This is a genomic window from Pedobacter antarcticus (genome assembly GCF_900112985.1).
Lineage (GTDB): Bacteria > Bacteroidota > Bacteroidia > Sphingobacteriales > Sphingobacteriaceae > Pedobacter > Pedobacter antarcticus.
Genome location: NZ_FONS01000002.1, coordinates 461,371 through 519,041 on the forward strand (window position 1 = coordinate 461,371; position 57,671 = coordinate 519,041).

General features: G+C 40.9%; 53 protein-coding genes (2 of these 53 only partly in view). 31 read left to right on the top strand and 22 right to left on the bottom strand.

From position 1 onward, the window contains the following. A protein-coding gene (locus BM192_RS07050; protein ID WP_051760035.1) for an endo alpha-1,4 polygalactosaminidase crosses the window boundary here: on the bottom strand, positions 1-153 show its start. It extends 690 nt beyond the left edge of the window; only the first 153 of its 843 coding nucleotides appear in the window; its start codon is at positions 151-153; its stop codon lies off the left edge, out of view. Positions 154-231: 78 nt separating this feature from the next. Beyond that, entirely contained in the window at positions 232-693 is a 462-nt protein-coding gene (locus BM192_RS07055) for a RidA family protein (RefSeq protein WP_212611580.1), read from the bottom strand. An 89-nt stretch (positions 694-782) separates the two neighbouring features. Between BM192_RS07055 and BM192_RS07060 the strand changes: the two genes are divergently transcribed. Next, positions 783-1,664, top strand: coding sequence for a helix-turn-helix domain-containing protein (locus BM192_RS07060; protein ID WP_037442361.1), 882 nt, complete (start codon positions 783-785; stop codon positions 1,662-1,664). An 80-nt stretch (positions 1,665-1,744) separates the two neighbouring features. Here the strand turns inward: BM192_RS07060 and BM192_RS07065 are convergent, their stop codons facing one another. The 4 genes from BM192_RS07065 to BM192_RS07080 form a co-directional block, all read right to left on the bottom strand. Then, positions 1,745-3,070 carry an alpha-L-fucosidase gene (locus tag BM192_RS07065; RefSeq protein ID WP_037442363.1) on the bottom strand — a complete coding sequence of 442 codons (1,326 nt, stop codon included), beginning with the start codon at positions 3,068-3,070 and terminating at the stop codon, positions 1,745-1,747. A gap of 371 nt (positions 3,071-3,441) precedes the next feature. Then, complete coding sequence (locus tag BM192_RS07070) at positions 3,442-5,556, bottom strand: S9 family peptidase (RefSeq protein WP_037442365.1); 2,115 nt, start codon at positions 5,554-5,556, stop codon at positions 3,442-3,444. Positions 5,557-5,624: 68 nt separating this feature from the next. Next, entirely contained in the window at positions 5,625-6,371 is a 747-nt protein-coding gene (locus BM192_RS07075) for a DUF4377 domain-containing protein (protein WP_051760036.1), read from the bottom strand. Positions 6,372-7,062: 691 nt separating this feature from the next. Further along, positions 7,063-7,977 carry a LysR family transcriptional regulator gene (locus BM192_RS07080; protein ID WP_201771392.1) on the bottom strand — a complete coding sequence of 305 codons (915 nt, stop codon included), beginning with the start codon at positions 7,975-7,977 and terminating at the stop codon, positions 7,063-7,065. Between the two features lie 233 nt (positions 7,978-8,210). On the opposite strand from BM192_RS07080, the gene BM192_RS07085 reads away from it, so the two are divergent. Together BM192_RS07085 and BM192_RS07090 are read left to right on the top strand one after the other, a co-directional pair. After that, on the top strand, positions 8,211-8,537 hold the full coding sequence (locus tag BM192_RS07085; RefSeq protein WP_037442367.1) for a DMT family transporter: 327 nt from the start codon (positions 8,211-8,213) through the stop codon (positions 8,535-8,537). A 25-nt stretch (positions 8,538-8,562) separates the two neighbouring features. Next, positions 8,563-9,111 (top strand): GNAT family N-acetyltransferase, encoded by a 549-nt coding sequence (locus BM192_RS07090; RefSeq protein ID WP_037442369.1) that lies wholly within the window; start codon positions 8,563-8,565, stop codon positions 9,109-9,111. Positions 9,112-9,192: 81 nt separating this feature from the next. Here the strand turns inward: BM192_RS07090 and BM192_RS07095 are convergent, their stop codons facing one another. Both BM192_RS07095 and BM192_RS07100 read right to left on the bottom strand, forming a co-directional pair. Continuing rightward, on the bottom strand, positions 9,193-10,233 hold the full coding sequence (locus BM192_RS07095; RefSeq protein WP_037442371.1) for a succinylglutamate desuccinylase/aspartoacylase family protein: 1,041 nt from the start codon (positions 10,231-10,233) through the stop codon (positions 9,193-9,195). Positions 10,234-10,357: 124 nt separating this feature from the next. Then, positions 10,358-11,242 carry a LysR family transcriptional regulator gene (locus BM192_RS07100; RefSeq protein ID WP_037442435.1) on the bottom strand — a complete coding sequence of 295 codons (885 nt, stop codon included), beginning with the start codon at positions 11,240-11,242 and terminating at the stop codon, positions 10,358-10,360. An 87-nt stretch (positions 11,243-11,329) separates the two neighbouring features. Between BM192_RS07100 and BM192_RS07105 the strand changes: the two genes are divergently transcribed. Both BM192_RS07105 and BM192_RS07110 read left to right on the top strand, forming a co-directional pair. Then, positions 11,330-12,298: an alpha/beta fold hydrolase gene (locus BM192_RS07105; RefSeq protein WP_081857528.1), complete on the top strand. Its 969-nt coding sequence runs from the start codon at positions 11,330-11,332 to the stop codon at positions 12,296-12,298. Between the two features lie 91 nt (positions 12,299-12,389). Further along, positions 12,390-12,800 (top strand): nuclear transport factor 2 family protein, encoded by a 411-nt coding sequence (locus BM192_RS07110; RefSeq protein ID WP_037442373.1) that lies wholly within the window; start codon positions 12,390-12,392, stop codon positions 12,798-12,800. 190 nt (positions 12,801-12,990) lie between these two features. Here BM192_RS07110 and BM192_RS07115 read toward each other — a convergent pair whose 3' ends face one another. From BM192_RS07115 to BM192_RS07130, 3 genes are all read right to left on the bottom strand, one after another. After that, positions 12,991-14,070, bottom strand: coding sequence for an NAD(P)H-dependent flavin oxidoreductase (locus BM192_RS07115; RefSeq protein WP_316931008.1), 1,080 nt, complete (start codon positions 14,068-14,070; stop codon positions 12,991-12,993). Between the two features lie 514 nt (positions 14,071-14,584). After that, positions 14,585-15,466, bottom strand: coding sequence for an NmrA family NAD(P)-binding protein (locus tag BM192_RS07125; protein WP_037442379.1), 882 nt, complete (start codon positions 15,464-15,466; stop codon positions 14,585-14,587). A gap of 4 nt (positions 15,467-15,470) precedes the next feature. Further along, on the bottom strand, positions 15,471-15,917 hold the full coding sequence (locus tag BM192_RS07130; RefSeq protein WP_051760037.1) for a nuclear transport factor 2 family protein: 447 nt from the start codon (positions 15,915-15,917) through the stop codon (positions 15,471-15,473). Between the two features lie 89 nt (positions 15,918-16,006). Here BM192_RS07130 and BM192_RS07135 point away from each other — a divergent pair, with 89 nt between their 5' ends. Then, positions 16,007-16,429, top strand: a complete 423-nt coding sequence (locus tag BM192_RS07135; protein WP_051760039.1) for a winged helix-turn-helix transcriptional regulator — start codon at positions 16,007-16,009, stop codon at positions 16,427-16,429. Between the two features lie 54 nt (positions 16,430-16,483). Here the strand turns inward: BM192_RS07135 and BM192_RS07140 are convergent, their stop codons facing one another. Beyond that, positions 16,484-17,581, bottom strand: coding sequence for a serine hydrolase domain-containing protein (locus BM192_RS07140; protein WP_037442381.1), 1,098 nt, complete (start codon positions 17,579-17,581; stop codon positions 16,484-16,486). A gap of 259 nt (positions 17,582-17,840) precedes the next feature. Between BM192_RS07140 and BM192_RS07145 the strand changes: the two genes are divergently transcribed. After that, complete coding sequence (locus tag BM192_RS07145; protein ID WP_037442383.1) at positions 17,841-18,473, top strand: TetR/AcrR family transcriptional regulator; 633 nt, start codon at positions 17,841-17,843, stop codon at positions 18,471-18,473. An 88-nt stretch (positions 18,474-18,561) separates the two neighbouring features. Here BM192_RS07145 and BM192_RS07150 read toward each other — a convergent pair whose 3' ends face one another. Further along, positions 18,562-18,942, bottom strand: a complete 381-nt coding sequence (locus BM192_RS07150; protein ID WP_037442385.1) for a winged helix-turn-helix transcriptional regulator — start codon at positions 18,940-18,942, stop codon at positions 18,562-18,564. 97 nt (positions 18,943-19,039) lie between these two features. On the opposite strand from BM192_RS07150, the gene BM192_RS07155 reads away from it, so the two are divergent. Further along, positions 19,040-19,570, top strand: a complete 531-nt coding sequence (locus BM192_RS07155; RefSeq protein WP_037442387.1) for an NAD(P)H-dependent oxidoreductase — start codon at positions 19,040-19,042, stop codon at positions 19,568-19,570. A gap of 92 nt (positions 19,571-19,662) precedes the next feature. Here BM192_RS07155 and BM192_RS07160 read toward each other — a convergent pair whose 3' ends face one another. The 3 genes from BM192_RS07160 to BM192_RS07170 form a co-directional block, all read right to left on the bottom strand. Continuing rightward, on the bottom strand, positions 19,663-20,727 hold the full coding sequence (locus tag BM192_RS07160; RefSeq protein WP_037442388.1) for a branched-chain amino acid aminotransferase: 1,065 nt from the start codon (positions 20,725-20,727) through the stop codon (positions 19,663-19,665). Positions 20,728-20,831: 104 nt separating this feature from the next. Continuing rightward, positions 20,832-22,130 (bottom strand): HAD-IB family phosphatase, encoded by a 1,299-nt coding sequence (locus BM192_RS07165; RefSeq protein WP_037442391.1) that lies wholly within the window; start codon positions 22,128-22,130, stop codon positions 20,832-20,834. Position 22,131: 1 nt separating this feature from the next. After that, complete coding sequence (locus BM192_RS07170; RefSeq protein ID WP_037442393.1) at positions 22,132-23,100, bottom strand: NAD-dependent epimerase/dehydratase family protein; 969 nt, start codon at positions 23,098-23,100, stop codon at positions 22,132-22,134. A gap of 71 nt (positions 23,101-23,171) precedes the next feature. Here BM192_RS07170 and BM192_RS07175 point away from each other — a divergent pair, with 71 nt between their 5' ends. Further along, positions 23,172-24,356: a formimidoylglutamase gene (locus BM192_RS07175; RefSeq protein WP_037442395.1), complete on the top strand. Its 1,185-nt coding sequence runs from the start codon at positions 23,172-23,174 to the stop codon at positions 24,354-24,356. A 125-nt stretch (positions 24,357-24,481) separates the two neighbouring features. Here the strand turns inward: BM192_RS07175 and purD are convergent, their stop codons facing one another. Continuing rightward, entirely contained in the window at positions 24,482-25,753 is a 1,272-nt protein-coding gene (gene purD / locus BM192_RS07180; RefSeq protein WP_037440902.1) for a phosphoribosylamine--glycine ligase, read from the bottom strand. A 259-nt stretch (positions 25,754-26,012) separates the two neighbouring features. Here purD and secA point away from each other — a divergent pair, with 259 nt between their 5' ends. The 8 genes from secA (at position 26,013) to BM192_RS07220 (ending at position 36,121) form a co-directional block, all read left to right on the top strand. Further along, entirely contained in the window at positions 26,013-29,321 is a 3,309-nt protein-coding gene (gene secA / locus BM192_RS07185; RefSeq protein ID WP_074588827.1) for a preprotein translocase subunit SecA, read from the top strand. A 68-nt stretch (positions 29,322-29,389) separates the two neighbouring features. Further along, entirely contained in the window at positions 29,390-29,842 is a 453-nt protein-coding gene (locus BM192_RS07190; RefSeq protein ID WP_037440914.1) for an SPOR domain-containing protein, read from the top strand. A gap of 4 nt (positions 29,843-29,846) precedes the next feature. Beyond that, entirely contained in the window at positions 29,847-31,034 is a 1,188-nt protein-coding gene (locus BM192_RS07195) for a M20 metallopeptidase family protein (RefSeq protein ID WP_037440900.1), read from the top strand. Between the two features lie 2 nt (positions 31,035-31,036). Then, on the top strand, positions 31,037-31,984 hold the full coding sequence (locus BM192_RS07200; protein WP_234797523.1) for a hypothetical protein: 948 nt from the start codon (positions 31,037-31,039) through the stop codon (positions 31,982-31,984). A gap of 61 nt (positions 31,985-32,045) precedes the next feature. After that, positions 32,046-32,717 (top strand): SGNH/GDSL hydrolase family protein, encoded by a 672-nt coding sequence (locus BM192_RS07205; protein ID WP_037440897.1) that lies wholly within the window; start codon positions 32,046-32,048, stop codon positions 32,715-32,717. Positions 32,718-32,722: 5 nt separating this feature from the next. Beyond that, positions 32,723-34,690 carry a DNA primase gene (gene dnaG, locus BM192_RS07210; RefSeq protein ID WP_037440895.1) on the top strand — a complete coding sequence of 656 codons (1,968 nt, stop codon included), beginning with the start codon at positions 32,723-32,725 and terminating at the stop codon, positions 34,688-34,690. Beyond that, positions 34,690-35,052: a YraN family protein gene (locus BM192_RS07215; protein WP_037440892.1), complete on the top strand. Its 363-nt coding sequence runs from the start codon at positions 34,690-34,692 to the stop codon at positions 35,050-35,052. Before dnaG ends, BM192_RS07215 begins: the two co-directional genes overlap by 1 nt. Positions 35,053-35,065: 13 nt before the next feature. Then, positions 35,066-36,121 carry a glutaminyl-peptide cyclotransferase gene (locus BM192_RS07220; protein ID WP_037440910.1) on the top strand — a complete coding sequence of 352 codons (1,056 nt, stop codon included), beginning with the start codon at positions 35,066-35,068 and terminating at the stop codon, positions 36,119-36,121. Positions 36,122-36,126: 5 nt separating this feature from the next. On the opposite strand, the gene BM192_RS07225 is transcribed toward BM192_RS07220, so the two are convergent. Together BM192_RS07225 and pgi are read right to left on the bottom strand one after the other, a co-directional pair. Continuing rightward, the gene (locus BM192_RS07225; protein ID WP_234797524.1) at positions 36,127-36,690 is read right to left on the bottom strand and encodes a DUF4251 domain-containing protein; all 564 of its coding nucleotides are present in this window, start codon (positions 36,688-36,690) and stop codon (positions 36,127-36,129) included. Between the two features lie 66 nt (positions 36,691-36,756). Further along, on the bottom strand, positions 36,757-38,409 hold the full coding sequence (gene pgi, locus BM192_RS07230) for a glucose-6-phosphate isomerase (protein ID WP_037440890.1): 1,653 nt from the start codon (positions 38,407-38,409) through the stop codon (positions 36,757-36,759). A gap of 209 nt (positions 38,410-38,618) precedes the next feature. Between pgi and BM192_RS07235 the strand changes: the two genes are divergently transcribed. The 3 genes from BM192_RS07235 (at position 38,619) to BM192_RS07245 (ending at position 41,225) form a co-directional block, all read left to right on the top strand. After that, positions 38,619-39,128, top strand: coding sequence for a hypothetical protein (locus BM192_RS07235; protein ID WP_037440888.1), 510 nt, complete (start codon positions 38,619-38,621; stop codon positions 39,126-39,128). Positions 39,129-39,207: 79 nt separating this feature from the next. Continuing rightward, positions 39,208-40,285, top strand: a protein-coding gene (prfB, locus tag BM192_RS07240) for a peptide chain release factor 2 (protein ID WP_139218413.1) whose coding sequence is annotated in 2 segments (ribosomal slippage) — positions 39,208-39,267 and positions 39,269-40,285 — 1,077 coding nt in all. Because the reading frame shifts where the segments join, the coding sequence is not laid out codon by codon here. Positions 40,286-40,295: 10 nt separating this feature from the next. Beyond that, positions 40,296-41,225, top strand: coding sequence for an alpha/beta hydrolase (locus tag BM192_RS07245; protein ID WP_037440886.1), 930 nt, complete (start codon positions 40,296-40,298; stop codon positions 41,223-41,225). On the opposite strand, the gene BM192_RS07250 is transcribed toward BM192_RS07245, so the two are convergent. Further along, positions 41,222-42,091: a transglutaminase-like domain-containing protein gene (locus BM192_RS07250; RefSeq protein WP_037440883.1), complete on the bottom strand. Its 870-nt coding sequence runs from the start codon at positions 42,089-42,091 to the stop codon at positions 41,222-41,224. The genes BM192_RS07245 and BM192_RS07250 overlap by 4 nt on opposite strands. Before the next feature lie 43 nt (positions 42,092-42,134). Here BM192_RS07250 and BM192_RS07255 point away from each other — a divergent pair, with 43 nt between their 5' ends. Continuing rightward, entirely contained in the window at positions 42,135-42,917 is a 783-nt protein-coding gene (locus BM192_RS07255) for an O-methyltransferase (protein ID WP_037440880.1), read from the top strand. Here BM192_RS07255 and BM192_RS07260 read toward each other — a convergent pair. Next, complete coding sequence (locus BM192_RS07260; RefSeq protein WP_037440878.1) at positions 42,914-44,035, bottom strand: BamA/TamA family outer membrane protein; 1,122 nt, start codon at positions 44,033-44,035, stop codon at positions 42,914-42,916. The genes BM192_RS07255 and BM192_RS07260 overlap by 4 nt on opposite strands. A gap of 38 nt (positions 44,036-44,073) precedes the next feature. Then, complete coding sequence (locus tag BM192_RS07265; protein WP_234797525.1) at positions 44,074-44,409, bottom strand: DUF6686 family protein; 336 nt, start codon at positions 44,407-44,409, stop codon at positions 44,074-44,076. Between the two features lie 363 nt (positions 44,410-44,772). Here BM192_RS07265 and BM192_RS07275 point away from each other — a divergent pair, with 363 nt between their 5' ends. From BM192_RS07275 to BM192_RS07320, 10 genes are all read left to right on the top strand, one after another. Continuing rightward, complete coding sequence (locus BM192_RS07275; protein WP_037440875.1) at positions 44,773-45,753, top strand: deoxyhypusine synthase family protein; 981 nt, start codon at positions 44,773-44,775, stop codon at positions 45,751-45,753. 252 nt (positions 45,754-46,005) lie between these two features. Then, positions 46,006-47,301, top strand: coding sequence for a c-type cytochrome (locus tag BM192_RS07280; protein ID WP_037440873.1), 1,296 nt, complete (start codon positions 46,006-46,008; stop codon positions 47,299-47,301). 44 nt (positions 47,302-47,345) lie between these two features. Then, positions 47,346-50,375 (top strand): TAT-variant-translocated molybdopterin oxidoreductase, encoded by a 3,030-nt coding sequence (locus BM192_RS07285; protein ID WP_037440871.1) that lies wholly within the window; start codon positions 47,346-47,348, stop codon positions 50,373-50,375. Positions 50,376-50,398: 23 nt separating this feature from the next. Then, entirely contained in the window at positions 50,399-51,871 is a 1,473-nt protein-coding gene (nrfD, locus tag BM192_RS07290; RefSeq protein WP_037440869.1) for an NrfD/PsrC family molybdoenzyme membrane anchor subunit, read from the top strand. Positions 51,872-51,873: 2 nt separating this feature from the next. After that, positions 51,874-52,410, top strand: a complete 537-nt coding sequence (locus BM192_RS07295; RefSeq protein ID WP_037440866.1) for a DUF3341 domain-containing protein — start codon at positions 51,874-51,876, stop codon at positions 52,408-52,410. Continuing rightward, positions 52,403-52,987 (top strand): c-type cytochrome, encoded by a 585-nt coding sequence (locus tag BM192_RS07300; protein WP_234797526.1) that lies wholly within the window; start codon positions 52,403-52,405, stop codon positions 52,985-52,987. The genes BM192_RS07295 and BM192_RS07300 overlap by 8 nt, the downstream gene beginning before the upstream one ends. A gap of 14 nt (positions 52,988-53,001) precedes the next feature. After that, entirely contained in the window at positions 53,002-54,216 is a 1,215-nt protein-coding gene (locus BM192_RS07305; protein WP_037440863.1) for a hypothetical protein, read from the top strand. 64 nt (positions 54,217-54,280) lie between these two features. Beyond that, entirely contained in the window at positions 54,281-55,543 is a 1,263-nt protein-coding gene (locus tag BM192_RS07310; RefSeq protein ID WP_037440861.1) for a cytochrome c oxidase subunit II, read from the top strand. A gap of 20 nt (positions 55,544-55,563) precedes the next feature. Continuing rightward, positions 55,564-57,453: a cytochrome c oxidase subunit I gene (locus BM192_RS07315; protein ID WP_170844845.1), complete on the top strand. Its 1,890-nt coding sequence runs from the start codon at positions 55,564-55,566 to the stop codon at positions 57,451-57,453. Between the two features lie 85 nt (positions 57,454-57,538). Next, positions 57,539-57,671: the 5' end (the start) of a COX15/CtaA family protein gene (locus BM192_RS07320; protein WP_037440856.1), read on the top strand. 926 nt of this gene lie beyond the right edge of the window; the window shows 133 of its 1,059 coding nt (coding positions 1-133); the start codon lies at positions 57,539-57,541; the stop codon falls past the right edge of the window.

Below are 57,671 nucleotides of genomic sequence, written 5' to 3' on the forward strand. Positions count from 1 at the left end.
ATCGAAGGACATACCAGCCTTAGGTTGCCACCATGATGTTTTGTCAGATGGAGTTTTAACACTATCCACGATATTATCATCATCAATACTGCTGTCTTTTTTGCATGCTGAGATTAAAAGAATCATCATTGCTACGACAATTACATGTTTCATAAATTGTTTTCTTTATATTAAAAGCTTACATATCAACTCCTATGGAAAGTAATTGGCTTAGTCTTGTGGCTAAAGAAATTAGTTTGCTACAATAGCTGTAACCTCAATTTCAATAAAAATATCAGCTCTAAACAACCCTTTCACTTCCAAAAGTGTGCTTGTTGGTGGCGTTTCAAGATTAATATATTGGTCTCTTACTTCTCTGTAAACAGCCGTTTGCGAAATATCTGTTATAAATATCCCGAGTTTTATAATGTCGTTTAAACTAGCACCGCAACTTTCTAAAATAGCTTTTACATTTTCGAAAATTTGAACCGTTTGTGTTCGTACGTCATTACCTACCAATTCTCCCTTTTGATTGAGAGGAATTTGTCCGGATAGCACTAACATTTTCTGATTTCCTAATGGAATTTCTACGACCTGTGACAACCCATTGATCTTGAATACTTTTTCTGAATTTTTAAACTGTATCATATTTCGAATTTTAAATAGTTCAAATTTCCATATTAGAAAGCACAACACGATTGCTAAAACTTCCATATTTAATGACTATTTCTTTCAATATATTTTTGACGTTAATTAGAATTATACAGTAAAGGATTATGTAATTTTCCGAAAATCAGAGCAATATGAATATTGAGAAAAAAGTTGAGAATAAGGACTTGTATGCGGGAACACATATCGTACTAACATCTGACAAAATTGGAACGACAGAAATTTGTAGGCAACAACATAAAACTCCATTTCATAAAACGAATATGCTCAAAGAGCATTTTTTATTATTCGCTGTGGAAGGAACAAATGAATTACAAATCGGTAATCAGTTGTTATCTCTAAAAAAGGGAGAAATGTTATTAATGAAAAAAGCAACTTATGTTGAGATTGTAAAAAGAGGCGAAAAAGAAGATGATTATATGTATGAAAGTGTTTCCTTTTCTCTGAAAAAAGATATTATTCTTGATTTTATTAAGTTAGTTGAAATGGATGATTATTCTAAACATAACACACCAAATAATGAAATTTTGATTCATCCTTATGGAATACGGTTGCAAACCTTTCTAGCATCGTTAAAGCCCTATTTTGATGATACTGAAAAAATAAAAACAGGTTTGTATAAATTGAAAATATTGGAATTACTTTATGACTTATCCGAAGAAAATCCTGTTTTCCTGCAACAATTGATGAATCTTAATCGCAATGATACCAGAGATTTAATGAATGTTGTACAAATAAATTACCTTAAGCCTTATACACTTGAAGAATTGGCATACATTTCAGGACGAAGTTTGTCAGGCTTTCGCCGTGAATTTGAGGCATTATTTCAAACCACCCCCGCGAAATGGATTCAGGAAAAACGGTTACAAAAAGCTAAAGAATTAATTTCTTCCACTCAATTAACCGTTGCAGATGTTTGTTATGAGGTAGGTTATGAAAATGTTTCGCATTTTTCCCGTTTATATAAAAGTCATTTCGGCTATAATCCCAGCTTAACGAAAAGTCAGTCAAATTAGTGGAATTACGATTTTTATTTCCATCCTTGATTTTGGTGTAAAATGCCGCTAATGTTAACTCAATACCTTCAATTAAAAATTCAGGCAGCCGGCTGAATTTTAAGTACCCAGGCGTATTTGCCGGGTAGTTCCGCGGGTAGTTTAACGGTAAAGCCACCATTGCTTTTTGTCCAGGTTAACGGTTTATCTATACCAAGCAGATATATTTTTGAGCCTGCTTTTGGATGGATGGAAGAGATCTTAATTTCATCACCGCTATGCTTATCAAAAATAGCGTAGGTTATTTTGCCATCAGTACTTTGCGTAAAGCGGATGTTATCACCTTCTTTATAATTAGTTAGACTTTTAGTTCCATAGATCGCTTGCTTATTAATATCAAGCCATTTACCCATTTCTGCCAGACGTTCAACACTTGGTTCCGGGATCTCTCCCTGTGCGTCCGGGCCAACATTCAGTAGGTAGTTACCACCTTTTGCTGCCACATCGATTAAATTGTCGATCAGCTTTTCGGCCGATTTCCAATTATGATCATTCTTTACAAATCCCCAGTTGTTGTTAATTGTCATGCAGCTTTCCCAATAATCCTTGGAATTTGACTTCAGGATTTCTTGTTCCGGCGTACCAAAATCTCCGGCAGCATTTTCATATTTATTCATTCCCGCCATACTGTTACGAGCTTTGCCGATACGATTATTGATGATCAGGGACGGCTTGAGGGTTCGTAAATAATTATAAAGATCTTTACCTTGTTCTTCGGTCCATTCAGGAGTCCACTCCCCGTCAAACCATAAGATAGCCGGATCATATTTTTTAATTAGTTCTGCTAACTGTGGTTTCAGATATTCTTCTCTGTATTTACTAAAATCGGGCTTCTGCTCAGTTTTTTGTTTAGGGTTGGCATCGGGCTGGTGCCAGTCCATAATAGAATGATAAAGACCGAACTCGATCCCTGCAGCTTTACAGGCATCTGCCAGTTCTTTAATCACATCTCTTTTAAAAGGTGTCGCATCCATGATGTCGTAGTTGGTTATTTTGCTGTCCCACATACTGAAACCATCATGATGCTTAGAAGTAAATACGATGTATTTTGCTCCGGCACCTTTGGCAATGTTTACCCACTCTTTGGCATTGAATTTCTGAGGATTAAATTGTGCGGCATATTTTTCGTATTCTGATGTTGGAATTTTATGTGTATCCATTATCCATTCGGCACCACCATCCTTCCCGTTGTATTCTCCCGCAGGAACAGCATATAGACCCCAGTGGATAAACATACCAAATCTAGCATCCTGCCACCATTGCAGGCGTTGCTTTTTAGCAGACGTAGATTCTTCCAGATAATTTTTTTGGGCAAAAACGGAACAGGACAGGAGGAGCCCGGCAATAAATAAACAGATCTTTTTCATAATTGATATTTGGTTATAACAAAGAAAAGAATAAAGGACGTGATCGATTCAGTAATAATGTCCTTTCATTAAGCAATATGGTGTTAATGAATGCTTTATCTGGGAATATGTTTTGCATTTTGTTAATCCTGTCCATTCCCTTGTTTCGTTCGGGTGTTGTTAGAGTCTTCTCTTACTGTCGGTCGCAAATTACCCACCAGAACCCACAGTAACCCCACAAGAGCCCATACGGTTGTTGGGTCTTGTGGGGTTACTGTGTAAATTAACGTGTTCTATGAAACTGAAACCCGAAGGAGGGTTAAACAAAAACGGCGGCCCCAAATCTGGAACCGCCGTTTTCTAGCTTCTCAACAAGCTAAAGAGTTTATTCTTTATTTCAGCAAATCTGCAGGAACAGGTTTGTCCAGCAAATTGAGGTAGTAGAAACGTGCTCTTTCAGAAAAATCATGCTTTCCTTTTGTGTTCGCCCAGCCGTGTCTGCCACCCGGATAGATCATCAGTTCAAAATGTTTGTTAGCATCCTGTAATTTGTCTATCAGTTGTATCGTGTTCTGCATGTGGACATTGTCATCCATGTCACCATGCATAATGCGTAACAGACCTTTGTACTGGTCTACGTAAGTTAGTACAGATGCATTCTTATAACCCTCAGGGTTTTCCTGCGGCGTGTCCATGAAACGCTCTGCGTAACTGGTGTCATACAATTCCCAGCTGGTAACAGGCGCTCCTGCATAACCATAATCAAAATAATCGGCGCCTTTGGTTAAAGCCATTGTTGTGATATAACCACCGTAACTATGACCGGTAATGAGTAATTTAGTTGGGTTAACCCATGGCTTGGCCTTCAGCCATTGCGCTGCGGTAATGTAATCTTTCATTTCCCATTTACTTAGGTTACGGTGCATAAGCGCAACGCCTTCTTTGCCAAATTGTCCTGAAGCACGGTGATCTACAGCGATCTGGATAATACCTTCATTTGCCCACCACTGTCCGGCTGTGCCTTTCCAGGTATTGGTTACTGTTCCTGCATTAGGGCCTCCATAAATGCTGAAAATTACGGGGTATTGTTTAGACTCATCAAAATTAACCGGGTAAGTAATTACTGCTGGTAACAGGTATCCGTCATCAGTAGGAATAGTAATCATTTCTGTTTTGCCGATGGCGAATTTTCCGAAGTCCGGAGATTTGCTGTCTGCAATTTCACGGATCAGTTTACCGTTGTTATCCAGCAATGCCTGTTTTGGTGGAGTGGAAACATTGGAATATGTCGTGATAAATTGTTTGCCCGATGGAGATAAAGCAACCTGATGCGTATAGTTTCCAAAGGTCAGTCGTTTTAGTCCTTTTCCATCGTAATTAACCCGGTACAGGTCGGTTGTGGTAGAGGCTTCTTTTCTTGCCATGAAGTAGATGATTTTATTTTTCTCATCCGCTTTCAGTAGTTTAGTTACCTGCCATTTGCCGCTCGTAATTGGATTAATCAGCTTGCCTGCCAATGTATATAGGTAATAATGTGCCCAGCCCGTACGGTCACTTTTCAGGATATAATGTTTATTGTCACCCAGATAAGTAATGCGTTCATCGTAATCCAGATCTACCCATGACGGTTGCTTCTCATCATAGATCTCAGTTTTTGCCCCATTATTTGGTTTAACTGCGTAGAATTTAAGGTTATCCTGTCCGCGGTTCATCCATTGAACCATTAGGTTACTACTATCAAAACTCCAGTAAGGTGTGCCAAAATACTGGTCGTCCTTAGCATTGAAGTCTGCCCAGGTTACAGCACCGCCGGAAGCAGGTACAAAACCGATACGTACTTCAGGATTCGGATCTCCAGCTTTAGGATAACGTGTCTTTTCGACATAGCCATGCTGTCCTGTCGACCCGTTAATAGGGAACATAGGAACCTTGGTATCATCGAAACGCATAAAAGCTATTGTTTTACTGTCCGGAGACCACCAGAAGGCTTTATATTGCGTTGGACGGCCTAAGATCTCCTCGAAATATACCCAGGAAGAATAACCGTTATAAATTACATCGGTCGCATCGGTGGTGTAACGGATTTCTTTTCCGCTGGTCACATCGACCGCGTAAAGATCGCCATTCCGTGTAAAGGCTACATATTTTCCATCAGGAGAAAGTGTAGGGTTCTTTTCAGCAGCAGTATCTGTGGTTAATTTTTTAGGCTCTTGTTTGCCGTATTGAATATAGACATCATTGTCTTTGATCATTACGCTTACATCGCTTTTGGGAGGGGGTGTGTAAGGAAGTCTTGTTCCTGTTTTGACGTCAACCGTGTATTGCTGACGGGTTTTAGGATCTGTTTCTATATAATGCTGTTCATCACTCCAGCCGGAGATTGTATTGATGGGATTGGTCAGAGAAGGAATTTTACCTTGTGTCTGCTCAAAGGTTAGTTTTTGCTGCTGCGCCTGTAGGTTTAGGAATAATCCGGAAGCGCAGAGTAGCAATAAAGATTTCTTCATTCGTTCAGTTTTTTATAGTTCACGAAAATAAGAAAGCAATCCGGATTATTTAATTTGTAGGCGTACAATTACCTTTTTTGTGACAGATCTAATGGAGCCATGCCAAACATCAGTACGATTTTACCATCCTGATAAAGATTTAAGGTTTGCTCTGCGATATCGAAAGTAAAGGTCTTACCCGTAATGGCCTGGCTGAACTCGCGCTCCAACTGGTTGGATTTATCATCCAGGCAGGCCATCATCGTACTTGCGAGTTGTTTGAAACTGATTGTATTCGCAGTATGTTCGAAAGAACCGAAAATAGAATTACAGCCTGAATTTCCATTTACTTTGCCTGTGGTAATGTCAAAAACTAAGAAGGCAGGTGAGTTTTCCTGAGTTTTGTTATTCAGCTGGATCAGGTTCCAGCGGTGTTTTGCAATAAACGCCCAGGCATATTCTTGACTGGTCGGATCGTCCGTTTTAACGGCAATTTTCTGCTTCTTAATAACTTTAATCAGTCTGTAGGTATAGGCAGAAGCATCTGCTGGCACATTTTTCCTTTTGGTACGCTGAACCGAAAGGGTGTAACGGTAACCCGGTGTGTATTTAAAACCTTTTATACCGCTATAAAAAAGCTCCCAGTCTTTGCTGCTTTTATACTTAACCAACATGCAGGTTTGTGGAGCAACACCTGTGCAATTAGCTGTTTCTTCTTTAACCTGCAATCTGATGACGTCTGCTTTAGCGCTGATAAAACTTCCACAGAGTAAAAACAGGGCTAAAATTGCTCCTGGCATCACTTTCTTGATTTTTGAATTGTAGATCGTTTCCATTTTGTTCTTTTTTATTTTTTGCGCGAAGATCATGCCGTTTTATACCTGTCTATTTTCAGGTAATTATGCTTTCAATCTCCGCTTTATATTAAAGGGATGTAAGGAAATTCAGATTTCCATAAAAATTTTATAGAGTTAGAGTCCGGGTGTAGCTCTTGTTATGCTTTGTCCGGATTTGACCCGGAGAGTCCTTCGCGGATTGTGTTTACAAGAAAAATCGAGTGTAGTTGGGTTAAGGATGGGTTTTAGATAGGCCAACGCTGTGTAAAAATTGGGGTAACTACGAACAACACCCTAACATGACTCTAAGAAGACCTTGAGAAGGCCGCAGCGCTGGACTGCCCCGGTTTTCTTTTGTCCGGATGTGATCCTGGGCATTTTTAGTATCGTTTGTTGCAAACAAAAAAGAAGGCCTTCGGGTCGACCTCGGGTTAACTTCAGGTTACGCCAGGGTTTATTCGGGTTCCAGTCGAACAACACCCGACCAAGGCTCTAAGAAGGCCCTGATAAGGCTAATATATCCTTTTCAAGGGAAGATATAATGTTGGCGAACCAACATTGAATAACTCGATAAAAAAAACAGTATCAAGAGGCCAGTATATTGACATATGATATGATACAAATATTCCGAACCCTATTTGATTATCAGTTAATGAGGGAATTTTAATAATTTAAGTTACTTAAAGACATATTAGCTTTTCAGAATGAACTGTAGTACATTATTTAGAACCGGATGATGATCATTAACTCTCCAATTAAGGAATAAATCGGTCTGAAATGGCAAGGTGATAAATCTAATACCGGGAATTTCATGGAACATGTAAGAGTTAGGCATTACGGCTATACCTAAACCCTTTTTCACCAAGGCAATAATTGCTGAACCAAACTCCGAATGTAAGTATGCATCAGGCACAATATCATAAGTTCGAAATAACTTTTGAATAAGGTCACTGTAACTGCTTCCCCCGTCCTTTATGGGTAAGATAAACTTTTGGCTGCTAAGCGTTTCTTTCGTAAGATCCTCTGCGTTACGAAAAGGATGATTCTCGGGCACTACAATAGACAAAAAGTCGGTCGAAATCTTTTCTGAACGGATATCATCGGCATTATTGATATCCCTGGTAATCACGAGGTCTATTTTGTAGTTGCGTAGGAACTCCAGCTGATCTTCATACCGTACTTGTACAAGTTCGATCTTAAGTTTAGGATAGGCTGAAGCAATACTGCTGAGCATGTCCGGCATGATGGATGCAGATATTGAATCGGGGTGCGCAATAATTATAGTGCCGCTTTCACCTAATTGTATCTGACGGGCGTGTTCATGAAAAAACTCCAACTCATTAATTTGCACTTCCCACTTTTCTCGTAAGAATTGCCCTGCAGAAGTAAGCTTAACATTCCGTTTGTCACGCTCAAATAGCTGAACACCTAATTCACGTTCCAGTGCCTGGATTTGACGGCTAAGGGCAGATTGGGTGATATGCATCCTTCCAGCTGTTTTCCAGAAGTGGAGTTCCTGCGCGAGGGCTAAAAAATATTTGATCTGTTGAATATTCATTAATGCAATATAAGCATTACTATATGCTATAATAGCATTTTTAGGCATTACCAGATAATGTAGTTTTGTACTTATGGAACAGTTAGCATTCAACATAAGACCTTGCAGCCCGTTAGATTTAGATAAGTTGATGGTACTGATAGAAAAGCATGCCGAATTTGAAAAGGCTCTTACCGCTATAACTTAGACTACAAACCCGTTGTGAGAAACATGAAACCTATTCTTTCTCGATGGTTAAGGCAGGAATGACATATATAAAATCAGTTAAATAGATAAAACAGATGAACTGGATACTTTTAATTTTAGGTGGCTTGGCTGAGGTAGGCTTTGCTTTTTGTTTGGGAAAGGCAAAAGAATCTCAAGGAAATGAAATGATAAGCTGGTATGCAGGCTTCGTGGTCATGCTATTGGTGAGCATGGGACTACTGATCAAAGCTACGCAGTCCCTACCAATTGGAACCGCCTATGCCGTATGGACAGGAATTGGTGCCGTTGGAACCGTTCTAGTAGGCATACTGGTATTTAAAGAACCTGCAACTTTTCTACGAATGCTTTTTATAATGACGCTAATTGGTTCTATTATCGGATTAAAGGCCGTATCGCATTAAGGAAATACAATCAAATAATTGCAAAATGGAAAATATAGAAATCAAGAAAGTTACCCTAAGAGATATTGAAGCCTTAGCGCAAATTGGTAAGCAAACCTTTTCCGAAACCTTCTCTGCAAGCAACACAGAAGAAAATATGGCTAAATATCTCCAAGAGGGTTTCTCCCTACACAAACTGGAAGCTGAGCTGACCGATGCATATTCACAGTTTTACTTTGCGGTTACCGGTGGTGATGTTATTGGTTATTTAAAGCTTAATACTGGAAAGTCGCAGACAGAACTGAAAGATGTTAACTCTGTTGAAATTGAACGAATATATGTTGTACAAGCCTATCACGGCAAAAAAGTTGGACAGCTACTTTACGAAAAAGCAATGCAGATATCTCAGGAAATGAGTGCTGAGTATGTATGGCTAGGAGTATGGGAAGAAAACCCCAGAGCCATTAATTTTTATAAAAAAAATGGTTTTATTGAGTTTGATAAACACATTTTCAAACTTGGTGATGACCAGCAGACCGACATCATGATGAGAAAAAGTTTGCGTTGTAATCAGCCAAGCTTATATCGGAGCTAAAGCTCTCTCAGTTGTCATTATTACTCAAACGAAATCTAAAGGGTCAATTCAACCGCTGCTACCACGGCGGGAGTGGACCACTCAGAAACCTATGCATAAAAGTGTTTCACCCTTATTTACTGGTGGTGTGCCAATCTTATACAAGATAATACCAGATTCAGGTGCATAGACAGGCAATTTCTTTCTACCAAAGACATCGGTGATATAACCCACCTCCGCGCCCTTAACGATCCGATCACCGGCAGCCATTTCGCTCACAAAAATCCCTTGTACAGGTACAGATACATAAGCCTGTTTATTATATCTCGCCCTGACCTGAGAAACATTATTTGCTGATTTTGTCCCATACATGTTCAATTCCGCCATTAAGCGGAATAAGGATTTTTTGGCCAGTGATACTTCCTCTTTTCGCCAATTCCCAAGTCTTCCGATTTCGATACTAAGAGCAGTTACACCTTGCCTGACAGCCTGTTTGAAGGCATACATTGCTGGCTGATCCGGTGACAATATGTATGGATAAGCTACAATCGTTTCAAATCCGCTGATCTCGCTCAGGCGGGAAGCCAATGCGGTCTGATTTCTGAACTGCTTATTATCATAATAGCAGATGAAAGGAATCAAATCTTCACCAACATCTCCGCCATGCATGTCCAATAGTACATCCGTAGAGGCGAAAACCTCTTTGGTTAGGAAATCAGCCATTACCTCAGTGATCGTCCCGTCTGGGTCTCCGGGAAATGCCCTGTTCAGATTGACACCATCCAGAGGGTTTACAAAAGGTGTCCGCGTGTAGAAGGAGGTTTGGTTGACGATTGGTATTATGATTACCTGTCCTTTCAACAATGCGGGATCAATCTCTTTTCGAAACTCCAGCAAGGATAGGATCGGTGGGTATTCCATACCATGTATTCCTGCCATAACTGTGAATGTTGGACCTTTATCTCTTCCCTTGACAATCGTCATCGGGATCTGCACGGCTGTATTATTTTTGGCGCGGATAGTAAAGATAGTATCGGTAATTCCAGGCTTGCTACGTGAAATAAGCGAACGAAACCCCGCTTCCTGAGCGAAAGTGAGAAAGGAAGAACTGATCAGAAATATAGAAAGCAAGTGGGTTTTCATATCGTGACAAGAGTTTTAGTTCCTAAAAGCAACAAAGAAAGAGATAATTTTAGTGTATTTCTACACTGAGTACTTGGATTTTCATTTGTTATTTCAAAATATAAATCCTGTGTTACTGGAAATTTTATTTATCGATATTGATACTTTTTGTTCCGCCACTTATGCTGATAAAAGCTTTTAAAGCAGGGGAAAGTGGCACATCTTTTCTATAGACCAAAATTGTTGTCATAAGGCCCAATTCCTTTGGTAGTTGGAATGTTTTTATTTTTCTATTGCTATAAAACGTACTTATGATTTCTTCTGGCATCACACTAAATCCAATTCCGGATTCAATAAAATTTACAACGCCTTCAATGGAATTCATTACTGTTTTATGATATTGGATAATACCTCTGCTTACAAGCCAAGAGTCAAGTTTAGCTCTAAATACGCAACCTTGATCGAAAACTATTGTTTTAAGCGGATTTTTTGCAAGTAAAATATCAAGGTTTTCACAATCTGCTGGAGCAACAATCACGACCTGTTCGTCCTTTATTTTAATTTGTTCAAGCTCAGGAATGTCAAGAGGAGCAGGGACAAATGCTGCATCTAATTTATAATTCAACACATCACTTATTAAGCTGGCGCTCATCGCGGATCTAAAATCCAGGTCAACAAAAGGAAATTTTGAGGCAAGTTCATTAATAAGTTCAGGGCCTTTCAGGGTCATCATGGTTTCCAAAAATCCAATTTTAATCTGGCCCTTTACGACGTCACTTTTCCCAATCGACCTTTTCGCCTCATCAAAAATATGCTTGAATTGCTTGGTATAGTGAATAAGTTTTTCGCCTTCCGGAGTTAATTCGACCTTGCGGTTGTTTCTGGTAAAAAGCAGTGCGCCAAACTCCTCTTCCAAGTTTTTTATACGGGTAGTTACATTCGATTGAACTGTAAACATTGCTTCAGCAGCCTTTGTAAAACTTCCATAATGCGCAACGGCTTCAAATAAATTAAGGTCATTTGTATTCATAAATCTTAAATTAAGATACATGGTATCTTTATAAATCATTTTTAATGATCAAATATCTAGTTTACTTTTGAATAAAAAAAAGGGAAAATGAAAAAACTAAAAATAGCCTTCACGATCATCATGACTGGCTTATTAGGGAGAACAGAAATTATGGCACAATCAAACACAATTAAAACAAGTCCTGCTTTAGAAGTTGGGGTTGTTCATCACCGTAAGGTAAATGTAAACGGACTTGGCGTATTTTATAGAGAGTCAGGTCCAGCAGGAGCACCCACAATATTATTGTTGCATGGTTACCCAACATCATCACATATGTTCCGCAATCTGATACCGTTGTTAAACAAAAAATATCACGTTATAGCCCCTGATCTTCCGGGATTTGGAAATACTGATTTACCAGATCCTAAAACTTATACCTATACATTTGAAAATCTGGCCAAAACAATGCAGGGCTTTATAGATGAATTAGGTTTAAAAAGGTTTGCAATTTATGTATTTGATTATGGAGCGCCAACCGGATATCGTTTGGCACTTGCGAATCCAGAGAAAATTACGGGGATTATTTCACAGAATGGTAATGCTTATGTAGAAGGACTAAGTACGGGCTGGAACCCTATTCAGAAATATTGGGAAAATGACACCCAGGAAAATAGAGATGCGCTAAGAACCTTTTATAGCAAAGAGGGAACGAAATTCCAGTACTTCACTGGCGTTACCGATACATCGCTCTTAGCCCCCGAAGCTTATATTTTGGATCAGTATTTTCTAGATAGGCCGGCATCTGCAGAGATTCAGCTTGATCTGTTAAAAGACTATAAAACAAATGTTGATCTGTATCCATCGTTTCAAAAGTATTTTAGAACCAACAAACCAAAATTGCTCGCTGTGTGGGGAAATAAAGATCCATTTTTTCTCCCTATCGGGGCTGAGGCCTATAAAAAAGATATTCCTGACGCAATAGTGAAATTTTATGATACTGGCCACTTTGCGTTAGAAACCCATGGACAGGAGATAGGAATTGAAATACTGAAGTTTCTCTCCACCCTTCCAAAATAAGATTTTTGGGTGTAATACTGCCTAAATGTGATCAAAGTAAGCCCAGTATAAGCTGGGCTTTTTCTAAATATCCTATAAATCAAATAAAGTGATGGAAATTAAAAACCCAGTACCACCGTTTAGCTACGATTCCGCGGTGGAGAAAGTTATGCTTGCAGAGCGCGCATGGAATAGCCGCGATCCTGAGGTAGTATGCATGGCTTATACCCTTAATACAGAATGGCGCAATCGGTCGGAGTTTATTTCTGGCCGTGAAGAAGTAAAAGTATTTTTAGCAAACAAATGGAAGAATGAACTTGGCTACAAGCTTAAAAAAGAACTTTGGGCATTTACTGAAAACCGTATAGCAGTTCGCTTTGAATATGAATGGCATGACCAGCAAGGGCAATGGTTCCGTAGCTTTGGGAATGAACTTTGGGAATTTGATAAATGCGGGTTAATGGAAAAACGGTTCGCTAGCATAAATGATCTGGCCATTGATGAAAAAGATCGAATTCTGTAGAATAGATAAACATTATATCAAACGAATGACCAGAGAGAATATGCGCCAGTGCTGTCCACTAGTCAGGTTCTGTTTCTGACTGGTGGATCTGGCAACGGTCCGATTCAGATGTACAGAAAGTTTCTACCTCATCGGTTCTTCCCTGGGGTAACGTCTATTCTTGCCAAAGGCATATTATGTTTTTTTATGTTTAAAATATGGGATTAGTATCGCTTTTTATTTGTTGGATAAGCTTGTTGAACAAGGCTTCGGTACTGCCACTTTTGCTTTGTGATGCAGATTGTCCTGCCCAAAGCGAAATAATATCAGCGATTCCACCCGACTTGCCGAAGTCTCTGAGCGCTGCCGTTAAACTGTTCTGATAGGTATAATACGGTATAACCAATCCTGAGTTTTTCATTTCTTCCATGAAGCTGTTTCCAATGCCCCTTGCCCATTTTCCGGTAAATGCCTGGGTAAGTTCGGTAGAGGTATCAGTAGAGCTGAGCACACGTTCTTTGTAAACTTCGCTGGCCGCACTTTCTTCTGCTGCAAGAAAATAACTACCTAGTTGTGCGCCTGCTGCACCAAGGGTAAATACCGCTTTAATCGTGCGGTGGTCAAAAATCCCTCCGGCAGCAATAACCGGAACTGATACGGTATCGACAACCTGCGGAACAAGAGATATCAAACCAACCTGCGGCAGGGGTTCCTTATCGATAAAGCTACCTCTGTGTCCCCCGGCTTCAATACCCTGGACGACAATAGCATCCATGCCAGCTTTATCCAATAATGCGGCTTCTTTAATGCTTGTTGCCGTTCCAATCGCTTTAACGCCACGTTCTCTAAGCTGTGAAAGTATTTGTGCCTCTGGCAAACCGAACGTGAAGCTTACAATAGGTACCTGTTCATCCAGGAGGATATCTATTTGGTCATGGTGGTTATAAAACCGGTAAGAGGAAATTGGTTTATGCTCAAACGGCAAATTATATTTCTTGTGAAGCGCTTCGAGATAATTCTCCATTATTTTGATATCCTCTTCACTGACCTCAGATGTTAACGAGTGAGCAAAGAGGTTTACAGCGAATGGCTTACTGGTTTTAGCCTTTGTTTCCTTAACCAGGGCCAGGGATTTCTCAGGTGATAACCCACCCAATGGCAGGCAACCCAAGCCGCCTGCATTGGCCACCGCTGCTACCATGGCGGGAGTTGTCACCCCCAACATAGGTGCTTGAATAATTGGATAACTGATATCCAGTAAGTGCTTAAGATCTTCCATAAACTGTATAATATGGGAGTATAGTCTTGAATCGGTTTATAAAAGTCCTTGTGTTGTATTTTTTGACCTAAGGAAAAAAATGAATAATACAATAAAGTAAGGAACGCAAAATAGTATGCCTGGCCAAGGCTGATTCCACGATCCTAATAGTAGAAATACTACAAATATGGCCGGTAGCAGGAAAAAACTCATTGCCTTATATGTATTATTATCGCGGACTTTTTCTTTAAGATTGAGTAGAATGGTAAAGCTTGAAAGAAAAAAAAAGAAATTAATGCCAATAGCGATTCCATAAGGGAGGTTTCTAAAATCTGAATCTGCTTTACCAATTAAACCGGTAGATTGCAGAACGAACACACCCAGTAAGCTAAGAACTGAGGCAATTAGAAAACAAAAAACAATTATCTTAAAGTATTTCATAGTTATGATCAATAATTTTATGTGCTCAACTACGTCTGAGAATAGGTTATTTCTAAGACCATAAAAACGGCCTTCGAAAAAGAATCAACGATTTAAACACATCTAATTAAAGCGAAGGTAGGAACTTCCGTTCTAAAAACTGCTCGAAAGTTGTAGCTGTAGTTGCCTCTATAGTTCGAGGGGTAGCATACGGCCCATTTGAATCACCTAAGGCAGAAAATAAATCCATCAATTCTTGTTGTACGCTTTCAGACGTTCCCCAACTACTCAGTTGAGCTTTTACCTCTTCACCAGATTGTTGTACATACTTAACTGACTTACCCATCATGGCCGATAGGCGAGATGCTGCTTGTGCTAAGGTTATGTTTTCTGGACCCATGAGGTTTAATTTCCAATGGCCTGCCCAAGTTTCATCAAGAAGATAACGCGATGCCGCTTCAGCAATATCATCTGAACTTATAAAAGGAATATCATGATCGCTGTCATAAGGAAAAGTAAAAATTCCTTTCTCGCGGATGTCTTTTGCCTGTAGTATAAAATTTTCCAGGAAATAACCTGGTCTTAACGCCAATACGTTAGCGTTAAGCTTGTCAAAAGCCACTTCCATATCTCCACAATAGCTTACGGTTCCCAAGTTCGGCGAACTGCTGGCCCCAAGGGAAGAGACAAGTACAACTCTCTTGATTTTGTTTTGAATAACGGCAGCAACACCTGCATCAGTCACCTTTTGATACCATTCATGTAAACTAGATACGTTAAGTACTGGCGGAACTACCCAGAACAAAGCTTCTGCCCCTTCAGTTGCTGCAATCACTTGTTCCGTATTACTAATATCTGCCACTATTGATACCCCCTCACTAATGTACAGGTCGTTTAATCTTTTGAGGTTTTGACCTAGCAACAATGGTGTCGCTCCATGTGAGGCTATTTGCCTCGCCACACTACTTCCAATATTACCTGTAGCAGCTGCAATTGCTATTTTCTTCATATTGTTAAGATAAGTGGTTGTCAATGATCTGCTGAGCTTTGTCTTTTCCCATTAAAGTCTTAAGAACGGGGAGGACATTCCAATATTCTTTGTAGTAAATGAACTTCCCGCTTTCTAATCTAAAATGGACGACATAATCCTGTTGATATAAGTCCCCTGTTGCTGGAACTGTAGTTTCGCCATGAAATTCCGCCCAATAGGAATCCTGCTCGGCCAATGGATAAACATTTAATTCTGAGAATATAATATCGGGCATATCCGGAAGGATATTATCCAGGTGTCTTCTGTAGTCATCCATGGTCAATCGGTAAGCCGAGCCTATTGATTTCGCATAAGGATATTCTACAGTTGCCGTTGGATCAAAAAGGGATAAAACAGTTTGTGTATCCTTGTTAAAAGCATCCAATAAATTCAGCAAAATTTGCTGACCAGGTGTATTTTCTAAAGCCATATTTCCTAAGATTATGTACAAAAGTAAATCCCAGACTATATATTTGCAAGTAGGCACCATTAAGTCACATAAGCACTTTAAAGTAAGATATGGACGAAATAATCAATGAGATAGGAGAAAAAAATGAAAATTATTTTAAGTTACAGCAATCTTTACTGTTGAAATCCAGTTTAGATGAAAGTTGTATCCTGAATCAGTCATTAACGCTCATAGCAAATAAGTGGACACTACTCATCCTGATGGCATTAATGCAGGGCAGTAAACGCAGTAGTGAATTGCTGAGGCAAATTAAGGGTATATCGCCAAAAATGCTCAATCAAACTTTAAAGATTTTAATAAGTTATGGCATGGTCGTCCGTAAAGTTTTTCCAGAGGTTCCACCAAGAGTAGAATATACATTGACTGAATTTGGCAAAAGTACTGCAGATCCATTGATGGCCCTGTTAAACTGGTCTGTCTCATGGGAGCCGCAACTAACAAAGCTGTATAAAGAGACTATTTATGAACTTTAATATAATAGATTTGCTGAAATATGTAAACTAAAGGCACGCAACGGCCAGGAGGGATTAATGAGATGAAATTAAGATATTTAAAAGTTCATCAGTAATCGTATTAAGGTCACCCGCATCCGTATTACAAAATATGATTATGGTTTCTTTTGTTAATGGCAATTGAATGTAGATCGTATTAAACCCATTTATATTCCCCGTTCTTTCAATAACATCGATAGGCTTTGTCTGACCTTTAAATTGCCTGCTTCCATAATAACTGCCCAACGTTACAAAGTAAGGGGTACCATCCACCAGGCCTAAATTAATTTCTGGTGCATACATTAGCTTTTTGGAAGTTGAGTTAAGTAGCTTATTTTCAGCCAAAGCTAAGTGTAGCTTAAACAATTCTTCTGGGGTAGTGAAAATTGCACCAGCCGTTGCATAATTTTCCATGTATATGAAAGCATCATTCTTCAACGGCTTAGCCGGTAAGTCCCCGAATGCATAATTATGATATCCGTATGCTAAATTATTAATAACAGAATCCGTTTGGATTAAGCCTGTATTTTCTAAGCTAAGTGGCTGAATGATCTTCTCAGATAAAACCTGACGCCAATTTTTACCGGATACAGACTCAATTATAGCACCTAACAAAATGTAATTAACGTTATTGTAGTCATACCTGGTACCTGGCTTAGTCAGCAAGGTATCAACGATATTTTTCTCAATGAATTCTGTAATGTTAAATCGCGTTTTATAGGCTGCAATTTTTTCCTTCGGCAGGCCGGAAGTATGAGTCAATAACTGTTTTATAGTAATTTTCGTGCTGCTTTCAGGAAGTATATCTGGAATATATTGGTCTATCGTTTTATTAATATCTAATTTCTTCTCCTCCTGAAGTTTTAATATTAGGATAGCTGTATATAGCTTAGTAATGGAAGCCACTGGAAACTTCGTTGTCGACGTAATTGGCACATGAAATTGGCGATTAGCTAGTCCATATTGGTGGGCATAGATTACCTTAGACCCTTTACCTATTAATATGCTACCATCAAATTGTCCATTTTTAACGTATGTAGTTAATATACTGTCTATTGAGCGAGCAATTAATTGTGCTTTTACATTAAATGAAATAAAAATTGAAATGATAATGAACAGAAATTTAGTTCTCATAAGTTATAAGGATAGTTGGGAATCTATTCGTTGCAATACACCAGCGCGAAGAACGATTCTAAGAATTTGCGTTTTCATTTCGTGAATTTTGTTAACAAGTAGTATACACGCTGTTAGATTGAAACTTCCTCATATAAATGATGATTTAAGGTCTTCTGGTAATCAGTAAAATATGAGCTAATATACTAATTTCCCCTATACGGGAAAATTAGTATATTTCGATTCGTGAAGGGAAAGGGTTTTTAAGAGTTCAAGTATTATGATAAGAAAAAGATATAAAGGCCCATCAAATGATAAGGAGCGTTCGACGTTAAAGCTTATTGAAGCTGTGGGAACAGTAATCAAAAACGAAGGATATACTGGCTTAACAGCTACAAATATTGCGAGGGTAGCCGGGCTAAATAGACGATTGATTACCCTTTATTTTGGAACTATAGATAATCTTATTGAAACCTATGTGAGAAGCAAAGATTATTGGATTACTGCCTCCGGCAACGCTGTTGAATTAATTAAAGAGTATACCGGAGAAAATACGAAACCTATACTGGACAAGTTGCTTCAAAACCAACTTGACTATTTTTTCAACGAAGAGGAGATGCAAAAGATTGTATTATGGCAAATAAGTCAATCTACCCAGATCATGAAGGACGTTTCTGAGGAAAGAGAGCTGCTAAGCAGGGATTTTTTTAAACTCTCTGATAGGGAACTGGAAGGAAAGGACACTGATCTAAGGGCGGTGTCGGCCTTACTGGTAGCAGGAATTTATTACTTGGTTTTACATGCAAAGTCAACCGATACACTTTTTTGTGAAATAGACCTGAATACAACGGAGGGCATGGTAAGAATAAAAAAAGCGATCAGCTTAATTTTAGAACAAACATATACGGAGTAACATTGCATCACACATCTTAAGCTAAGTGTAGAAGAAGTCATTGTCTCAATAAAAGATGTATAATATAAGCAGACATGCTTCGAAACAATTAACCCTCAGTTTCCAATTGTTTACTCGTTAACTTTTTATGATGAACGCCCCAGTTTTCCAACTCTTTGATGACAGGTTTTAAGGAGTATCCTATTGGAGTTAATTCATATTCTACACGTGGTGGAACTTCTGCATAAACTGTCCTACTGATTATCATATTTTCTTCGAGCTTACGGAGCTGTAAGGTTAACATACGTTCGGTAATGTTTGGCAATTTCTTTTTGAGTTCCCCGAACCGGAGCTTACCGCTCAATAACCAGGAGCAGATTACCAGTGTCCACTGTCCGCCGATAATAGTTGAGGCATAAGCTTCTGGACATTCGTCACTTAGCGCGCTCTTGTTGGAGAAATTGGTCGATGTTTGTTTAATCTCAGTCAATACTTACATTTTTTATAGTACATAACAATTGGTGGGTAATATACTAATTTTATGTAGTGTGTGCTACCTTCGTGTTACATTAATTGATGATATCACTATGAAGACTTTAATAATTATTACGCACCCTACCATAAGCGAGTCTACCATGAATAAAAGGTGGATCGAGGAGCTACTTAAATTTCCAGAACAGTACACTGTTCACCAGTTATACGATGCATATCCGGACGAAAACATAGATGTCCAGGCTGAACAGCGTCTAGTCGAGCAATACGATAAGATTATATTCCAATTTCCCTATTACTGGTTTAATATTCCCTCACTATTAAAAAAATGGTTCGATCAAGTATTAACTCACGGCTGGGCATATGGTAGTAAAAGTGGGTACCGCATGAAAGGCAAAAAAATAGCGCTAGCCATATCGTTAGGAGTGGAAGAAGAGGAGTTGAGTACTGCAGGGAAGTATAAATATCCGCTCAACGAACTCACCAGGCCATTCGAGCTAAGTTTTGAATATGTCAAAGCGGACTACCAACCGGCATTCGCTTTCTACGGTTTGGAATTTAATGTCTCTGATAGCCATATCGAACTGGGGGTAAGATCATATATGAAATTCCTGACAGGTTTTTAATGATACCGATACCATAAGGCAGGTTTTTAAAAAATCCCGTAAGCCTTGTATATGCTGACGGGATTTTTTTTAGTGGAGAAGGTTCGCTTTAATTAAACGATCCAGTTCCAGCCGAATTCATCTGCGGTTACACCATAACGGATATCATTCAGTTTCTTAGCAATTGCAGGTGAGACAGTTCTGGTTGCAGGATCTGCAAGAACATGGTTTTTACCTTCGTAAGAGATCTCGCTGATCTGAGTAACTGTTGCTGCGGTTCCTACTGCAAAGGCTTCGGTAAGGGTACCATTTTCAATAGCTTCCAGAACTTCGCTGATTGCGACTCTTCTTTCTTCTACCGTAATTCCCATACTTTTAGCCAACAGGATAATCGTATCGCGCGTAACACCATCCAGGATAGTTTCCCTCACTTCGGGTGTTACGATTTTACCATCGATGATAAACATCAGGTTGGCAGCACCGGACTCTTCTACATATTTATTTTCTTTGGCATCTGTCCAGATTAACTGGTCAAATCCTTGTGCCTGAGCTTCAACAGTAGGGAGCATTGCTCTTGAATAGTTACCTGCAGTTTTTGCGGCACCTACACCACCATTGTCAGAACGGGTATAATGAGTTTCAATTTTAACCCGTAAAGGGTTGCTGTAATATGGCGCACTTGGGTTGGCCAGGATTACAAATTTGTAGCTGGACGATGGTCTTACGCCTAAAACAGGGTCTGTTGCGAACATTACCGGACGCAGATAAAGAGAGTAATTTTCTTCTGAAGGGACCCATGCTTTGTCAATGTTAATCAACGCAGCAATACCTTGCATAAATACATCTTCAGGAATCGTAGCCATAGCCATACGTACAGCCGATTTATTGAGCCTTGCGAAGTTCTTGTCGGCACGAAAAACACTAACGCTTCCATCAGGTTGTGTGTAAGCTTTCATCCCTTCAAAAATAGCCTGTCCGTAGTGAAGTGCAGATATTGCAGGACTCATCGAAATAGGACCATAAGGTAGAATTTCGAAGTTTTTCCATTCTCCGTCTTCGAAGTCTGCAACGAACATGTGGTCTGTAAAAACCTTTCCGAATGGAAGGTCTCTGAAATCTGTTTCTGCCAATCTGGATTGACCAGCTTTTGTGGTTTTAATATTTAAAGAATCTTTCACTGTCTCTGTTTTTATCTCGGTAAAATTAGGAAAAAATAGGGCGGACACCTATTTTATTTTAATATTATGGGTTTTTGCCATATGATAACACTGTCTGAGCTCCTCTAATACAATACTCTGAATTTGATCGTATGCTCAATTTTTTTGAGTGATTTAAACAAATCTTTGTCGTATTCGGCATTGATATCTGTGATTGCGTACCCGATCGCTGCATTGGTCATCAGGAACTGTCCCACAATATTGATGCTGTGTTTCGCAAATACGGTATTGATCTGTGCCATAATTCCCGGTACATTCCGGTGGACGTGGATCAGACGATGAGATTTGGCAATAAGCGGCAACTGCAGGTTCGGGAAATTGATGCTCAGATAGGTTGTCCCCTTGTTCATGAAGTCCAGCATTCTTTTAGGAATGAAATTGGCATTTCTGGGGTTGTGTTTCGGATCTTCAAAAACAACGATTCCCATTTCTGTGCATTTTTTCAGATCCAGATTGTCTTTAGCATTACCGAGATAGCCTATAGTTTTCAGTTTCAGTGCCTCTTTTAACTTTTCTGGTTCTACCTTCTCTCCGTCAGCCAGCAATAACATATGCACATCCTTTACATATTTAGGCTCGAATGTCTTTTTGTGACGGATAGAGAATCCATCTGTTTTTAGCAACTGGAGGCTTTCCGGCGCTACATCGCCTATAATCAGGCATAAAATCCGGTTTTTAGGGTAGGATATAGCTCTTGGCAGATTATTCACATACAGGAATTCATCGAAGCTTGGTGTAACATGATCTGCACGGCTCACGATACTTTCCCGGGAGATATTTTCTGTGAAGGCATAGAACTTTTTGATTAGTCCGCTTTCTCTCAGCTGGAAATCAGAATATCCGTCGCCGATCCCGTAAAGATCGCCTTCCAGATTTAGCTGCTGCATGAGTTTAACCTTTCCACCTTCCTCACTTAAAGGATTGGCGTGATCATAATCTATAATTTTTCCGTCACCGGTAGTGACGAAAGTATTGGCATAAATATTTTCTTTCCGGATATGGTAAGGACTAACTACAGGGGTAATAAATTCCTTAAATCCGCCAGATACAATCAGAACCTGATCTGCATGTTTCTTGAAGAAAGCAGCATTTCTGGAAAAGGATTTCGAAACCTTCTTTTTCAGATGTTTAATTAATTGTTTGAGGTGATCTTCGGAAGCTTCCAATAAACGGACACGCTGTGCAAGGCTTTCACCGAAAGATAATTTACCTTCCATAGCCAGATTGGTCAGATCTTCGATTCTTTGAAAAATTGCTTCCTTATCCGGATGCTTTTTCAGGGAGATACGGGCGAGTTCATCCAGTGCTTCTACCTGCGTAAAAGTGCTGTCAAAGTCGATAATATAGATGCTCTTCTGCTTCATTCTAGTGGTTCTTAAGTTTTAGACAAACTTCTTTTATGCTTTGTCCAACGGGTTTAAAACGGATGCCGGTTGCAAGTGTAACCTTCTCATTATCGTAAAAACTGCTGATCATACTGCTTCTGACTACATCTTTGGTCAGGCCGAATGACTTACCAGTGATTGCCGAAGCCACACCGGCTATTCTCCGGGCGAGTCCCAGCATCCAGGGTTTAGCCTCTTTTTGTGGTGCTTTAAGGCCAAATGCCTCTGCTATTTCTTTAAAGAGTTTGCGATAGGTATAATTTTCTGAAGAAATGATAAATCTCTCAGCTGTAACTTCGCTATCCATCAGCTTGATCATTACGTCAGCAACATCTGAAACGTCTACTATACCGACGCCTCCGGAGGTGTAAAAATTCATGCCTTTACGCACCAGTTTAAAAATTGATCCGCTGCCCTGAAAACCAGCCGAAGGGCCGATAATTACTGAAGGGTTAACAATAACCGCATCCAGGCCTTCGGTAATACTTCTCCAAACCTCCATTTCACCTTCATACTTGGAGATGGCGTAATGGCCGGAGTGTTTATCGTATTCCCAAAAATCCTTCTCTGTGATGAGCGCATTTTTTTTAGGTTCTCCCAATGCAGCAACGGAGCTCACATGGACTAGTCTTACGCCATAAAGCTGGCAAAGATTTGCGATGTTGCTGGTTCCTTCGATATTAACACGTAGCATCTCTGCCTGGTCTGAAGGAAGGAAGGACACCAGGGCAGCGCAATGAAAAACCTGTTTGATTCCTGAGAAAGCGTCTTCCAGATCTGCAGGGTCATTGATATCTGCAATAAACCATTCAATCAGCTCATTATCTGCTAAGTGTTTGGGGATTACAGCATGCTGCCTTTTTAGTGCACGCAGCTTTTTTCCCTGGCTGGTCAGCTGAAGAATCAGTTCTGAGCCTAAAAAACCTGTAGCACCGGTTACTAAAATCATTTCTTTTTGATGAGATATTATTAATATATGGTCTCAAAAATAGATATTTGAGGTCATACATTATATGAATTATGAGCTTATCTGATTTTTTATCTCCCGTAAATCCTGAAACTTTCTCTCCCGCACAAGGTTTTATGACCTCGCAGTTAGGTATGAAGACCAGTTTTTATACGGATGAATTTCCGGAATTGGGAGATCGTCGTTTCGATATTGCTATAATTGGTGTAAAAGATGATCGTCAGGCAAAGCAGAATGAAGGTTGTTTTCTTGGGCCTGATTATTTCAGGGAGCAGTTTTACCTGCTGCATGAAGGTGCTTTCGGCAGTCGTATCGTAGACCTGGGGAATATTCAGGCCGGGGCTGCCGTTTCGGATACTTACATTGCTTTGAAATTGGTTGTAGCTGAATTGATTCAGCAGGAGATTATCCCGGTAATTATCGGGGGAGGGCAGGATTTGACTTATCCGCAATACCTGGCCTATGAAGGGCTGGAACAAAAAGTTGATCTGGTTGTGGTAGACCGGAAATTTGACTTAGATGAAGACGAGCATGAAGAAGGAAGTATCATTACCGACTCGGATGCTTATCTGAACAGGATTTTATTACATCAGCCGAACTATCTGTTTAATTTTAGTAATGTCGGTTATCAGACTTACCTGGTTAGTCAGGAGAGTCTGAAAGTTATGAATAAACTCTATTTTGATGTACATCGCCTGGGAGACTTCTTGAAGGATATCAGTTCTGCTGAGCCCGTACTCCGAAATGCAAATATGGTGAGCTTCGATCTTTCTGCCATCCGTTCTGCAGATGCACCGGCTAATGGAAATGCGGGTCCCAATGGTTTTTACGGTGAGCAGGCTTGTAAAATCGCACATTATGCGGGTTTAAATGACAAGCTAACTTCCATAGGTTTCTACGAATTTAATCCGGCTTTTGATCGTAATGCGCAGACGGCAATGCTGCTGGCACAGATGGTCTGGTATTTCGTGGATGGTTTTTATAACCGTAAAAAGGATCTCCCTCTTAATCCTAAATCGGCCTACATGATTTACAGGACGAGCCTGAATGACGGATCCGGAGAAATGTTATTTGTCAAAAGTAAAAAAACTGACCGCTGGTGGATGCAGGTTCCGTATCCCGGAATGACGGAAAATGAACGGTATCACCTGGTTCCCTGCAGATATGAGGATTATACCATGGCTGTAAATGGGGAAATGCCCGATCTGTGGTGGAGGACTTATCAGAAACTACTTTAATAATTACGTGATTTATTCACCTAATAGAATTTCTATATAACAATTGCCTTTGTTTTTCTAATGATTTAAAATATTGATAAAAAAAGCCGCTGCAGACGCAGCGGCTTTTTTTATCAATATTTTATTTATACCAGATCAAATCCGATATCTTCCCTGAAGTACTTGCCATCGAAGTAAATACGGGAAGCGTCAGCTGTAGCTGATTGCAAGGCATCAAACTGCGTGTCCTGTAAGCTGGTGATCGCAATTACTCTACCACCATTGGTTTTCACAACTCCACCTTCCAGTGCCGTTCCGGCATGAAAAGCAAGGGATTTACGGATGTTCTCTATGCCGCTGATCGCTTTGCCTTTTTCGTAGTCACCAGGATATCCGCCAGCTACGATCATTACTGTAGCTGCCGATTTAGGGCTGATCTTCAGGGTACATTCGTTTAGTTTTTGTTTGGAGGCTGCAATGAAAAGTTCTACCAGGTCATTTTCAATTCTTGGTAATACACTTTCTGTCTCCGGATCGCCCATTCTGCAGTTATACTCAATGATCAGGGGTTTATCTCCGACTTTAAACAGGCCAAAGAATATAAATCCGCTATAGTCAATACCGTCTTTTTTTAATCCCTCAATTGTAGGTACGATAATCGTATCTTCTACTTCTTTCAGGAATTTTTCGTCGGCGAAAGGAACCGGAGAAACCGAGCCCATTCCACCTGTATTCAGGCCTGTATCTGCCTGACCTATTTTTTTATAATCTTTCGCTTCGGGCAGTACAACATAGTTTTCTCCGTCCGTCAGTACGAATACAGAAAGTTCAATACCAGTCAGGAATTCTTCAATGACGACTATCGCACCTGCTGTTCCGAATTTTCCGCCAAGCATTAATTTAAGTTCTTCTGCTGCTTCTTCTTTAGTCTGGCAGATCAGGACACCTTTGCCCGCAGCAAGACCATCTGCTTTAAGCACTACAGGCATGCTATGGTTTTCCAGGTAAGCCAATCCATCTTCCAGGTTTTCTCCAGTGAATGAACGGGAGCCTGGTGTTGGGATATTGTGGCGGGCCATAAAAGCTTTTGCGAAATCTTTACTGCCTTCCAGAATAGCCCCTTCTTTTTTTGGACCAATTACCGGGATGTGTTTCAGGTCTTCATCAGCCAGGAAAAAGTCATGAATTCCATTAACCAGGGGTTCTTCCGGGCCAACTACCACAAAGTTGATTTCTTCTTTCAGTACCAGCTTTTTTACGGCTTCAAAATCGTTTGGATTTAAGGGAAAGTTTTTGCCGTACGCCGCAGTACCACCATTACCGGGTGCAATGATGAGTTTTTCGCATAATGCAGACTGGCTCATTTTCCAGGCGAAAGCGCTTTCTCTGCCGCCGGATCCTAATAATAAGATATTCATGAAGCAAATATAACCGCTTTACCTAAATTTCACAGTTTACGTGCATGTTTAAATTCAGATTGAAGCGCCAGACCAGCTAGTTAACTTACAAAGTAATGACAAATTGTACAATACGTAGAAATAACCACTGAAGGACAGCGGGAAATAACAGATATTTTGTATTTTTAGCGCCTTACAACTGCCAATCTGACTTGTCAGCCGGAATGGCTTAATTGTTGTAAAATTAAGACTTTATATAAAATTTAACACAATCAAAACGATGCTAGGATTTTTAACCAAGGTTTTTGGAAGCAAATCGGAAAGAGATATTAAGGCAATCCAACCACTTGTCATCAAAATAAACGAGGAATACGCTAAGCTTTCTTCATTGAGTAATGATGAACTGCGTAACAAAACCGTCTATTTTAAAGATGTAATTGCAAAATCATTAGCAGAAATCGATGCGCAGATTGCTGCATTGAAAGCAGAAGCTGAGGATCAGCAACTGGCGCTTGCAGAAAAGACTGCGCTTTATGAGCGTATTGATGTATTGATCAAGGATAGGGACAAAGAACTTGAAGTAGTTTTATTACAGTTGCTGCCTGAGGCATTTGCTGTAGTTAAAGAAACTTCACGCCGCTTAACTGAAAATGGTACGCTGGAAGTTACGGCTTCTGCGTATGACAGGGAATATGCGGCAAGACGCAGTAACGTTAAAATTGAAGGCGATAAAGCTTACTGGGCTAATACCTGGGATGCTGCCGGAAGTACTGTTGTTTGGAATATGGTGCATTATGATGTACAGCTGATTGGTGGTATTGTATTGCACAGCGGCAAAATTGCAGAGATGGCAACTGGTGAGGGTAAAACACTGGTGAGTACGCTACCTGCTTACCTGAATTCTTTAGCCGGTCAGGGTGTGCATATTGTAACTGTCAATGATTACCTGGCACGACGTGACTCGGAGTGGAACGGTCCGCTATTCGAATTCCACGGACTACGTGTAGATTGTATAGATAAACATGAGCCGAATTCACAGGAACGCAGAAATGCTTACCTGGCGGATATCACTTATGGAACGAATAATGAATTTGGTTTTGACTACCTGCGTGACAATATGTCTCAGGAGCCTGGCCAGCTGGTTCAGCGTAAGCTGCACTTCGCGATGGTCGATGAGGTCGATTCAGTCCTGATCGATGATGCACGTACCCCACTGATTATTTCAGGTCCGGTACCTTTTGGTGATCAGCATGAGTTTCATGAATTGAAACCAAGAATTGAACGTCTGGTTAATGCGCAGAAAGATTTTGTGAGCAGGGCACTGAACGAGGCTAAAAAATCTATCAATGATGGCAGAACTGGTCCGGATGAGGGCGAAGGAGGCTTGGCTCTATTAAGAGCATTCCGTGGTTTGCCAAAAAATAAAGCACTGATTAAATTTTTAAGTGAAGGTGGTAACAGACAGTTACTGCTGAAAACTGAAAATTATTATATGGCAGATCAGTCTAAGAATATGCCTAAGGTTGATGCTGAATTGTATTTCCATATTGATGAGAAAAACAATCAGGTTGAACTAACCGAAAAAGGTATTGAACTGATTACTAAATCTGGTGAAGATGAGCATTTCTTCGTATTACCTGATGTGGGTACTGAGATTGCTGAAATTGAAAAATCTGCTTTAAGCAGTGAAGATAAAATCGCGAGAAAAGATGAACTGATGCGTGATTATTCAATCAAGGCAGAAAGGGTTCACTCTGTTAACCAGTTGTTGAAAGCATATACCCTGTTCGAAATGGACGTGGAGTATATCATTGATGAAGGCAAAATTAAAATCGTTGATGAGCAGACTGGACGTATTATGGACGGTCGCCGTTATTCTGATGGTCTACACCAGGCGATTGAAGCAAAAGAGAATGTAAAAGTAGAAGATGCTTCACAAACTTATGCTACAGTAACTTTACAGAACTTCTTTAGAATGTACCACAAATTATGTGGTATGACTGGTACAGCAACAACTGAATCGGGTGAGTTCTGGTCAATCTATAAACTGGACGTGGTTGAAATTCCAACTAACCGCGTAATGTCCAGAATTGATCATCAGGATTATGTTTACCGTACGGTAAGGGAAAAATATAATGCTGTTGCTGAGGAAATTGTTAAACTGACACAGGCAGGCAGACCGGTTCTGGTAGGTACAACTTCGGTTGAGATCTCCGAATTGCTGAGTCGTATGTTAAAACTGCGTGGTATCAAACATAATGTACTGAATGCGAAAATGCACCAGAAGGAAGCAGATATCGTTGCAGAAGCTGGTCAGGCAGGTACAGTAACGATTGCAACCAACATGGCTGGTCGTGGTACGGATATTAAACTAGGTGCTGGTGTGAAAGATGCAGGTGGTTTGGCAATCGTTGGTACAGAGCGTCATGAGTCGCGTCGTGTAGACAGACAGTTACGTGGTCGTGCAGGTCGTCAGGGTGATCCGGGATCATCTCAGTTCTTCGTTTCCCTGGAAGATAACCTGATGCGTTTATTCGGTTCGGAAAGAATCTCCAATATTATGGTGAAAATGGGAATTGAAGATGGTGAAGTGATTCAGCATTCTATGATTACCAAATCTATCGAGCGTGCACAGAAAAAAGTAGAAGAGAATAACTTTGGTATCCGTAAACGTTTACTGGAGTATGATGATGTAATGAACTCACAGCGTTCTGTTATTTATGCCAAACGTAAAAATGCCTTATTTGGTGAACGTCTGGACGTAGATATGAACAATATGGTATTCGATGTTGCTGAAGATGTGGTTACTGAATATAAAGAAGAAGGAAATTACGAAGGTTTCAAACTGGAAGTAATTAAAAATTTCTCTCTGGATACAGCAATTACCGATCAGGAATTCAGCTCGAGAAGTGTACATATCTTAACGGATAAATTATTCGAAGAAGCTACTGCTTTCTATAACCGTAAGTCTGATGCAATTATTAGCCAGGCGATGCCGGTTCTGACCCAGGTTTTTGAAGAACGTGGTGATCATATTGAGCAGATCGTAGTTCCTTTCACAGATGGTATCAGAAGTATTCAGGTGCCTGTTGAATTGAAAAAAGCAATTGCGAACAACGGTCGTGAAGTGACTAAGTCCTTTGAGAAAACAATCGTGCTTGCACTGATTGATGAATCATGGAAAGAACATTTGCGTGAAATGGATGAATTGAAACAATCAGTTCAGAATGCAGTTTACGAGCAGAAAGATCCATTAATTATTTATAAAATGGAAGCATTTAACCTGTTTAAAAACATGTTGAATGCGGTGAATAAAGAAGTGGTGAGCTTCCTGTATAAAGGTGGTATTCCTGGTCAGCAGGAAGCCGACGATGTCAGAGAGGCACAAGCACCTCAGCCGGTTTCAAATAAAATACAGGCTACAAAACCTGAGTTTGCTTCAGCTGGTTCTTCGGAAGGTCAGTTTGAGGACACCAGAGAGCAGGCTCCGCAGCAGCCTATCCGCAAAGAAGTGACAGCAGGCAGAAATGACCTTTGTCCTTGTGGTAGCGGCAGGAAATTTAAAAACTGCCATGGTGCCGGATTGTAATTTGTAATACCCATATAGAATGCCGATTTTTGAAAAAAAATTCGGCATTCTTTTTTTTAGGCCAGCTTATGAAATTATTCCTGACATTAATCCTCTGTATTTTTTCCCTTTTCTCCTTTGCACAGCAAAGAGGAGAAGTTAAGGTCATTAAGGACCCATTGATTGATTCCATGATTGAGCGTAGAATTCAGTTGAGCAAGAAACCGGCAGCTGGGTCTACCACAGCACCGGTAACAGCGGGTGGTGTACGGAAAGCCGGCCCTATTGTTAGTCAAATGGGGTACCGGGTACAGGTTTTTTACGGAGCGGATCGGCGGCAGACATTTGCGGAGCAAAACAGGTTTAAAGCACTCCATCCGAAATTAAATACCTATATCACCTATAAAGAACCTAATTATTACTTAAGAGTTGGTGATTTCCGGACGCGTCTGGAAGCCCAGAGGTTGATGAACGAATTAAGAGGGATATTCCCGACTTTATTCATCTTCAGAGAAAAAATCAATGCACCTAGTTTAGATTAATCCAATGATCAATAAAGACCAAGTACAGACATTAGCAGCACAAATATACGACGATGTAGTAGCCAACAGGCGCCACCTGCATGCCAATCCGGAATTATCTTTTCAAGAATATGAAACTTCAAAATTTATCCAGGCACGGTTACAGGAACTGGGTATTCCTTTTACTGTAATGGCAGATACAGGGGTGGTAGGTTTAATTACCGGCGAGTTGCCCTCTGAACAAGTTATCGCACTGCGTGCAGATATAGATGCCCTGCCGATAACTGAAGCCAATGATAAGCCTTATACGTCTAAAAACACAGGGGTTATGCATGCCTGCGGACATGATGTGCATACTTCTTCGTTACTGGGCGTGGCTCATATCCTGCAACAGCTGAAAGCTGATTTTGGTGGGACTGTTAAATTGATTTTTCAACCGGGTGAGGAAAGGCTTCCGGGCGGCGCGAGTATAATGATCAAAGAGGGGGTATTGCAAAACCCGGCCCCGCATCATATTATCGGGCAGCATGTAATGCCTATGATCGATGCTGGTAAAGTTGGTTTCCGTTCTGGAATCTATATGGCCTCAACTGATGAGCTGTATGTAACGGTTACTGGTAAGGGAGGCCATGGTGCACAGCCGCAGCAGAACATAGATCCGGTATTGATTACTTCACATATTATTGTTGCCTTACAGCAGATCGTAAGCAGAAATGCAGATCCGCGTTTACCGACGGTACTTTCGTTCGGAAAGGTTATTGCCAATGGTGCTACCAATATTATCCCGAACGAGGTAAAACTGGAAGGTACTTTTCGCACACTGAATGAGCAATGGAGAGCAGAAGCAAAAATACTAATGAAAAAGATGGCCGAAGGCATTGCAGAAAGTATGGGTGGGAGCTGCGAATTTACGATCATGAATGGTTATCCTTTCCTGGTGAATGAAGAGAAGCTTACAGCGAACGCCAGAGCCTTCGCTGAGGATTATCTCGGTAAGGAAAATGTACTTGATCTGGATATTTGGATGGCAGCAGAAGATTTCGCCTATTATTCACAGGTTACTGATGCCTGCTTTTACCGCTTAGGCACAGGTAATGCTGCGAAGGGAACGAGTTACTCAGTTCACCATCCTAATTTTGATATTGATGAAGATGCGCTGAAGATCTCCAGCGGTCTGATGGCATATATGGCACTTAAACAATTGGGGAACTAATTTTGAAATTATTTTTTTTGACTTCGTGTATCTGCTTCCTGTACTTTGGAAAGCTCTCAGCGCAGGAAATAGACCGTTTTAATCCGGATACGCTGAAAACCATCTCCCTGGAATCCAATGTGAACATCGTGAGTGAAAAGCTAAGCGCGGAGACCTTTATAAGGGCTGTGATTAGTGATACCAGTTTTTATGAGGCTTTCAGGCGTATGAAGAAATACAGCTTCATTGCGGAGAACCGGATCTATACTTACGATAAAAAGAATAAAGTAAACGGCCGTATCTACCGTAAGATCAGGCACCGGAACACGGGGCCTGTGAAAATGGAATATCTGGTGAAGCAGGATACAGGCAAGGTTTTTAAAAAGAACGGCAAATATCAGTTGTATACGCTGGAGATGTTTGATTATATCTTTATGAATGCTTACCAGAGTGATTTCGTACCCGATGCACCGACAGGGGGCAGTAAAGGCGGGACACTTTCTGGTTATAAGGCTAAGCTGAAGACACTAATCTTTAATCCAGGAAAACCTGTGAAGGGAATTCCTTTTATAGGCAGTAAGACAGAGATTTTCACGGCTAATATGCGGCAATACTATGACTACACTTTTCAGAGTGCCACCTATCTGGATTCGATACCGGTGTACCGTTTTATAGTGAAGGTTAAACCAGGACTGAGTAAATGGACTAAGGATGGGCTAATGATCAAGGAGCTGATTACCGTATTTGATAAACGGAATTTTGAAATCCTCGGGCGTCATGTGGATATGAAATATAGTAATATGCTATTCGATTTTGATGTGCAGATGAATATTGAAATGAGTTATTTCGGCGAAGATAAACTACCCTCTAAAATCACTTATCAGGGAAACTGGAATGTTCCTTTCAAAAAAGAAGAGCGGGCAAGCTTCCTGATTCTGCAGAAGGATTATCAGCCTGATTTCAAACGATGATCCTGATTACCAGATAAACAGTCGTTTTAATTATCTTTGGTTTGAACCAAAAAAATAAATTATGTCTAAGCAATTATTGATCAGATCTGCTGCTGCGCTGCTAATAGGTGTTGTGGTCATTTCTACTATGGCCTTAAAGCCTAAAGGGAAGAAAATAATCCTGTTTGGTGATTCTATTACCCAAATGGGTGTAGAGCCCGGCGGATATGTTGATCTTTTGAAAAAGGGACTGGAACCAGCCGGCAATACTGTGATCGGTGCAGGTATTGGCGGGAACAAAGTTTATGACCTTTTTCTTCGCCTGGAAGATGATGTGCTGGCAAAAAAGCCAGACGTTGTCGTAATCTACGTTGGCGTAAATGACGTGTGGCATAAATGGAGTTCCCGTACAGGAACAGATCAGGATAAGTTTGTCCGGTTTTACCAGGCGCTGATTAAAAAAATTCAAGGCGGTGGTTCTAGAGTTGTCCTCTGTACGCCGGCAGTAATCGGTGAAAAAAAACCGGGAACCAATGAAATGGATGCTGAGCTGGACAAGTATGCAGGTGAGATCCGAAAACTGGCAGCTGAGCACCAATTACCCCTTGCAGATCTGAGGAAAGTATTCACAGCTTACGATGCTGCAAATAATCCGCAGGATCTGGAGAAAGGTATTCTGACCACTGACGGCGTTCACCTTAACGCAAAAGGAAACCAAATGGTTGCTGATACAATTTTACCTTTAATCCGATAACCTGAATGATTAATCAGGATACTATTAACAAAATCATGGACACCGCCCGTATAGAGGAGGTTGTCGGTGATTTTGTCTCTCTGAAGAAAAGGGGAACCAGTTTAATTGGGAACTGTCCTTTTCATAATGAAAAAACACCTTCTTTTCACGTTTCTGTAACCAAAGGTATCTACAAGTGTTTTGGTTGTGGTAAGGGTGGAGATTCGGTCCATTTTATTATGGACCATGAGAAATACTCTTATCCGGAAGCGCTTAAGTTTCTGGCTCAGAAATACAATATTGAGGTAGAGGAGGAACAGCAAAGACCGGAACATATTGCGGCCAATAATGCCAGGGAAAGTCTGTATGTGATCTCCCAGTATGCGGCTGCATTCTTCGCTAACGAACTATGGACCGGAGAACAAGGGCGGGCGATCGGGCTGAGTTATTTCAAAGAAAGGGGTTTCAGGGAAGATATTATCCGAAAATTTGAATTGGGTTATTCTCCTGACCAGTGGGATGCTTTACTGCTTAGCGCTAAAGCTGCCGGGCATCAGGAGGAGTATCTTTCTAAAACGGGATTGACCGTACACAATGATAACGGAAGAATCTATGATCGTTTTCGTGGAAGGGTAATGTTCCCGATCCATAACTTCACGGGCAGGGTTATCGGGTTTGGCGGCAGGACGCTGAAAACAGATAAAAACGTCCCGAAATATGTAAACTCTCCGGAGAGTGATATTTACCATAAATCTAATGTGCTTTATGGTTTGTTTCAAGCCAAAAAGGCCATCCGGGATGCAGATAATTGCTATCTGGTAGAGGGTTATGCAGATGTGCTTTCTGTCCATCAGGCAGGCGTGGAAAATGTGGTTGCATCTTCCGGTACGTCACTGACTGTGGAACAGATCCGTCTGATTGGCAGGTTTACGCAAAATGTAACCATCTTGTATGACGGTGATGCTGCGGGTATCAAAGCTTCCCTGCGCGGTCTGGATATGATCCTGGAAGAGGGCCTGAATGTGAAGGTTGTTAATTTTCCGGATGGGCATGATCCGGATTCCTATATGCACCGGGTGGGTGCGGGAGCCTTTAAAAACTATATCGAGAATAACCGTAAAGACTTTATCCTTTATAAAGCGGATATTCTGCTGAAAGAGGCAGGAAAAGATCCGATTAAAAGGGCAGGTATCATTCGTGATATTGTAGAGAGTATCGCGAAAATACCGGATGATATTAAGGTGTCTGTGTTTATCCGCGAATGCAGTCATCTGCTGCAGGTTGAGGAACGCATGCTGCTAACCGAGCTGAATAAAATGCGTTCGGCTAAATTTAAGAAGAACGCTGCTGCACAGCCGTCTAGAAGGCAGTTCCCTTCCGCTTCTCCGGAACAGGATGGTCCGCCTGAGAATCTGTTCGACGATAACGCTAAACCGGATCTGCCGGATGAGCAGGAGCGTGCAGATGACGACCTGCTGCAGGAGCATGAAATTATCAGGCTGCTACTTGCTTTCGGGCATGAATTAGTTAGCTGGGATAATATCGACGATATGTATATCGGCTCATTTATTATTCAGAATCTGGCCGATGTTACATTTGAAGACGAGATTTGTAAGAAGATCATCGAAAGTTATAAGCAAGAGATAGAAAACGGACATTTACCTGTAGCCAATCAATTTATTAAAAGCGAGGACCGTACAATTGCCGATCTTGCTATTACACTGTCTACATCTCCTTATACGCTGAGTGAGAACTGGTACAATAAGCATCAGATCTACGTGCGGGATGAAACTGTAAATCTCAAAGCAACCATATTAGGTGGATTATTCCACCTGAAAAAACGTAAGGTAGACCGGATTCTGCTTGGATTGCTCCAGGAAATTAAAACAGAAGACGACCCTGTTAATCAGGAAATTCTAATGCAGCGTTACGCCTTTATTAAGAATGTGGAACGGGAAATCTCCCGTTTTCTGGGATCTGTAGTTATTAAATAATGAGCCTGCACCTGGAACTGGGCAGGACAGGAGAAAGGCTTGCCTCGGACTACCTGGAGGCTTCCGGTTATCTGATTCTGGAAAGAAACTGGGTATACGGCCGTGCTGAAGTAGATTTAATTGCCTGGTTTGAAAACAAGCTTATTTTTGTTGAAGTAAAAACCAGGCGCTCGGTATTGCATGGCGAGCCGGAAGATTTTGTAGATTGGAAGAAAGAAAGGCAATTGGAAATGGCTTCTTCCGTTTATATTGCCAGAAGGCAGCATCAGGGCGAGATTCGCTTTGACATAGTTGCAATTGTTTTTGAAAATAAAGACCTTTATCACATTAACCATATCGAAGATGCATTTTGGCCTGGCTGATACCCTGAAGAATATGAAATTAGTTTTAATCAGTATCATTTGCGGCGCTGTAGCGCTGAGTTCCTGCAAATCCAATGACGGCAAGTCATCTTATGCAGGTTTTAAATTACCGGAACAGGGCCAGAGTTTTGGTCTGGGCCAGGAAGTGAAAGTTGAACTGGAAATTCCTGCGAATGAAGAAGTAAAGAAAATCAGTTACCTGCTGGACGGAAAGCCGCTGGGCACACAGGACGGTACGGGTGCGTATACCTTTGCCACCAAAGGACTGAGCCTTGGTTACAAGCAGATTACTGCTATTCTGGAAAATGGAAACACGAAGGATACGATAACAACAAATATTGTCTTGAAATCTTCAATACAACCTAAGCTGTTCAATTATAAAGTTATTAACGTATTTCCACATGATACAAGTTCTTATACCCAGGGTCTTGAATATCATGGGGGCCGTCTTCTGGAAAGTACGGGAGAGTACGGAAGTTCTTCTCTGCGCTGGGTAGATTTAAAAACAGGCAAAGCTTTACAGCGGGTTGATCTTGACCCGAAATACTTTGCAGAAGGTTCAACTTTAATCGGCGATAAAATTATCCTGTTAACCTGGCGCGAAAATGTAGGTTTTACCTACGATGCTAAAACCCTGAAACAGAATGGAACTTTTACCTATCAGAACAGTCGTGAAGGATGGGGTCTTACTTTTGATGGAAAGCGGATTATAAAGTCTGACGGAACAAATAGAATCTGGTTCCTGAACAAGGATACTTACAAGGAAGAGAGTTATGTGGATGTGTATGATAACAACGGCCCTGTAGATCAGTTAAATGAGCTGGAATACATTGACGGCAAGATATACGCCAACATTTACCAGTCGGATAATATTGCGATTATAGACCCGAATACTGGCGCTATAGAGGCTTACGCTAATCTTACGGGTATCTTACCTGCGAAGGATAAATTTGCGAATACAGATGTCCTGAACGGGATTGCTTGGGACGCGGTTGGAAAACGTTTATTTGTGACCGGTAAGAAATTCGATAAATTATTTGAAATATCGCTGATACCGGTCACAAAATAACCGGTTTATTCTTTTGAATCTTTTGTGTCTTTAGGTTTTGCTGCGGCTGTTACTGTGCCGTCAAAGGTTATGCTCTGCTGGTTATTGCTGGTAACGACCAATGTGGCATTGCCAGTGGTGCCAACAGTCATATTGATGACATAGTTGTCTTTGACATCTTTCGGTTTGATTTCAATCTGCCAGCCGCCTTTTTTACGGTCTTTAACAGTATAACCAAATGATTTGGATTTGAACTTAATACCGCTGTCATCCGGGTTACCCCCGATTTTGGCGGTATAAGATCTGCCATAATAAGGAAGATAAGCCACAACGCTGTCTTTCTTAACAATCAGATCGTAGGATGATCCGGCGAGATTTATAGTTCCACCGCCGGTATAGCCCGGCATGCGACTCATGACCCTGTTAATATCAGAAGCATTAAGCGGCTGCGCGCTCCTTGCTGAAAACACATAGTCCTGTGCGGCAATGGCACTGGCAACGGTTTGTTTGTTGTTCTGGGCCTGTAACTGAGCTGCGGGAAGCAGCAATGCCAGCACAAGGAGTTTTTTAAGCGTGTTCATCTGTTTCATGTTTTGTGTACCTATTGGACAATTATTCGGATTAATAGTTTAACCGGCAGATGAACACGCTGTTATTTAGCTGTTTCTCCAGTTTTTATATTGGTTGATCAGACCGTTAGTAGAAGCATCGTGTGTATGAACTGGCTCATCGTCTTTCAGTTCAGGCAATATGCTTTTGGCCAGTTGTTTACCTAATTCAACACCCCATTGATCAAAACTAAAGATGTTCCAGATAATTCCCTGAACGAAAATCTTGTGTTCGTATAAAGCGATGAGTGTACCCAGGCTTTCCGGTGTCACTTTCTTCAACAGAATGGAGTTTGTCGGGCGGTTACCGTCAAAAGTTTTGAAAGGTGCAAGCTTCTCGATTTCTTCTGCAGATTTGCCGTCTTTTTTCAATTCTTCAATGACTTGTTCTTTAGTTTTTCCGTTCATTAAAGCTTCTGTCTGTGCAAAGAAATTAGACAACAGAATAGGGTGGTGCTCACCAATCGGGTTTAAACTCTGTGCAGGTGCGATAAAATCACAAGGAATTAATCTTGTGCCCTGATGAATCAATTGGTAAAAGGCATGCTGACCATTTGTTCCTGGTTCGCCCCAGATAACCGGACCAGTTTCATAAGTAACTTCTTTACCATTTCTGTCTACATGTTTTCCGTTACTTTCCATATCACCTTGCTGAAAATAGGCAGCGAAACGGTGCATATACTGATCGTATGGTAAAATTGCCTGTGTTTCTGCATCGAAGAAATTGATGTACCAAACGCCGAGCAGACCCAGAATAACCGGAATATTGTTTTCGAACGGTGTGTTTTCAAAATGCTCATCGGCCGCATGTGCACCCTTAAGCAACGCTTTAAAGTTGTCAAAACCGATACTTAAGGCAATTGGCATACCTATGGCACTCCACAGTGAATATCTGCCGCCAACCCAGTCCCAGAAACCAAACATATTCTCTGTATCAATTCCGAATTCGGCAACATCTTTTGCATTGGTGGACAATGCCGCAAAGTGCTTAGCTACGTCTGCCTCTTTTGCACCTTTGTCAAGAAACCAAGATTTTGCTGTCAGAGCATTAGTCATAGTTTCCTGTGTAGTAAACGTTTTTGACGCAACCAGGAACAAAGTTGTTTCCGGATTTACAGTTTTAAGTGTCTCTGCTATATGTGTACCGTCAATATTGGATACAAAGTGCATGGTCAGGTGGTTCTTATAAGCTTTAAGTGCCTCTGTAACCATAACCGGACCCAGATCCGATCCGCCGATACCAATATTAACGACATCGGTAATCGCTTTGCCAGTATACCCTTTCCAATTGCCGGAGATAATCTGGTTACTAAAAGTTTCCATTTTGTCCAGAACAGCATGTACGTCATCCATTACGTTCTTTCCGTCTACCAACACAGGTTTACCGCTGAAGTTACGTAAAGCTGTGTGCAGTACAGCCCGGTCTTCCGTCTGATTAATCGCTTCACCCGCGAACATAGCTTTAATAGCTTCGTCCAGTTTACATTCTCTGGCCAGCTGAAGCAGTAATGCGATAGTGGTGTCATCTACCCTGTTTTTGGAATAATCGAGCAGGATGTCGTTAAAGATTGTCGAGAATTTTTCAAAACGCTCCGCATCTTCTTCGAACAGTTGTTTGATGTTTTTCTCATTGATCGCAATGAAATGGTCTGCGAGGTATTTGTAGGCGTTTGTTTCCGTGAAATTAATGGTTGGTAGCATAAGAATGTTTTCTTTTAAAATGTAATTTCTCTTTCCGATATCATGCAAACAAGTAGTACCGGGTTAATGTTTAGAATAACAGGAAGTCCACCTGTTGGATTTGAAACGTTATGTATTCATTATCAGTTGGATTGGTGATTTTCCAGTTGATTTTATTTCGTAACTTGTATTCTATAGACAAAAATAACAATCACTCTTAAAAAACGGTTATGTTAGAGAATTTAAATCAGTTGGTGAAAGAAAATGCGCAGGAAGCTATTTTGAACAATAGCGCTGTGCCAGACGAGCAGAACGAAGCAGCCGTTTCTGCGGCTTCCGGATCAATTATGGAAGCTTTGCAGTCGCAGGTATCTTCCGGTAACCTGGCTAATCTGGTTGCTGCTTTTAAGGGTGGGGATGTGCAAAACAGCAATGTTGTACAGGAAGCTTCCTCTAGTTTTATAGATAAATTGTCCGGTATGGGAATTAATCTGGAATCTGCTAAAGGAATTGCAGCTTCTCTGATACCCGGAATTGTAGGTCAGTTTGTAAACAAGACAAATGATCCTAATGATACTTCTTTCAATATACAGGATATTATTACGAAAATATCTGGTCCGGATGGCAAATTCCAGTTGTCAGATCTGACAGACCTTTTTAAAGACGGTAATGCAGAGCCAGGCTCTGCTGATAGCCAGGGAGGTGGTATTGTCGACAAGCTGAAAGGTTTATTTAGTTAAGCGTTTTTATGTGGTTATACAGGGGGGTGTCTGGCTTGTTCAGGTACCCTTTTTCTGTTTTATATGTTATATTTGTGTTATGACTAAAGAACAAATACAGGATTTAAGGGACAGAATAGCGTCCCTGAGGAGGCATCTTTGACGTCGAAACACGACTCGAAGCTATTTATATAGAACAGGAGCTTACCTTACAGACAGATTTTTGGGATGATCCTAAAAAGGCTGAAAAGCATTTGGCAGAAATGAACGCAAAAAAGGTATGGACAGATGCCTGGCAACGTGTTAATGCCGAATTTGAAGATACACAGGTGTTATTTGATTTCTTCCAGGCTGGTGATGCCACTTTGGAGGAAATGGAAGAACAGTATGAGCACTGCCGCTCGATGGTAGAAGATCTTGAGCTTAAAAATATGCTCAGCAGTAAAGAAGATCAGCTGAACGCTGTGATGCAGATCACAGCCGGTGCAGGTGGTACAGAAAGCTGTGACTGGGCAGCTATGCTCATGCGGATGTATATCATGTGGGGAGAAAAGAACGGTTACAAGGTAACTGAACAAGATTATCAGGCAGGTGAGGTTACAGGTGTCAAATCTGTCACAATGCAGTTCGCAGGAGACTTTTCTTACGGTTATCTTAAAGGGGAAAACGGGGTACACCGTCTGGTCCGGATATCGCCATTCGACTCCAACGCACGCCGACATACATCGTTCGCTTCGGTTTACGTGTATCCGCTTGTAGATGATACCATTGAGATTGAGATTAAGGATGCAGATATTGAGTTCGAAACCTTCCGCTCCGGTGGTGCAGGTGGACAGAATGTGAATAAGGTGGAAACTGCTGTCCGGTTATACCACAAGCCTTCGGGCATCGTAATTAAAAACCAGGAATCACGTTCCCAGTTGCAGAATAAGGAAAATGCACTTCGTTTGTTGAAGTCTCAACTCTATGAAGCAGAAATGCGAAAAAGGATGGAAGCTTCTGCAGCTGTAGAAGGCTCTAAAATGAAAATAGAATGGGGTTCGCAGATTAGAAACTATGTGCTTCATCCTTACAAACTGGTTAAAGACCTCAGAACGAATTATGAGACCTCAAATGCACAGGGTGTGCTGGATGGAGAATTAAATGATTTTCTGAAAGCCTACCTGATGGAATTTTAATATAGAAAGAATGAAAAAGAGAAGCTGGCTGATTTATATATGTTTAAGTCTGATGGGTACACAACTGACACGGGCGCAGGAGGTAATGGCGCTGTATCCGGGAGTAATCCCCGGAGCAAAGGCTACACCTGCTGGTTATAAGGAAATACCTGCCATACAGGATGGCAAAATAACCGGTTTGAGTAAGGTGTTCTTTCCTGAGCTCCGTATATTCCGGCCAGCAAAAGATAAAGCTAATGGTACAGCTGTGATTATCTGCCCTGGCGGCGGATACGCACATCTGGCCATTTCCCACGAAGGAGATGAGGTCGCCAGACGCTTCGCGGAAAAAGGCATAACAGCCGTCGTGCTGAAATACCGATTGCCAGACGATGCAATTATGGAGAATAAATCCCTTGCGCCGCTTCAGGATGCACAGCAGGCAATTTATGTCTTGCGAAAAAATGCAGCTGCCTGGGGTGTGGATCCAGCCAAAATTGGAATTATGGGCTTTTCTGCCGGAGGGCATCTGGCCGGTTCACTGACTGTTCATTATAATGATCAGCAAATTCAGAATACAGAGAAGCTAAATCTTCGTCCTGACTTTTCTATACTTATTTATCCGGTTATCAGTTTCGGCGCATCTACACATACCGGATCGGTTAACAACCTCATCGGTAAAGATGCTTCTGCGGAAAAACGGAATTATTTTTCTAATGAACTGCATGTAACACCACAAACGCCCCGTACTTTCCTGGTACACGCAAATGATGACACAACAGTTCCGGTTGAGAACAGTATCCTGTTTAACCAGGCCCTTCAGAAAAATGGCGTTCCTGTAGAAACACATCTTTATCAGGCCGGCGGACATGGATTTGGTCTGCACAACCGTACAACCTCTGAGGATTGGTTTGTAAGTCTGGAAAACTGGTTGGTAGAGAATAATTTTCTGAAAGACTAAATAAAACTTTCGGAAAGGATGTCCTGCAGTTCTTTTAACTCGGCTACCTTCTCTGCGGAGCCCAGATTTTCATAGGCGGAGATCAGGTTGCGGATAATACGGCGGATGATCTCAACGTTGCTGCACGGAGCATAAAAACCTGGCATTGGCTGCAAATTAAGCTGGCGCAGAAACTGGTCTACATCATGCTTGCCGAAAATTGCGCCTTTGTTAAAGGCATTAATATAAAATAGAACACCGAACTCCTGCTCATCTCTTTTGGTTTCATCTATATACCCCAGGATAAAATGCTGCGGCAGATTGACACCGTAAACAGGGATATCCAGCTTCTGTGCTATAGTGCAGTAAATAATGGCTAATGAGATTTGATTTCCTTTCCGGGTATCCAATACCTGGTTGATATAGGAGTTCTGCGGGTCGTGATGGTTTTTAGTATTACCGCTGAATCCGTTGATCTTATAGAAGATATGATTAATCAGTTTTATTTTCTCTACAGAACTCATTTCATGCTGAAGGCCAAGCCATACCTCGCGCCTGATTTCTTCAAGCTGGTTAATGACCCGCTGTTCGTCAAGATCGGGATATTGATACCGGTTAATAACCAATGCACCTTTTAGAAGGTCAAATGCACCACTCTGGTACCACAGTGAAAGATCCTCTTTGACATTGTTAAACTGAATCTGATGGACTATATTTTCTATTCTTTCCTGAATCAGGGTATCCAGTGATTTTTCCCATTCTGTCTCCAGAAACTTAACCACAGCGTTGCCATGTTCGAGGAGTCTTTTCTCTACTTCACCATATACTTCCTGATCCGGGTCTTCCAGTAGCCTTATTAAAGCGTCTATTTCTTTACTATTTTCCATTCGATGCCACTTTCATTTGACGTTTACTTATTTTTGCTGCTATATGGTACTACAATTTATCAGCGATTATCTGAAGCATCGTTTAACCGCCAAAAGCAGGCATGGGACTCATTCTCCGTTTGTTTATAAACTAGTGGATGAGGTAATTTACGATTTTTCTCCTAAAGCCGAATATGGTGTGATTGAGGAACAGCGAAAAAAACTTTTGCATGACGATGCGCTGATCACCGTAACTGATCTCGGGGCTGGCTCGCACCTGAATAAGAACAGGCAAAAACGAGTGAAGGAAATTGCTAAAAATGCATTAAAGTCTCCCGGTCTGGCACAGCTTATTTTCCGGCTAGCCAGATACAGTGAAGCGAATCGGATTGCTGAACTGGGAACCTGTCTGGGAATTACAACTGCCTACCTGGCGAAATCCCGCCCGGAGGCTGAAGTGGTAACCATGGAAGGCTGCCCGCAAACTGCTGCAAGGGCTGCACAGAATTTCAGGGAACTTGGGTTGGAGCGGATAGAATTGCAGGTTGGAAATTTTGATCAGTTGCTGCCTGAGTTTATCGAAAAACAGGATCACCTCGATTTTGTATATATCGACGGAAACCACCGCGAGGATGCTACCCTGAATTATTTTAAACTATGTCTGCCGAAAGTGCATGAAAATACACTGTTGATCTTTGATGATATCTATTGGAGCGAAGGCATGAAGAGAGCCTGGACCGAAATTAAAAATCATCCTGATGTGACGGTAACAGTAGATTTATTCTGGATAGGACTAGTCTATTTTAAAAAGGGGCAAGCCAAGGAACATTTTAAAATCAAGTACTAAAAGGCTTCGGCCAGACTCAGGTAGAAACCAGATTGTCTGGCCTCATTAGGTCTTTTCTCGCCCACTGCATAGTCAGCTCTGACACTCAGTCCTTTTGCCGGGTCATAGAAATACCGGATCCCTGCTCCCACAGATGGTTTAAACTGTTTAAAGGAGAAGTCACCGTTGGCAAATACCCTGCCCCCGCCGCCAAATGCAACCAGTCCAAAGCGGTTACTGAATCTGTAACGAAGTTCGGTTTGCGCAGCCAGTAGATTTTCATCCCGGTACCTTCCCGAATAATATCCACGCATCATTTCGTCATTGCCGAGTTGTGGCAGCATATAAAATGGAGTATTACTGCTTTGTACGGTATGGTATATGCCATTAACACCCAATACAAATTTTGGTGAAAGGGACCAGAAGTTACGCAGAACTAATTTGATCTGGCTGCCACTGAATTCTTCGCCGCTGAAAAACTTCGGTGCATACTGATAAGATACCCGGCCAAAGAATCCATGGGTAGGGTAATTATTGGAGTTTCTGGTATCATAGGTTTGAGAGAGACCTACAAATATTGCTGAGCCTCCTGGTCTTCCCTGCTGCAACTCATAGATACCACCTGCTTCTTTATCTTTAAAGCTATAATGTTCATACCCCAGTGAAGCACCTGTATAAGCAAAAGGCAGAATATTCTTTTCGATGTCAAACATTATTTTCACCTGATCCTGAACCAGACGGTCTTTGCTGGCCTCCAGTGTTTGGTTGCCGGTTCCGTAAAAATCAAATGGCGTACTTCTAAAACGCATCTCTCCGATCAGGTGCCATGCATTCGCCTTTGTCCAGACATCTCCTTTAAGGGTTACATTATATTGTTTCTCGGTCGAATAGGAGAGGACCGTAGAAAAGTTCGAACTCCGGTTGGTGGAATCCTTTTTATCCAGATAGGTTGAGTATAAACCTGCCAGGCCGAATTCAAGGCCGACTTCTTGCGAATACCTAAGTAAGGGCAAAGGCATGAAACTTGCTCTCCTTGTACTGTCTACTTTTTCGGAAAGCATTTTCCGGATTAGTTTCATCTGTGCAGATGCTGAAAAGGTAATGCTTAGTAAAAGTCCGCAAAGCAGGGTTCGTTTCATCAGGGATATTAATTGTATATCCGGCGAAAATAAACATTTTAACGGAATCCGGGCTCAGTTCTCATCAGCGTATAGACTTCTTTCATGAACAATGCTTCATCAAGCAACTTAAGCAGTTGAAGGAGTTCTTCTTGTGTGAAGGCAAAACTGATGTCCTCATGTGGTGTGTGAAGTAATATTCTCTCGCGCTGATCGGGAAATGGCATTCCTGATTCGCAATACCGGTATTCATCCAGCATAGATTTAAAACTCATAAAGTCCTGTTCACTAAAATTTAACATTAGATTTTTATGCCATACATAAATAACGTGGCAGGACGGGCAATGGGATACCGCTGAATCTTCCTGGGTACTGAGGACTATAGTTTTGCACATAAGCTCTTCTTTTAAGCGTATTTTCAAACTTAGCATATTATTTATAAAGATTCTAAATAAAAGAGAAAATTCTGTTGAAACTGCTTTTAATGCAGGTTCTGACAACTTATTTTTTGTTAAAAAAAATAAAAGGCAGTATTGGCAGTTAAAGGGGGCGGCTACTATTCCAGGTTCCTGTCCGGGACATACTTAATTCATATAAATTCCCTATTTTTGCGGCTCAGAGCCCTTTATTGTATGTTTTTATAATTTATATAATCTAATGGCCTGATTTTTAGATACAAACATAAATGAACGTTTGCGGTTCTTCTGTCTGGAAGGATTTGCATAAACAAAACTAAGCAACAATATAATTTATTTAACATGAGTGTAACAAGAGGACCAATTTCTAAATTTATGGAGACTAATTATCTCCATTTCAACGCAGCTGCTATGATGGATGCGGCTAAAGGCTATGAAACGCATTTGGATGAAGGCGGTAAAATGATGATTACTCTTGCCGGTGCGATGAGTACAGCTGAACTGGGAATTTCCCTTGCTGAAATGATCCGTCAGGATAAAGTTTCTATCATCTCCTGTACCGGTGCCAACCTGGAGGAGGATATCATGAACCTTGTTGCGCATTCACACTATAAACGTGTTCCGAATTACCGTGACCTGAGTCCGCAGGATGAATGGGATCTTTTGGAAAATCACTATAACCGTGTTACGGATACTTGTATTCCTGAAGAAGAAGCTTTTAGAAGGTTGCAAAAACATATCCACAAGATATGGAAAGATGCAGAAGAAGCAGGTGAGCGTTTCTTCCCACATGAATATATGTACAAGATGTTGCTGAGCGGCGATTTGGAACAATATTATGAGATCGATCCTAAGAACTCCTGGATGCTTGCGGCTGCAGAAAAAAATCTGCCGATCGTTGTACCGGGATGGGAAGACTCAACCATGGGTAATATCTTCGCGTCTTATGTGATGAAAGGTGAGCTGAAAGCAAGCACCATGAAAAGCGGTATCGAGTATATGGGCTACCTGGCTGACTGGTATATTCAGAACAGTGCTGGTAAAGGTATCGGGTTCTTCCAGATCGGTGGTGGTATTGCAGGTGACTTCCCGATTTGTGTGGTGCCAATGTTATATCAGGATATGGAAATGGAAAATATTCCATTCTGGAGCTACTTCTGCCAGATCTCTGATTCTACGACCTCTTACGGGTCTTATTCAGGTGCTGTTCCAAACGAAAAAATCACCTGGGGAAAACTGGATATTAACACACCGAAATTTATTGTGGAATCGGACGCAACTATCGTCGCTCCATTGATTTTTGCCTGGATATTAAAAATGTAATTAATTTCCAAAATCCTGGAAAAAAAATTGGCTAAAGGAGAAAACAGCCGGACGAAGAAATTCGGCTGTTTTCTTCGTTTAAAGCCATAAAATGCAAATATTTAGAATGATTATAAATTGTATTTACTGTCATTTCTTTGTCATTGGTAACTTAATAAATTTTACTTTTGTGGACGTTTTGGTGGCGAACAAGAGTTTAAACATCAATAGCGTTTATTACAGTTTTTTAAAAAATAGCATAAAATACTCATTATGAGGAATATCTCATTGATCATTAGAAGAGTTTGGAAGTCGGCATTTATGTTTACGGCTCTATCTGTTTTAATCGTTTCTGGTACAAAAGCACAAGACGCAGTAGAAGGTAGAAAAATCTTCAAGGAAAAATGTACTTCATGCCACGCCCTTGACCGTGATTTGATTGGTCCGGCATTACAGCCGCTGATCCCGACTAAAAGTGAAGAATTCTTGATCAAATGGATCAACAACGCTCCTGCTTTTATCGCTTCAGGTGACAAAGAGGCTGTTGAAGCTTCTAAATGGAACCCGAACGCAGATATGACTGCATTCCCGACCTTAACACCGGATCAGATTAAAAGTATCCTTGCTTACGTCAAAGCAGGTGAGCCGAAAAAAGAAGGTGAAGTTGCAGCAGGCGCTGGTGCTTCTGATGAGGTTTCGAGTTTCTCTATCGCAGGTATCGTTGCTGTTATCCTGATCTCTATCGCAATCCTTATTATTTTAGGAAGAGCGATTAAAATGCTGGAAAGACTGATCCTGAAAAAACAAGGCGTTGAAATTATCGAGGAAGAGAATGTTTCTATGGCTGCCGGTATCGGTCAGTTATTTAAAAACAAGAAATTCGTATTCTTCTTTATCCTGTGTCTGGTAATCAGTTTAGGTTCTTTCGGATGGATGGGTATGTGGAACACAGGTGTTCATACTGGATACCAACCAACACAACCGATTAAATTCTCTCACGAATTGCACGCAGGTGTAAATCAGATTGACTGTCAATATTGCCATGCTGGTGCATTTGAGTCTAAAAATGCAACTATCCCTTCGCTGAATGTTTGTATGAACTGTCACAAACAGGTTCAGGGTAGAGATAACCATGATGGTAACATCTCTCCTGAGATTCAGAAAATCTACAATGCCCTGGGTTATGATGCAGACAACATGTCTTATGACAAGTCTAAAGAAAAACCAGTTGAATGGATTCGTGTACATAATCTTCCTGATTTCGCTTACTTCAATCACTCACAACACGTTGTAGTTGCTGAAGAAGCTATCCGTAAAGAAAAAGGATTAAAACCTAACGAGCCTGTATGTTTTGCATGCCATGGTCCGGTAAATACAATGGAAGAAATCTACCAGTATTCTCCACTGACTATGAAATGGTGTATCAACTGTCACAAAGATACCCAGCTGGAAGTTAAAGACAACGCATACTACACCAAAGTGATCGAAGCTCACGAGAAGATCAAAAAGGGTGAAAAAGTTACACCTGCATTATTAGGTGGAATGGAATGCGGTAAATGTCACTATTAATAGAGTTTAGTAAAGAACGTTCGATAAACAGTAATATAGCTTAAATGGAAAGCAATAAAAAATACTGGAAAGGCTTAGAGGAATTTAACAAGACCTCTGAATTTGTGGAAAGCAATAAAAACGAATTCGCAGAGCCGCTTCCAATAGAAGATGTTTTAAATGAAGCAGGATTAAGTACAGTAACTCCTCGCCGTGACTTTTTAAAAGCCTTAGGCTTTGGTCTTGGTGCAGTTACGTTAGCGGCTTGTCAGCCAGCTCCCGTACACAAAGCTGTACCTTACCTGATTAAACCTGAAGAAGTAATTCCGGGTATCCCGAATTATTATGTATCAAGTTTCAATGGTCAGCCTGTTCTGGTTAAAACCAGAGAAGGTCGTCCGATCAAGATTGAACCGAATCCTGGTGCAGGTGTCTTTAATCAGGGTACTGACGCTCAGGCTCAGGCATCCGTTCTAGACCTGTATGATGTTTCAAAACTGAAAGCACCGGTATTAAAAAATGAAGAAACTACCTGGGAAAAACTCGATGCTTTTGTTGCCGCTGAATTAGCTAAGGCTAATGCTTCAGGAAAGAAAATCAGAATTGTTTCTTCTTCAGTAAACAGTCCTTCTACTAAAGCTGTTGTTGCAGATTTTACTGCGGCATACCCGGCAACCAAACATGTTCAATATGACGCGGTTTCCTACACAGGTATTATTAAAGCAAATGAAAATAGCTTTGGTAAAGCAGTAATTCCTAAATATAATTTTGACAAGGCAGACCTGATCGTAAGTTTCGGAGCTGACTTCCTGGGTACATGGATCAGTGGTGAAGAACACACTGCTCAATATGTTTCCAACAGAAATAATAAATCCCTGGCTAAAGGTAAAATGTCACGTCACTTCCAGTTCGAAACAGGAATGAGCATGACTGGTACCAACGCCGATACCCGTATCCCGCTGAAATTATCAGAACAGGGTCCGGCTTTACTTGCTTTATATAATGCATTGGCTGAAAAAGCAGTGCTTGCTGGCGCTGCATTACCTAATAATGCAACTGCTGATAAAGCATTAAAATTAGTTGCAAAAGAATTATTACAGCAAAAAGGAAAAGCCCTAGTGGTTTGCGGTTCTAATGATGTGTCTACGCAGATCCTTGTAAACGCAATTAACTCCATTATCGGTAGTTATGGTACGACAATAGATCTTGACAATCCTTCGAAACGTTATGCTGGAAATGATGCTGAATTCGCAGAGTTACTGAATGAGATGAGCAGAGGCGAAGTTGCTGCTGTGTTCTTCCTGGGTACTAATCCTGCTTATGACGCACTTAACGCAAAAGCATTTACTGATGGTTTAAGTAAGGTACCTTTAAAGGTTTCTTTCTCCGACCGCAGAGATGAAACTGCTGAGCTTTGTGACGCTATCGCAATTAATCTGAACTACCTTGAATCATGGGGTGATGCCAATAGCTACGAAGGAAATTATTCTATCGTTCAGCCAACCATCAATCCTGTTTTCAATGCACGTCAGGCTGAGCAGAGTTTACTAATCTGGTCTAAAGCTCCTGTTACTGATTATTACCAGTATGTTCGTGGTAACTGGGAGAAAAATATACTACCTGTTCTGGGTAAATCCTGGAATGAGTTATTGCAAAGCGGTACTTTCACGGCTGCTGCTAAACCTGCAGGTGCTTATACTTTCAATCTTTCTCTGGATGCAGTCGCAACTTCAATCGCTAACAGCAGCAAAGCGCTGGCGAAAGATATTGAACTTCATGTTTATGAAAGTACAGGTATGCGTGACGGTCGTTACGCTAACAACGCATTCCTTCAGGAATTACCTGATCCTGTTTCAAAAGTTACCTGGGATAACTATGTAGCTATCGCGCCTAAGTTCGCCGAGAAACTGGAACTGAAAGAATTTGATGTAGTTGAAGTAAAAGGAAGTAATGGTTATACAATTACTTTACCGGTATTAGTTCAGCCGGGTCAGGCTCAGGGTACTGTTTCTATCGCATTAGGTTACGGGCGTACCAAAGCTGGTAAGGCTGGCGACAATGTAGGTAAAAATGCATTCCCATTCCTTTCATTCAGCAACGGTACTTTACAGTATGCAACTACGGTTACAATCAGTAAAACCGGCGCTACTTATGAATTAGCACAAACACAAACACACCACTCTTTCGAGGGTAGAAATATCATCCGCGAAGCTACTTTCACTGAATTTGTGAAAAATCCTTCTGCCGGTAATGCTAAACACGGTCATAAATCGTACGATCTTTGGGATAAATGGGAAACTCCTGGTAACAACTGGGTAATGGCTATTGACCTGAATGCTTGTACTGGTTGTGGTTCATGTGTGGTTGCCTGTAACGTAGAAAACAACATTCCTGTTGTTGGTCGTGACGAGGTACGTAGACGCAGAGAGATGCACTGGTTACGTATTGATCGTTATTATAGTTTCCAGGAAGGTGATAAGAGCGTTTCTGAGGAGAAAGAAATTGCACACATGAACAACCTTGACCATGTAACGGTTGTTCACCAGCCGATGTTATGTCAGCACTGTGATCACGCTCCTTGTGAAACGGTTTGTCCTGTACTTGCAACTACACACTCTTCAGACGGTCTGAACCATATGGCTTATAACCGTTGTGTAGGTACGCGTTACTGCGCGAACAACTGTCCTTATAAAGTTCGTCGTTTCAACTGGTTTAACTACTGGAATGATTCACGTTTCGATAACTACCTGAACAATGAATTTACTCAGCTGGTACTTAACCCTGATGTAACTACACGTTCAAGAGGTGTAATGGAAAAATGTTCGATGTGTATCCAACGTATCCAGGATGGTAAATTAACTGCCAAAATGCAGAAGCGTCCATTGAAAGATGGCGATATCAAAATGGCTTGCCAGCAGGCTTGTTCTGCAGGTGCGATTATCTTCGGTGACAGCAATGATCCGGAATCGGAAGTTTCAAAAGCATTACGCAGCGAACGCGTTTACTATGTGCTTGAAGAGATCAACACGCAACCGGGTATAGGTTACATGACAAAAATTAGAAACACAGATTCATTACCAACAGTACAAGCGTAAGCTGATATTAAAGAAAATACATTATGTCAGGACATAACGAATCAATTTTAAGAGAACCACTAATCACCGGACAGAATATCACGTATGCTAAGATTACGGATGATATTTTAACTCCGGTTGAAAACAAGCCGAACAGGGCGTGGTGGATAGGTTTTATTGCCTCCCTTTGTGGAGCCACTTTATGGCTCGTAGCCGTTAGTTATACCTTCTGGTTTGGTATCGGCGCATGGGGGCTGAATAAAACAGTAGGATGGGCCTGGGATATTACCGGCTTCGTATGGTGGGTAGGTATCGGTCACGCCGGTACACTTATTTCAGCTGTACTTTTACTGTTCCGTCAAAACTGGCGGAACTCAATTAACAGATCTGCAGAGGCGATGACCATCTTCGCCGTTATTTGCGCCGCAACATACGTTGTTTCCCACATGGGTCGTCCCTGGTTAGCTTACTGGGTATTACCTCTACCAAATCAGTTTGGTTCTTTATGGGTAAACTTTAACTCACCGCTAGTTTGGGATATGTTTGCGATTTCTACTTATTTCTCTGTATCCTTACTATTCTGGTATACAGGTCTATTACCGGATATCGCTACTATTCGTGACCGTGCTACTGGTCTTCGCCGTAAAATCTACACGATTTTCTCTTTCGGCTGGAACGGTAACGTTAAGACATGGCAACGTTTTGAGACTGTATCACTTGTGCTTGCAGGTATCTCAACGCCACTGGTTCTTTCGGTACATACAATTGTATCCATGGACTTTGCAACTTCGGTTATCCCGGGATGGCACACCACAATTTTCCCTCCTTACTTCGTTGCCGGTGCGATTTTCTCTGGTTTCGCGATGGTATTAACGTTATTACTTATCGCACGTAAGGTTCTGGGTCTTGAGAACTACATCACCATGTTCCATATTGAATCGATGAACAAAATCATCATTCTTACTGGTTCCATCGTAGGTGTGGCTTATTTAACAGAATTCTTCATCGCCTGGTACTCAGGTTCTGAATACGAAACTTATGCCTTCGTCAACCGTTCAACCGGTCCTTACTGGTGGGCATACTGGATGATGATGACTTGTAACGTAATTTCTCCTCAGTTGTTATGGTTCAAGAAAATCCGTTTAAGCATCACTGCTACTTGGATTCTCTCAATCGTAGTTAACATTGGTATGTGGTTTGAGCGTTTCGTAATTATCGTAACTTCATTACACCGTGATTACCTGCCTTCAAGTTGGGCAATGTTCTATCCGACATGGGTTGACGTAAGTGTATTTGTTGGATCAATCGGAGTATTCTTTACTTTATTCCTGTTATTCCTGAGAGTACTTCCTTCTATTGCAATCGCAGAGGTGAAAATGATTCTTAAGTCTTCTAGTGAGCAGGAAAAACTGAAACAGATTAAATCTGGTCACCTGGATAAAGCTCAGGTAAAAGAGTACGTAGAATCATTAGAGAAATTTGATAGTGTTAAACAAGAAGAATACGCAAAAATATAACAATGAGTAATATCAAATATATTTTAGGCAGTTTCGGCGATCCGGACGAAATGATGCATGGCATCGAAAAGTTACAGGAGAATAACATCTCGATTTATGATGTATATACGCCCATGCCTATCCACGGCATCGAAGCCAAACTAGGAATTAAAAGATCAAGACTGGATGTTTTCGCATTTTTCTGCGGGATCACCGGTACAGCATCTGCATTCGCATTGATCTATCTGACCTCTGTGGTAGACTGGAGACATAATATTGGAGGTAAGCCAGCTATGGCTCTACCGGATTTTATTCCAATTATGTTTGAATTAACTGTACTGTTTTGTGCATTTGGTTTAGTTGGTGCTTACTACGCGTCTACTCACCTTTTCCCGGGTAGATCACCTAGGGTAATGGATCTTAGAGCATCCAACGATAGATTTATTATCGCTGTAGATGCTAAGCAAAATGCAGAACACAGTAAAATTGACGGGTTATTAAAAGAAGCTGGTGCTATTGAAGTTAAGCACAATGAAAGGAAGTATATTAGCTATGAATAAGAATAAAATAGTTGCAGCCTCATTTGTTCTTTTGGCCTTTGTTGCGACGCTTTCAGCCTGTAAGGATAACAAAAGTACAGGACTGGAATATGCAAGAAATATGTATGATCCTCTTGCTTATAACCCTGATCAGCCGAACAATAATTTCGCTAACGGACAAACTGCACAAACTCCTCCTGCAAACACTAACCCAATAGGGTTCGTTAAGTATGAGTATGCAAATACTAAAGAAGGTTACGAAGCTGCAGGTGCAAACCTGAAGAATCCTCTTCCGCATTCTGAGCAGAACCTCTTGTCTGGTAAACATTACTATACCGTATTCTGCGGTCCTTGTCACGGTGACAATGGTGATGGTAAAGGTCATCTGGTACAAATTGAGAAATATGCCGGAGTTCCTGCTTACCATGGTGACGCTGCTTCATCACGCGGTGGTGCTATGTCAGATCTGAGCGAAGGCAAAATCTATCATACAATTATGTATGGTTTAAATAACATGGGATCACATGCTTCTCAGCTAACTCCAGATCAAAGATGGAAAGTCGTGATGTATGTTCAACAATTACAAAAAATACAATAGAAAAGCAGATATAAATGGGAACTCACAATTATAATTTTACTGAGCAGTTTGAGTTTACAGGAAAGGCGAAAACTTTAAGTATCGTGGCTATTGTCATCGGACTTGCAAGTATCGGCTATGGTTTTTCTGATCATGGACTTCATGAACGGACTTTTGCCAACCTGTTATTAATGGCGTACTACTTTGCATGTGTATGTATGTCAGGCGCATTCTTTTTAGCTGTTCAGTTTGTCGCACAGGCAGGTTGGTCTGCATCTATACTCCGTGTACCTCAGGCTATGGCCAAAGTACTACCTATTGCAGTAGTGATTTTAATCGCTATCATCGGAGCTGGTCTTTATACACATAACCTTTATCACCACTGGAATGCCCCAGGTCTTACCGACCCGACGGATCCTAACTATGATAAATTAATTGACGGTAAATCGGCATTTTTAAATGTGCCTTTCTTCCTTGCCCGTCAGGTAATATTTTTGGGAGTATATTGCTTCTTCGCTTTATTACTTTCTAAACTTTCTACCAACGAGGATCTGGAAGGTGGATTAACTTCTTATAATAAGAGTTTCAAGTACTCTTGTATATTTTTAGTTATCTACGGATTCACAACTCCAATTTTTGCTTTTGATACCGTGATGTCTCTTGAGGCTCACTGGTTCTCTACAATGTTCGGCTGGTACAACTTCGCAGCAATGTGGGTGAGTAGTCTTGCTACTATGGCAGTGATTATCATTCTGCTGAGAAAAGCAGGTTATATGCAATGGGTTAATAATAGCCACCTGCACAACCTTGGTCAGTTTATCTTTGGTTTCTCTATTTTCTGGACATATGTATGGTTTGCTCAATTTATGTTGATCTATTATGCTAACATGCCGGAAGAAACTGTGTATTTTTACAAAAGGTTTGAGTTTTACAAATTCTGGTTCTACCTGAATTTAGTAATGAACTTCCTTGCTCCGGTTCTTCTGCTGATGGACCGTGACAATAAAAGACACGAAAATATCTTACTAGGTGTTTCAATAGTGGTACTTTGCGGACACTGGGTAGATTACTACCAGATGATCATGCCGGGTACTGTAGAAGAACATAATGGTTTTGGTATTATTGAGATAGGAACAGCTATTGGATTTGTAGGATTATTTACCTTTACAGTACTGTCTGCACTAAGTAAGAGCCCGCTGATTGCAAAGAATCATCCTCTCCTTGAAGAGAGTCTGAATCACCAGTTGTAATTATTGGTTAGAGAGTATATAAATTAATAGTATAGTAGAAGTACATCGTACTACTTTTAAGAAAATGAGTTTAAGAAAATTTATAAGCAATAAGACAATAGCGGCCCTGGCAGTGATTGTTACTGTGTTTGCAAATACCAGCGCATTTGCACAAGAAGCTGCCGCCGGTGCTGCCGCTACGGCTGCAAAACCGATCGATATGTTGCCGATTTACAAATCGGTTGCATTTTATACCCTGTTATTTTTACTGGTTTGCTTATTTATAGCAATAATCGGTAAAGCTTTACGGGTATATGAGTTAACACGTGAAGCCCAGGACAAACCTGAAGGAATCAACTGGAATACCATTAATGCGGTTCTTTTCATACTTTTCTTAATAGTTGGTCTTGGCGGTGTATATTTTGAATATACAGTTCATGGTAGCATGATCCTGCCTGACGCGGCATCGGAACATGGTAAGAAAATTGATCAGATGTTTAACATTACACTGATCCTTACAACAATTGTTTTCATCGGAACACATATTGTATTGTTTGTATTCTCTTATATCTACAAACACTCCGGAAAGAGAAAAGCTTACTACTATCCGCATAACAATGCTTTAGAGCGTATCTGGACTATCGTTCCTGCTTTAGTTTTAACTGTTCTTGTTTTAATGGGCTTCCTGACCTGGAGATCAATTTTCTACAAAATTGAAGACCCTAATAATAAGCCTATAAGCATTGAAGTTACTTCTCAGCAGTTCTCCTGGACTATCCGTTATCCTGGTGCTGATGGTGTTGTTGGTTTGAAAAACTACAAACTGATCACTGGTACAAATGGTTTAGGTATGGACTTTAATGATAAGAACAACCTTGATGACCAAATGGCAGAGGAAATGGTTATTCCGGTAAATAAACCGGTAAGATTAATCTTAACTAGTAAAGACGTATTACACAGTTTTTACATGCCGCATTTCAGAGTTCAGTTAAACACTGTTCCCGGTATGACTTCTTACTTTGAATTTACGCCTACAATTACTACCGCCGATATGCAGGCAAAGGTTAATGATCCAGCTTTTAAATTCTTGTTCTTATGTTCAAAAATTTGTGGATCTGGTCACTATAATATGCAGAAAGTTGTTCGTGTTGTTTCTCAGGCTGAATATGACGCCTGGATTGCTGAGCAACCATTAATTATAAATAATGATCTGAGGAAAGAATTTAACTTACCATTAGTAGCAGATCCTGCTGCAGGAGCAACTCCGGCTGCACCTGCTGATAGTACTGCAACTGCTGGCAAAGATTCTTCTGCTGTAGCAATGAACAAACCGGCTTTAAAAAAATAATTATACTGGAATAGCGCATTATGTCAACTATAACATTACACGATACACATAACAATGATCATCATGACGGACACGATCATGGTCATCACAAGGAAACTTTTATAACGAAGTACATTTTTAGCCAGGATCACAAGATGATCGCTAAACAGTTTTTAATAACTGGTATCGTTATGGCTGTTATTGCCATGGGATTGTCGATTTTATTCCGTTTGCAATTAGCATGGCCAGATAAAAGTTTCCCTATTTTAGAGACCTTTTTAGGTAAATGGGCAGAAGGAGGAAGGATCAAACCTGATTTTTACCTTGCCCTGGTTACCATTCACGGTACCATCATGGTATTCTTTGTACTGACTGCCGGATTGAGTGGTACATTCAGTAACTTATTAATTCCGCTTCAGCTAGGTGTACGGGATATGGCTTCGCCTTTCATGAACATGCTTTCATACTGGTTATTCTTTGTAGCCTGTGTAATTATGATGGCTTCATTCTTTATTGAAACTGGACCTGCGAGTGCCGGATGGACAGTTTATCCGCCGTTATCTGCTATTCCAAAAGCTATTTCTGGTTCAGCCATGGGTATGACTTTGTGGTTAATTAGTATGGTCTTATTTGTTGCTTCTCAGCTAATGGGTGGTATCAACTATATCAGTACTGTATTAAACATGCGTACTAAAGGTATGGATCTTTGGAAAATGCCATTAACTATCTGGGCTTTCTTCCTGACAGCTATTCTGGGAGTGTTATCTTTCCCTGTATTAGTTGCTGGTGTTGTTCTGTTAATCTTTGACCGTAGTTTCGGTACAAGTTTCTATCTTTCTGATATCGTAATGGGTACACAGGTGTTACCGAATGAAGGTGGTTCTCCAATTCTTTGGCAGCATTTATTCTGGTTCCTTGGTCACCCAGAGGTATATATTGTAATTATGCCTGCATTAGGTATTTCTTCTGAGGTTATCTCTGTGAACTCAAGAAAACCAATCTTTGGTTACCATGCGATGGTTTACTCACTGATCGGTATTACAGTGTTATCATTTATCGTATGGGGTCACCACATGTTTGTAACGGGTATGAATCCATTACTGGGCGGTGTATTTATGATCACGACTTTAATTATTGCGGTTCCTTCTGCAGTAAAAACATTCAACTATCTGGCTACTTTGTGGCGCGGTAATATCAGGTTCACTCCAGCGATGCTTTGTGCAATCGGTATGGTTTCATTCTTTATCTCTGGTGGTTTAACAGGTATCTTCCTGGGTAATGCTTCACTGGATATTAACCTGCATGATACTTACTTTGTTGTTGCTCACTTTCACTTGGTAATGGGGTCTGCTGCAATCTTCGGTATGCTTGCTGGTGTTTATCACTGGTTCCCTAAGATGTTCGGTAGAATGATGAATGCTAAATTAGGTTACCTGCACTTCTGGCTTACTTTTATTTGTGCATACCTGGTATTCTTCCCATTACACTTCTTAGGTCTTGACGGTGTTCCGCGTCGTTACTATGCCTTCACTGAGTTTGAATTTATGCAGAAATGGGTTACCGTTAACGTATTTGTAACCTGGGCAGCGATTGTAGCGGCTCTGGCACAAGTAGCATTCCTGTTTAACTTCTTCTACTCAATTTTTAAAGGTAAAAAAGCTACACAGAATCCTTGGGAATCTAATACATTGGAATGGACTACGCCTGTTGAGCATATCCATGGTAACTGGCCGGGAGAAATTCCAACAGTTCACCGTTGGCCATATGATTACAGTAAACCTGGTGCAGAAGAAGATTTCATTCCTCAAACTGTTCCTTATTCTCAAACGATGCATTCAAACATGCCTCATGATTTTGAAGGTAATGCTGAGTCTGAGCGTATCCAGAGAGAATGGGATGCTGCTAACGGTATTGTGCGCGAACAGCACTAATTCCAATATAAAATAATGAATGAGGTTATCTGGTTGAGTTTATACTTAGTTCAGTAACCTCATTTTTTTTAACCTTTTCAACTACATGGTTACTAAATCTGAAAATAGATTTATCCGGCTTAACCTGATAACTTTAATCGTCACACTGGTGCTCATTCTAGCGGGTGCAGTTGTCCGCAGTACGGGTTCCGGAATGGGCTGTCCTGACTGGCCTAAGT

What these genes read in the sequence shown, in the direction of transcription:
- BM192_RS07205 (WP_037440897.1), top strand. Translation starts at nt 32,046, where the DNA reads ATGTCTAAGCAATTATTGATCAGATCTGCTGCTGCGCTGCTAATAGGT.
- BM192_RS07235 (WP_037440888.1), top strand. Translation starts at nt 38,619, where the DNA reads ATGTTAGAGAATTTAAATCAGTTGGTGAAAGAAAATGCGCAGGAAGCT.
- BM192_RS07070 (WP_037442365.1), bottom strand. Translation starts at nt 5,556, where the DNA reads ATGAAGAAATCTTTATTGCTACTCTGCGCTTCCGGATTATTCCTAAAC.
- BM192_RS07130 (WP_051760037.1), bottom strand. Translation starts at nt 15,917, where the DNA reads ATGGCTTTAGAAAATACACCTGGTCAGCAAATTTTGCTGAATTTATTG.
- BM192_RS07105 (WP_081857528.1), top strand. Translation starts at nt 11,330, where the DNA reads ATGAAAAAACTAAAAATAGCCTTCACGATCATCATGACTGGCTTATTA.
- BM192_RS07215 (WP_037440892.1), top strand. Translation starts at nt 34,690, where the DNA reads ATGAGCCTGCACCTGGAACTGGGCAGGACAGGAGAAAGGCTTGCCTCG.
- BM192_RS07195 (WP_037440900.1), top strand. Translation starts at nt 29,847, where the DNA reads ATGATCAATAAAGACCAAGTACAGACATTAGCAGCACAAATATACGAC.
- BM192_RS07165 (WP_037442391.1), bottom strand. Translation starts at nt 22,130, where the DNA reads ATGAAGCAGAAGAGCATCTATATTATCGACTTTGACAGCACTTTTACG.
- BM192_RS07250 (WP_037440883.1), bottom strand. Translation starts at nt 42,091, where the DNA reads ATGGAAAATAGTAAAGAAATAGACGCTTTAATAAGGCTACTGGAAGAC.
- BM192_RS07285 (WP_037440871.1), top strand. Translation starts at nt 47,346, where the DNA reads ATGGAAAGCAATAAAAAATACTGGAAAGGCTTAGAGGAATTTAACAAG.
- BM192_RS07075 (WP_051760036.1), bottom strand. Translation starts at nt 6,371, where the DNA reads ATGGAAACGATCTACAATTCAAAAATCAAGAAAGTGATGCCAGGAGCA.
- BM192_RS07245 (WP_037440886.1), top strand. Translation starts at nt 40,296, where the DNA reads ATGAAAAAGAGAAGCTGGCTGATTTATATATGTTTAAGTCTGATGGGT.
- BM192_RS07175 (WP_037442395.1), top strand. Translation starts at nt 23,172, where the DNA reads ATGAGCTTATCTGATTTTTTATCTCCCGTAAATCCTGAAACTTTCTCT.
- BM192_RS07080 (WP_201771392.1), bottom strand. Translation starts at nt 7,977, where the DNA reads ATGCCTAAAAATGCTATTATAGCATATAGTAATGCTTATATTGCATTA.
- BM192_RS07170 (WP_037442393.1), bottom strand. Translation starts at nt 23,100, where the DNA reads ATGATTTTAGTAACCGGTGCTACAGGTTTTTTAGGCTCAGAACTGATT.
- BM192_RS07125 (WP_037442379.1), bottom strand. Translation starts at nt 15,466, where the DNA reads ATGAAGAAAATAGCAATTGCAGCTGCTACAGGTAATATTGGAAGTAGT.
- BM192_RS07305 (WP_037440863.1), top strand. Translation starts at nt 53,002, where the DNA reads ATGGGAACTCACAATTATAATTTTACTGAGCAGTTTGAGTTTACAGGA.
- BM192_RS07275 (WP_037440875.1), top strand. Translation starts at nt 44,773, where the DNA reads ATGAGTGTAACAAGAGGACCAATTTCTAAATTTATGGAGACTAATTAT.
- BM192_RS07155 (WP_037442387.1), top strand. Translation starts at nt 19,040, where the DNA reads ATGAAGACTTTAATAATTATTACGCACCCTACCATAAGCGAGTCTACC.
- BM192_RS07135 (WP_051760039.1), top strand. Translation starts at nt 16,007, where the DNA reads ATGGACGAAATAATCAATGAGATAGGAGAAAAAAATGAAAATTATTTT.
- BM192_RS07255 (WP_037440880.1), top strand. Translation starts at nt 42,135, where the DNA reads ATGGTACTACAATTTATCAGCGATTATCTGAAGCATCGTTTAACCGCC.
- BM192_RS07280 (WP_037440873.1), top strand. Translation starts at nt 46,006, where the DNA reads ATGAGGAATATCTCATTGATCATTAGAAGAGTTTGGAAGTCGGCATTT.
- BM192_RS07060 (WP_037442361.1), top strand. Translation starts at nt 783, where the DNA reads ATGAATATTGAGAAAAAAGTTGAGAATAAGGACTTGTATGCGGGAACA.
- BM192_RS07315 (WP_170844845.1), top strand. Translation starts at nt 55,564, where the DNA reads ATGTCAACTATAACATTACACGATACACATAACAATGATCATCATGAC.
- BM192_RS07190 (WP_037440914.1), top strand. Translation starts at nt 29,390, where the DNA reads ATGAAATTATTCCTGACATTAATCCTCTGTATTTTTTCCCTTTTCTCC.
- BM192_RS07085 (WP_037442367.1), top strand. Translation starts at nt 8,211, where the DNA reads ATGAACTGGATACTTTTAATTTTAGGTGGCTTGGCTGAGGTAGGCTTT.
- BM192_RS07090 (WP_037442369.1), top strand. Translation starts at nt 8,563, where the DNA reads ATGGAAAATATAGAAATCAAGAAAGTTACCCTAAGAGATATTGAAGCC.
- BM192_RS07265 (WP_234797525.1), bottom strand. Translation starts at nt 44,409, where the DNA reads ATGTGCAAAACTATAGTCCTCAGTACCCAGGAAGATTCAGCGGTATCC.
- BM192_RS07140 (WP_037442381.1), bottom strand. Translation starts at nt 17,581, where the DNA reads ATGAGAACTAAATTTCTGTTCATTATCATTTCAATTTTTATTTCATTT.
- nrfD (WP_037440869.1), top strand. Translation starts at nt 50,399, where the DNA reads ATGTCAGGACATAACGAATCAATTTTAAGAGAACCACTAATCACCGGA.
- purD (WP_037440902.1), bottom strand. Translation starts at nt 25,753, where the DNA reads ATGAATATCTTATTATTAGGATCCGGCGGCAGAGAAAGCGCTTTCGCC.
- BM192_RS07220 (WP_037440910.1), top strand. Translation starts at nt 35,066, where the DNA reads ATGAAATTAGTTTTAATCAGTATCATTTGCGGCGCTGTAGCGCTGAGT.
- BM192_RS07295 (WP_037440866.1), top strand. Translation starts at nt 51,874, where the DNA reads ATGAGTAATATCAAATATATTTTAGGCAGTTTCGGCGATCCGGACGAA.
- secA (WP_074588827.1), top strand. Translation starts at nt 26,013, where the DNA reads ATGCTAGGATTTTTAACCAAGGTTTTTGGAAGCAAATCGGAAAGAGAT.
- dnaG (WP_037440895.1), top strand. Translation starts at nt 32,723, where the DNA reads ATGATTAATCAGGATACTATTAACAAAATCATGGACACCGCCCGTATA.
- pgi (WP_037440890.1), bottom strand. Translation starts at nt 38,409, where the DNA reads ATGCTACCAACCATTAATTTCACGGAAACAAACGCCTACAAATACCTC.
- BM192_RS07110 (WP_037442373.1), top strand. Translation starts at nt 12,390, where the DNA reads ATGGAAATTAAAAACCCAGTACCACCGTTTAGCTACGATTCCGCGGTG.
- BM192_RS07310 (WP_037440861.1), top strand. Translation starts at nt 54,281, where the DNA reads ATGAGTTTAAGAAAATTTATAAGCAATAAGACAATAGCGGCCCTGGCA.
- BM192_RS07225 (WP_234797524.1), bottom strand. Translation starts at nt 36,690, where the DNA reads ATGAAACAGATGAACACGCTTAAAAAACTCCTTGTGCTGGCATTGCTG.
- BM192_RS07260 (WP_037440878.1), bottom strand. Translation starts at nt 44,035, where the DNA reads ATGAAACGAACCCTGCTTTGCGGACTTTTACTAAGCATTACCTTTTCA.
- BM192_RS07055 (WP_212611580.1), bottom strand. Translation starts at nt 693, where the DNA reads ATGGAAGTTTTAGCAATCGTGTTGTGCTTTCTAATATGGAAATTTGAA.
- BM192_RS07065 (WP_037442363.1), bottom strand. Translation starts at nt 3,070, where the DNA reads ATGAAAAAGATCTGTTTATTTATTGCCGGGCTCCTCCTGTCCTGTTCC.
- BM192_RS07095 (WP_037442371.1), bottom strand. Translation starts at nt 10,233, where the DNA reads ATGAAAACCCACTTGCTTTCTATATTTCTGATCAGTTCTTCCTTTCTC.
- BM192_RS07145 (WP_037442383.1), top strand. Translation starts at nt 17,841, where the DNA reads ATGATAAGAAAAAGATATAAAGGCCCATCAAATGATAAGGAGCGTTCG.
- BM192_RS07300 (WP_234797526.1), top strand. Translation starts at nt 52,403, where the DNA reads ATGAATAAGAATAAAATAGTTGCAGCCTCATTTGTTCTTTTGGCCTTT.
- BM192_RS07100 (WP_037442435.1), bottom strand. Translation starts at nt 11,242, where the DNA reads ATGAATACAAATGACCTTAATTTATTTGAAGCCGTTGCGCATTATGGA.